Raw genomic sequence first — 40690 nt, forward strand, 5'->3', positions numbered from 1 at the left:
CACCGGGGAGAGCGCGTCATAAGCCGTAAAGCCATTGCGCAGGGAATGTCGGATGTTCTCCGCTGCCCTGTATGCTCATGTGCAGCATTCTTATGCACAATCGCACATGAGACCGCGGGTGCAGCGCGCATCCGGCATTCCCTGCGCCCTCTGAATTGAGAGGGCGAGAAGATTTCCTGCAAACCTCGGGCGCAATGCGCCGCGAGAATGCGAAACTATATCTGCGTCGTCCCGGCCTTGCGCCGGGACCCATAACCCCAGGGAGTAGTTTTGCGGAAGGTCTCTACTACCGAGTTTCATAGAGAGATCACGCGGTATGGGTCCTCCGATGCGCAATTGCGCATCTGCGTTCGCCGGGACGACGATTCACAGGGTGCCATATGCCCCCCAAAAACAGTCCGATCCAGCCAAAATCCTATACTTAACAAACCCGTAATGGCCCGGACCGAAACCGCCTTGATCCGACCAAAAAGCCGTTGTTGGTTGACCGCGCCGGAGCCCGGGACGCCGATTCACCTGAATTTGGCTGATGATAGCGAGAAGGATCGCAAATGCGCAGGAATCTCACCTTTCTCCTCGGCACGGTCACGGGCGCCTGTTTGACCTTTCTGGTCGCCGGACCGCAGGGGGCGCATCTGGTTGCGGCCGCCAAGGCTGCGGCCCGCACCGACGGAACCTATTCGCAGCTCAATCTGTTCGGTGACGTGTTCGAGCGCATTCGCGCCAGCTATGTCGAGAAGCCCGACGATTCCAAGCTGATGGAAGGCGCCATCAACGGCATGATCTCCTCGCTCGATCCGCATTCGCGCTACATGAATGCGAAGGGCTGGAACGACATGCAGGAGACCACGCATGGCGAGTTTGGCGGTCTCGGCATCGAGGTGACGATGGATGACGGCCTCGTCAAGGTGGTGGCGCCGATCGACGACACGCCCGCCGCCAAGGCCGGCATCATGTCGGGCGATCTGATCACGCAGATCGATGATGATGCCATTCAGGGGATGACGCTCGATCAGGCCGTCAGCAAGATGAAGGGGCCGGCCAACAGCAAGATCCGCCTGAAGATCGTTCGCAAGGGCGCCGATACGCCGGTCGAGGTCGCGATCGTACGCGAAATCATCCGCGTGCGGCCGGTGCGCTTCCGCACCGAGGGCGGCGATATCGGCTATATCAGGATTACCAGCTTCAACGAGCAGACCACCGACGGCCTGCGCAAGGCGATCGGTGAGATTACAAAGTCGATCCCGTCCGACAAGCTCGTCGGCTATGTCATCGATCTGCGCAACAATCCGGGCGGCTTGCTCGACCAGGCGGTGTCGGTGTCGAGCGCCTTCATGGGGCGCGGCGAGGTGGTTTCGACCCGTGGCCGCACGCCGGAGGAAACCCAGCGTTTCGTCGCGCGCGGCGGCGATCTGACCAAAGGCAAGCCGCTCGTCGTGCTGATCAACGGCGGATCGGCATCGGCGTCCGAGATCGTGGCCGGCGCCTTGCGCGACCACAAGCGCGCCACCATCATCGGCACGCGTTCGTTCGGCAAGGGCTCGGTGCAGACGATTATTCCGCTCGGCAAGTCCAACGGCGCGCTGGCATTGACGACCGCGCGCTATTTCACGCCGTCCGGAAAATCGATCCAGGCCCAGGGTGTCACGCCTGACATCGAGGTGCTGCAGGACGTGCCGGACGAATTGAAGAACCGTGCCGAACTGAAGGGCGAAGCGTCGATGCGCGGCCACCTGGCGGGGGACGGCGCCGAGCAGACCGGTTCGCAATCCTACGTGCCGCCGTCCGAAAAGGACGACAAGGCGCTCGGTGCCGCCTACAATCTGCTGCGCGGCGTCACCGTCAACGCCAATGCGCCGGCGGTTGCGTCGTCGAAGCGGCCGGTGCCGAACTAGCGCGTTCGCTCTAGGCGGCGGGCTTGCGCCTGCGGGAACGATCAGGGCTCGCGGCGGCAGGCATCGGCCGGTGCGCGAGCAGCAGGGGCTTGATGTCGGCGCCGGGTCGTGGCGGGCTGAACAGATAGCCCTGCATCTCCGAACAGCCGAGCGCGCGCAGCAATTCGCGCTGCTGCTCGGTCTCGACGCCTTCCGCCGTCGTCGTCATGTGGCGCGCGGCGGCGATGTTCACCACCGCCTCGACGATGCTGGCCGAGCCTTCCGGCTCGCCGATATCGGTGACGAAGCAGCGGTCGATTTTGATCTTGTCGAACGGGAAGCGCTTCAGATAGCTCAGCGAGGAATAGCCGGTCCCGAAATCGTCGAGCGCTATCCTGACGCCGATGGCGCGAAGCTGGTGCAGGATGGCAAGCGCCGCATCGTCGTCGCGGATCAGCACCGCTTCGGTGATCTCGAGCTCCAGCCGGCCCGCGGCCAGGCCCGACGCCCCAAGGGCAGCCATCACCTTCAGCGCCAGCGTGCCGCTCTTGAACTGTACCGGCGAAACGTTGACCGCAAGACGGACATCGTCGGGCCAGGTCGCGGCCTCGGCGCACGCCGTGGTCAGTACCCATTCGCCGAGCTGATTGATCAGGCCGGTCTCTTCGGCGATCGGCACGAAGTCCGCCGGCGAGATGATGCCGCGCTGCGGATGGCGCCAGCGCACCAGCGCTTCGCAGCCGGTGATCCTGCCGTCCCGCAGGTCCAGACAAGGCTGGTAATAAACCTCGAAGCCGCCATCGACGATGGCCTGTCGCAGGTCCATTTCCAGCACGCGGCGGGCGCGCACCTGGGCGTCCATTTCCGGCCGGAAGAAACGATGGGTGCGGCGGCCGGCGGCCTTGGCGGCGTACATCGCCAGATCCGCGTTTTTCAGGATCTGGTCGAGGTCGGAACCGTCCTGCGGCGCCAGCGCGATGCCGATCGAGGCGTCGGTGGTCACGTGATGGCCGAGGCATTCGTAAGGAGCGCGGATCGCATCATAGATGCGGTGGACGAGTTCGGTGACCTCGTCGGCGCCCGTCACCCCGGTCTGCACGATGGCGAATTCGTCGCCACCGAGCCTCGCCACGAAATCGGTCTCGCGCACGCAAGCACGGAGGCTGACCGCGACGGCCTTGAGCAACTCGTCGCCGATCATGTGTCCGAGCGAGTCGTTGATGCTCTTGAACTCGTCGATGTCGATATAGAGCACCGCAAGCTGCCGGTCGGCCGCGACGTGAGGCAATTCCTGCTTGAGTTGTTCGTGGAACAGCGTGCGGTTCGGCAGGTCGGTCAGCGCGTCGTAATGGGCGAGGTGGGTGATGCGTTCCTCGGCCTGGCGTTGTTCGGTAACGTCTTCATGGGTGGCCACCCATCCGCCGTCCGCCAGCGGTTCGTTGACGACCTGGACCGAACGTCCGTCGGGCGTCGTGATGATCATCGCGTTGCGCTGCCCGACGTCGCGCAGCACCCGCACGACATAGCGGTCGACGTCGCCGGTGAACGATCCGGTCTGCTTTCGATGCGCGATCACGTCGCGGAAGCTGCAGCCCGGCTTCACGATCTCGGCCGACAGGCCGTACATGTCGAGATAGCGCTGGTTGCAGATGACGAGGCGCTGCGAGGAATCGAACAGCAGCAGGCCTTGCGTCATGTTGTTGACGGCGGTGTCGAGCCGCTGTTTTTCCAGCGTCAGCCGCTGCCGCGACGCGCGGTGCTGTGCGAGAGCTTGCGCACCACCAGAAACAACAGCACGGCAATCGCCAGCACGGACAGGCCGGCCACCGCGATCAGGAGGCTGATCTGCTCGCGCCAGTCGGCGAGCGCGGCCGATGTCGTCGTCGACGCGACGATCACGATTGGAAATTTGCTCAGCGCGCGGGAGGAGATCACGCGGTCCCTGCCGTCGAGCGGACTGGTCAGGCGGGACGTCGTCTGGTCCTGGTCGAAGACCTGTTGCTGGCGGGCCGGGCCGGTCTTGAAGTTCCTGCCGATCAATTCCTGCGCGTGCGGATAACGGGCGAGCAGCGTGCCGTCGCGGTGGTGCATGGCGATCGCCGCATCGGGGCCGAGCGCCACCGTGGCAAAGGACCTCTCGAAATTGGCCGGTTCGATGCCTCGGCCGATCGCGCCGAGGAACTCGCCATTCGGGCCGGTGACCTTGCGCAGGAGCACGGTGGTCCAGGCGCCGGTGATGCGGCTGTGGACCGGCTCGATCAGCATCGCCGGCGAATCCGGGCTGGACTTGAAAGTCCTGAAGTAAGCCCGGTCCGCCACATTGACAGGCGGTGCGGGCCAGGCGGCCGACGAATTGATCAGCTGGCCGTCGGCGTCCAGAACGTTGACGCTGCCGACATAGGACAGCGCGTCCATCTTGGACTTCAGCATCAGGTGGATTTCCTCGGTGGACATCCGACGCTTGTAGTTCTCCAACGTGGCGATCCCGTTGGTGCGCATGAAGGTGATGAGGTCCTTTTGGACCACCTCGAAATCTTCGAGCTGTTGATCGAAGTGCCGCGCCAGCAGCAGCACGGTGTTTTCCAGCTCGCGCTCGCTGTTGCGCAGCGCGCGTTCGCGGAAGTTGCCGGCCATCACGGTCGCGCCGATCGCGATCGCGGCGATCAGCAGCACGCCGCCCAGGATCAGCCATCGGATCGGACCGCCGCGAAAGATGGGCTTGATCCTGAATGAGGCGGTGTTGATGGAACCCATTGAACGAGATCGCTGCCAGGAAATAATCCCGGAAGCAGTGTTGCGTACTTCCGGCCCGTCACTGTGCTACCGCGCCGAGATGGAATTGACATTAGCAAGTCTGGTTAACGAAACGTTAGCCAGGTAGCGAATGTGGCCCATGACAACCTCGGCAGGGCCTAGTTCCAAACGGGTGCGCGGGTCGGGCGGAACATGATTGCGACGATGGCGGCGGCGATGATGTTGGCGGCGACGCCGGCCAGGATCGGCAGCGTATAATCGCCCGTGAGATCGAATGCGTAGCCGGCGGTGCTGGGACCGATCAGGGTGCCGAACGCGACGCTGGTGTAGAGGATGCCGATGATGCCGCTGACATCGCGTCCGCCGAAATAATCCATCACCACGGCCGGAAGCACTGCGACCCAGGCGCCGTAGATCATGCCATAGACGAGGCGAAGCCGGCGAGCTGCCAGAAATTCGTCGAGACCAGCCAGATCGCCAGCGCGCCTGCCATGCCGATGAAGAGCAGCAGCAGGGCGGTTTGGCGGCCGATCCGGTCAGCGAGCCCGCCGAGGAAGAAGCGGCCGGCGGTAGAACCGATGCCGATGACACCGAGCAGCAGCACCGCGGAGGAGGCTGCAACGCCGTGATCCCCGGCATAGGGAACGAGGTGCACGAACGGCACGAACAGGCCGAACGAGCAGATCAGGCAGGCGGCATAAAGCGCAACGAAGTGCGGTGAGCGGATCGCTTCGCTGACCGTGGCGCCCTGCGCCTGCGCCGGGATGGCGCCGGGCAGGACCGGATCGCCGTCAGGGTTGAGACCGCGCGCGCGAGGATCGTTCTCCAGCAGCAGCGCCATCCCGCCGCCAACGATAGCGGCGATGGCGCCGAGCGCGAGGTAAGCGCCGCGCCATCCCAAGGCCTCGATCAGCAGCGTCGCCAGCGGCGGCATCACCAGCGTGCCAACCCCGATCCCGCTCACGGCAAGACCGGAGGCAAAGCCGCGCCGCCGCACGAACCACCGCTGCACCGCGCCGACCGCGGGCACATAGGCGAAGCCGATGCCAAGTCCGACACCGAGGCCGTAAGCGGCATAGACCTCGACCAGATTGCGTGCCGCACCCGCCGCGGCGAGCCCCAGGCCGATCAGCAGCATGCCTGCCAGCGCGAGGCGGCGGGAGCCGTAGCGGTCGGCGAGGGGGCCACTGACGATGCCCAGGGCAAAATAGAGAAAGCCCGCGAGCGAAAACACCAGCGAGACCGAGCCGCGCGAGGCGCCGAAATCGCGCTGCAGCGACTCCAGAAACGCGCTGAACGTATAGGCGCAGCCGAAACCGACAAAGGTCACCGCGAATGCGGCGGCCACGACGAACCAGCCGTAGAAAATCCCCGTACGGGACCAGGTTGCCTCGTGGCTCATGGCGGGCTCCTCTCGAAACGGTTGGGTATAACACCGGTATACTGATTATACTGGTGTCCCTTGCTGTCAACCGGTAAATATGTTTTACTGGTGTCGATGTCGCGGGAATCAAAAAAGTTCGGCGTTCCGGACGAACTGGCCAATCTCTATGATTTCGCCAATACGCTCGATGTCAGGCACTTCACGCATCACGGCGTGCCGCATCCGCAAGGCGATGAATTGACCAGCGCGCGGGAGCTTTCGAGCTGGATGTCGCAGCGCGGGCTGGCGCCCACCAGCGCGAAGATCACGACGGCGATGTTTACGACCGCGATCGAACTACGGACGTTGGTGCGCGACTATCTGCAGTGCGATCCGCTGGAGCGGCGCGGAAACAGGGATGCAGTCCGCGCGCTGAGCAAAGCGCTGAAATATTTTCCGCTGGTCGTGGCCGCAGGGGATGACGGCATGGTGCTGCGGGGGGCGCGCGAAGAAGCGCTCGCAGGACTGTCGCCGATTGTCGCAGAACTCTATGACGGCTCGAGAAATGGAACTCTTGACCGGCTGAAAATGTGCGCGTCTGACGAATGCCGCCGAGTGTTTTTCGATCGCTCGAAACCATCGACGCGGCGCTGGTGCATGTCGTCGCTATGCGGGAACCGGATGAAGACACGCAGCTATCGCAAGCGACAACGCAACGCCGGATAAATCACTGTGACCCGTGACTCAGTCACGACCGACTGAACGGTGTTTCCTCGCCGATTGCGATCAGGTCCCGGCGCGGTAATGTCCGGACTTGCCGCCCTTTTTCTCGACCAGGTGAATGCCTTCGATCCGCACACCGCGCTCGACTGCCTTGATCATGTCGTAGATCGTCAGGCATGCGACCGACACCGCCGTCAGCGCTTCCATCTCGACGCCGGTCGGCCCGGTGACCTTCACGGTGGCGCGGACGATGCAGCCGGGCAATTTCTTGTCGGGCGTAATGTCGAGCGTGACCTTCGATAGCGCCAGCGGATGGCACAGCGGGATCAGATCCGACGTACGCTTGGCCGCCATGATGCCGGCAATGCGGGCGGTGCCCAGCACGTCGCCCTTTTTGGCGTTGCCGGAGACGATCAGTTCGAGCGTCGCCTTGCTCATGACCACGCGGCCTTCGGCCACGGCTGTGCGTTCGGTGGCGGGTTTGGCCGACACGTCGACCATCCGCGCTTCGCCCGATGCATCGATGTGGGTGAGGGCGCCGCCTTTGGAAGCCTTCCGCGCCATCGCCTAGCGCGTCCCGGTGGCGCGCGGCACGTCGGTACGGGCCAGCAATGCCCGCGTTGCCGCAGTGACGTCGGCCTGGCGCATCAGGCTTTCGCCGACCAGGAAGGTCGCCATGCCGACGCGCGCGAGGCGCGCCAGGTCTGCCGGCGTAAAGATGCCGCTTTCACCGACCATCAGGCGATCCCCGGGGATCAGCGGCGCGAGCGCCTCGCTGGTCACCAGCGTGGTCTCGAAGCTGCGCAAATTGCGGTTATTGACGCCGATCATCGGCGAGCGAAGCTTTAGCGCGCGATCGAGCTCAGCGCGGTCGTGGATTTCGATCAGCACGTCCATGCCATGCGCGATGGCGGCATCTTCCAGATCTCTGGCCGTGCCGTCGTCAAGTGCGGCCATGATGATCAGGATGCAGTCGGCGCCATGGGCGCGGGCCTCGACCACCTGATAGGTGTCGAACAGGAAATCCTTGCGCAGCACCGGCAAATTGGTCGCCGCACGCGCCGCGACCATGAAATCGAGGTGGCCCTGGAACGACGGCGTATCGGTCAGGATCGACAGACACGCCGCCCCACCGGCTTCATAGGCTTTCGCCAATGCCGGCGGATCGAAATCGGCACGGATCAGCCCCTTGGAGGGCGAAGCCTTTTTCACTTCGGCGATCAGCGCATAGTCACCGCGATCAAGCTTTTCACGGATCGCGCGCAAGAAGCCGCGCGGCGGCGGCGCGGTTTTGGCCAGTGCTTCCAGGCTTGCCAGCGGATGCGTCCGCTTGGCGGCGGCGATCTCCTCGCGCTTGTAAGTCTCGATCTTGCTCAGGATGTCGGACATGTCAGGCGCTCCCGCGGTCAGCCGTTGGACACCGCGATCAAATGCTTGAGTTTTGCAGCGGCGGCACCGCCGTCGAGCGACTTGGTGCCCAGCGCGACGCCTTCCTTCAAATCCCTGGCGCGGCCGGCGACGATCAGCGCCGCCGCGGCGTTCAGGAGAGCAACGTTACGATACGCACTCGGCTTGCCGTCGAGCACGCTTTGCAGCGCCACTGCGTTGGCGTCGGCATCGCCGCCCTTCAACGCTTCGCCGCCGACGCGGGCGAGGCCGGCCTCTTCCGGCGTCACCTCGAAGGTGCGGATATTGCCGTTCTCGAGGCTCGCGACAAAGCTCGGGCCGGTGAGGGTGATTTCGTCGAGACCGTCGGAGCCGTGCACCACCCAGACCGACTCGGAGCCGAGGTTCTTCAGCACCTGCGCCAGCGGCTGCACCCAGTGCCTCGAGAATACGCCGACCATTTGCCGCTTGACGCCGGCCGGGTTGGACAGCGGTCCGAGCAGGTTGAAGATCGTACGCGTGGCGAGTTCGACCCGCGTCGGGCCGACGTTCTTCATGGCCGGATGGTGGGCGGGCGCGAACATGAATCCGATGCCGGCTTCCTGTACGCAACGGCCGACCTGGGCGGGTGAAAGGTCGATCCTGACACCGAGCGAGGCCAATACGTCGGCCGCCCCGGAGCGCGAAGACAGCGCGCGGTTGCCGTGTTTTGCGACGGGCACGCCGGCGCCCGCGACAATGAAGGAGGCGCAGGTCGACACGTTCACCGACCCGGAACCGTCGCCGCCGGTGCCGACCACGTCGACGGCCTCAGCCGGCGCCTTGACCCGCAGCATCTTGCCGCGCATCGCCGACACCGCGCCGGTGATCTCGTCGACCGTCTCGCCGCGCACCCGCAGCGCCATCAATAGTCCGCCCATCTGCGAAGGCGTCGCCTCGCCGGACATCATGCTGTCGAAGGCGGAGGCGGCCTCCTCACGCGACAGCGTCGCACCGGTGGCGACTTTTCCGATGATAGATTTGAGGTCGTCCATCGCGTTGCTTTCAGGATTGGGACGTCTTTATCTCTTGAGCATGACCTTCGAGCAAACGCTACGCGCTTGTCGAGGGAAAACCGGTGCCCACGTCCCGGATCATGCTCAGTTGCTGTTCGCGCCCGTCACCTGTGCGAAGGCCGCCTGGTTGATGGTCGTGCCGATCTCTGACTCGATCTTCGTGACGTACTGCGCAACCTGTTCGTCGGTGAGGCCCCGCAGCAATGTCTCCTTCAGTTTCTTGACCTCGTCGGCAGCGACGTTGACCGAGGGCATGCTGACATCGGTGACGCGGTACACGATCCACTCGCTGCCCCCGGCGCCGGCGGTTTGTCCGGCGCCATCCTTGGCGGTGCGAAACGCCGCGGTGATGAGGCTCGAGGGCACGCCGGATGGAGCGGCGTCGCGCCGGAAGCCGGTTGCGGTTTCGACCTTCGAGCCGATCGACGCGGCCTCTTCGGCCAAGGTGCCGCCACGCTCGAGCTTGCCGACCATCTCGGTCGCCTTCGCGCGCAGCTTGCTCGAGATCTGGTCTTCGCGCCACTTGGCTTCGACCTGGGCGCGGACCTCGTCGAGATTGCGTTCACGCGACGGTGTAACGCCGAGTACGTCGTACCAGACATAGCCGCCGGCAAACTGGATCGGATCGTTGTCGACGCCGACATTGCTTGCGAAGGCTTGCGAGACCACGTCGAGACCACGCGGAATATTGCCGACCGGCTGGCCGTCAGGGCCGCGGCCGGAGCGGTCGACGGCCTCGATGGTGACTGCGGTCAGTCCGAGCTTCTGCGCGGCTTCCACCACGCTGGCGCCGCCGCCACGCTCGTCTTCCATCTTGTTGTGGAGTTCGGCGACCTTGCCGCGCGCCCGCTCGGTCCCGATTTCCTTTTTTATCTGCGCCGCGACGCTTTCATAGGAAGGCGTCGTAGCCGGTTCGATCTTGCCGACCTTGACCAGCGCCACGACGAACTGGCCTTTGATCGGCTGGCTCACCTCGCCGGAGGACAGCGCGAACGCCGCGTCGGCGATGGCCGGATCGATGATGGCGGATTTTGCCGTCATGCCGAGGTCAACAAGATTGGCGTTGTGTTCCTTGGCGACGTCGTCGAACGACATTCCGGATGTGATGCGGCTGCGCGCGGTGAGGGCTTCCTCGGCGTTTTGAAACACCATCTGCTGCACTTCGCGCTTCTCGGGCGTACCGATCCGGTTACGGCTCTGCTCGAATACCTTCTTCGCATCCTCGTCGGAGACTTCGGACCATTTGCCGAGTTCCTCGGGGCTGACCACGATGAACGACAGTTTGCGAAATTCGGGTGCGCGGAACTGGGTCTTGTGGTCTTCGAAATAGGCGGCGAGCGTCTCGGGCGAGGGTGTGTCGATGGTGCCGGCCTGCGCAGCGTCGAGTTTGATGTAGTCGACCGAGCGCTGCTCGTTCTGGTACCGGGTCAAGGCATCGATCATGAGCTTCGGCGGCTCGAGCCCGGCGGTGACGGTTTCCGCGATCTGGCGCCGCAAGCCCACGCGCCGCCGCTCGGCGAGGTAGCGCTGCTCGGTGTAACCGGCCTGGCGGATAGTGGCCTGGAAGCGCGCCGGATCGAAATTGCCGCCCAATCCCTTGAAAGCGGGATCGCTGTAGATGATCCGCATGGCCTCGGCATCCGACTGGGCAAGGCCCATGCGCCGCGCCTCCTCGTCGAGGGCGGCTTCCGCGATGGTCTGCTGCAGCACCTGACGATCAAGCCCAAACAAGCGGGCCTGCTCCTGGGTCAGCGGCCGGCCGAACTGACGGCCCAATTGCTGGAGCTTGTCGGTGTAGATCTGGCGGAATTGCTCGGTCGAGATCTCGGTCTTGCCGATCGTGGCCAGCGTCGACTGCCCAAAGCCCTTGAAGATGTCGGCGATGCCCCAGACAGCAAAGCTGAGAATCAGCACGCCCATCACGACGCTCATGACGGCCTTGCCGAGCCAGTTTGATGAGGCTTTGCGTATTCCTCGAAGCATGGGTCCAACTTGTTTTGTAGGAGGGGAACCGGGTGATACCCAAGGCGGTTTCCGATTGGAATACCGCAACAGGGCGTCTACCCGAGTTGATATCGCATCATAAAGTGGCAGTCGCCGCCCCGCAACCTCGGTTCGGGCGCTCGCAACCTCGGTTGCGTGCCCGTAACCTCGCCATTTGAAGCGGTTAACGGCTCAGAGATCACTTGAAGCGGTATCTGGAACTGGTGGCGCGCCTCTGCTAGCGGATGGGGAGCCCATATTCGAGAGAAAATCGACATGCCCGACGCCATTCGGCACCTGATTGCCGGCAACTGGAAAATGAACGGCCTCAAGTCCTCGCTGGCCGAATTTGATGCGATGCGCGAAGGTGCCGCAGCGGTGGCCGCCAAGGCCGACCTGCTGGTCTGCCCGCCGGCGACGCTGATCGCGGGCTTTGCCGATAAGGCGAAGGGCTCAAAAATCGCCGTCGGCGCCCAGGATTGCCACCCGAAGGCCTCGGGCGCCCATACCGGCGACCTCTCGGCGGAAATGCTGGCCGATGCCGGCGCCAGCGCCATCATTGTGGGCCATTCCGAGCGCCGCGCCGACCATGGCGAGACCGACGCCCTGGTCCGGCAGAAAGCGGAAGCCGCCTGGCGGGCGGGGCTGACCGCCATCGTCTGTATCGGCGAAACCCAGGGCCAGCGCGACGCCGGGCAGACGCTGGATGTCTGCGGAGGCCAGCTCAAAGGCTCGCTGCCGGACGGATCGACGTCAGCCAATCTAGTGGTGGCCTATGAACCGGTCTGGGCGATCGGCACCGGGCTGACCCCGACGGCAAAAGATGTCGAGCAAGTTCATGCATTTATCCGGGGTGTTCTCACCGACCGATTTAAGGCCGAGGGCGGCAAGATCCGGATTCTCTATGGCGGTTCGGTCAAGCCATCCAATGCGGCCGAGTTGATGGCGGTAGCCAACGTCAACGGCGCACTGGTCGGCGGCGCCAGCCTGAAGGCAGCGGACTTTTTGGCGATCGCAGCGGGATGCTAGCCTTGCGCGGGGGCGTTGTTCTGCAGGCGCTTCCAGTAGAACATCGTGCCTGTCATGCCGCCGAGAGGCTTGTAAGCGTAGTCCGGAATGATCCCGGCCAACTTGAAGCCGACGCGCTCGTATAATCCGGACGCGCCTTCGTCGTCGGCGGTGTCGAGCACCAGCAGCCAGCGCCCATGCTCGATCGCCACGCGTTCGGCGGCGTACAGCAGTGCCTTGGCAACGCCGCGGCCGCGATGGCTGAGCCGCGTGATCATCTTGACGATTTCCGCCCGGTGCGGCTGGTTGAGCGCAAGGTCGAGCACCAGCGTTACCGTTCCGACCATTTGGTCGCCGTCGAAGGCGCCCAGAATGATCCGTTCTCCGCGCGCCGCCGCGGCCAGCGATTTCTCCCAGAAGGCATTTGCGACCTCCTGGTGCAGCGGATGCATGAAGCTGACCGAGCCGCCATGGGCCACCGCTTCGATCAGTATCTCGCTGAGGCTCGCGCGGATATCGGGCGACGGGCTCAAGGGTTTGATCTCGATTTCAGGCATGTCGTTCAGCCTCGTTTCCTGGCCGCACGGGCCTGCTTGATCTCTGCAATTCGCTCGACATCCTCGATCTGGAGATGTCGGCCGCGTTCGAGAATTTCCAACGTGTACTCTTCATAAGTGAGCCCGAGCCGTTCGGCCTTTTGAATGCGAAAGGCGACGATGCCGGGTGAGGGATTGTGCCACGCCCTGCGGTGCGCAGCCTTCCAGTAGAAGTAATTTCCGATTCCTCCATCACCCCATTCCGGCCGGTGCGCATCGTCGAGGGGTGGGCCGCCATTGTGGCCGGCCGCTATGTCGTTGTCAGGGAGCGCCTGTTCGATCGCGGTGTTCTTGAGGGCGACCTCCGGCATCGTTGCTAGCTCCGGGCCAGCGCCACGACATAGGTGCAGGGTGCGGCGCTCTCATTGGCGAAGGTCGTCTCCGCGGGCGGACCGAATCCGAGGCAATCGCCGGTGCCAAGAAGATACCGTTCGCCGGCCTCGATGATCACGAGTGCGCCCGCCTGTACCCAGACCACCTGACGGATATGGGCGTAGGATGAGGCCGGCAGCGTCACGCGCTGTCGAGCCGGCAATTCGACCCTGATGACTTCGAGCGGATGATCGGGGCGATTGAATACCTGCGTGCGCAGATAGCCGGTCTCTGGATCGCGCCAGGCCGGCTGTTCGCTGGCACGCGAAAGGCGCTCGCCCTGGCCCTCGGCGCGCAACATCAGGCCGGCAAGCGTGAGGTCGAAGGCGCTTGCGAGCCGGACCAGCACCACCGCGGTCGGGCTGACCTCGGCACGTTCGATCTTGCTGATGGTCGCCTTTGAGACCCCCGATCGTTCGGCGAGGTCGGCCAGCGACCAGCCGCGGCTGTCGCGCTCGAGACGCAGGCGCTGCGCCAGCCGGCTGCTCAAATCGTCCACAATAGTATCCATATGTCTACTATAATAGAAGTTTGCGGCTGTTCGCAACCTGGAAATCTCGCGACTTCGTGCGTCTTCGCAGCTTGTTGGAAAGCCTGCGGCAATTATCTCCGGTGCAGCCGTTGGGGGTGACAATGCCCCGTCCGATCGTGTAACACCGCGCAACTTCAGGAAAACCCGCAAGCTCAATAGTGCAGCCGAAGCCCGGCGCTCATTGCTTGTGACGGAAGGTTAGAAATGCAGGCCGTCGTTATTGTCGTTCACCTCATGATCGTCGCCGTGCTGATCGGCGCGGTATTGCTGCAGAAATCCGAAGGCGGCGGCCTTGGCATGGGCGGCGGCGCCGGCTTCATGTCGAGCCGCGGAACCTCCAATCTGTTGACGCGGATGACCGCGATTTTGGCGGCAGGCTTCTTTGTCACCAGCCTGTATTTGGCCTGGTCCGCAGGCCTCGATCGCAAGCCCAGCTCGATTCTCACGGGCCCGGCGACGCCGTCCCAGCCCGGAGGGGCACCGATCGCGCCGCCGACCAGCGGCGGCGTTCTGGATACGCTGAAGAAGGTCGACGAACAGCAGAGCCCGCCGGCGCCGTCGGGCCCGCAAGCACCGCGTTCGCAATAAAGCAGGGTGGCTATGCAGGACGGCGACTACCGTCCTGCATCAGAACTTCCCATCAATGCTCTGAAATCGCTTTAATTTTCACGTCACCCACAGCCCGGCAAAATGTTCGCTCTGGCGAGCGATTCGTTTTGGCGAATCGGAGCAGTGGCCTTAAAGGTTGAGTCCCATGGCGCGGTACATATTCATCACCGGCGGCGTGGTTTCTTCGCTCGGCAAAGGTCTGGCTTCAGCGGCACTCGGCGCGCTGTTGCAGGCACGCGGGTACAAGGTCCGTCTCCGCAAACTCGACCCCTATCTCAATCTCGATCCCGGAACGATGTCGCCGTATCAGCACGGTGAAGTGTTCGTGACCGACGACGGCGCCGAGACCGATCTCGATCTCGGCCATTATGAGCGCTTCACGGGGCGGCCGGCCACCAAGGCCGACAACATCACCACCGGGCGCATCTATCAGGACATCATCACCAAGGAACGCCGCGGCGATTATCTGGGGGCGACGATCCAAGTGGTGCCGCACGTCACCAACGCGATCAAGGAATTCGTCCTCTCCGGCAATGACGAATATGATTTCGTGCTGGTGGAGATCGGCGGCACCGTCGGCGACATCGAGGGGTTGCCGTTCTTTGAAGCCATCCGTCAGCTCAAGAACGAATTGCCGCGCGATCACGCGGTTTACATTCATCTGACGCTGCTGCCGTTCATCCCGAGCGCAGGCGAGCTGAAGACCAAGCCGACCCAGCATTCGGTCAAGGAGCTGCGTTCGATCGGCATCCAGCCGGACATCCTGCTGTGCCGCACCGACCGCGAGATTCCGAAGGAAGAGCGGCGCAAGCTCGGTCTGTTCTGCAACGTGCGCGAAAGCGCGGTTATCGAGGCGAGGGACGTCGACAACATCTACGCGGTGCCGCAAGCCTACCACGAGGCCGGCCTCGATGACGAAGTGCTGGCCGCGTTCGGCATCGCGCCGAAGATCCCGCCCGCGATGCAGAGTTGGAACGACATCAACGAGCGGGTGCGCAACCCCGAAGGCGCGGTCACTATCGCCATCGTCGGCAAATACACCGGCATGAAGGATGCGTATAAATCGCTGATCGAGGCGCTGTCGCATGGCGGCATCGCCAACAAGGTGAAAGTCAATCTCGACTGGATCGAGAGCGAGGTGTTCGAGCACGAGGATCCGGCTCCGTTCCTCGAACACGTCAACGGCATCCTGGTGCCCGGCGGGTTTGGTCAGCGCGGCGCCGAAGGCAAGATCCGCGCGGCGCAATTCGCGCGGGTTCGCGACGTGCCGTATTTCGGCATCTGCTTCGGCATGCAGATGGCCGTGATCGAAGCCGCGCGAAATCTGGTCGGCATCGAGGACGCAAATTCCACCGAGTTCGGTCCGACCAAGGAGCCGCTGGTCGGCCTGATGACGGAATGGCTGCGCGGCAACGAACTCGAGAAGCGCACGAAGTCCGGCGATCTCGGCGGCACCATGCGGCTGGGCGCCTATCCGGCGGCGCTCACGCGCGGCAGCCGGGTATCCGAAGTCTATGGCGGCGCCACCGAGATTTCGGAACGCCACCGCCACCGCTACGAGGTCAACACCGCCTACAAGGACCGCCTCGAACAGCACGGCCTGCGCTTCTCGGGCCTGTCGCCCGACGGCGTGCTGCCGGAGATCGTCGAATATGAGGACCATCCCTGGTTCATCGGCGTGCAATTCCACCCCGAACTCAAATCGCGCCCGTTCGAGCCGCATCCCCTGTTCGCGTCGTTCATTCAGGCGGCGGTGGTGCAGTCGCGGCTGGTGTAGTGGCGGACGGCCTTTGACGAACGCGCCAATTGTTGCGACAAACCGCTTCCGTTACCTGCAAGAACAACAATCAGGGGAGTGAAGCCGATGATTATGGAAATGCGTGTCTATCGCTGTCTGCCGGGCCGTCTGCCGGCGCTGATGAAGCGCTTCGATACGCTGACGCTGAAATTGTGGGACAAGCACGGCATCAAGCAGGCCGGTTTCTACACCACGCTGATCGGGACCTCGAACCAGGAACTGACCTATTTCGTCGCCTGGGATTCGCTCGCCGACCGCGAAAAGAAATGGACGGCCTTTCAGTCCGACCCCGATTGGATCGCCGGCCGCGCCAAGAGCGAAGAGGACGGCCAGATCATCGACAACATCGTCAGCCAGTTGCTGGTGCCGACGGCATTCTCCTCGGTGAAGTAACCGGGCGTGCAACCCTGATATTCCGGGGTTAAACAGGGTTGATCCTGATGGCGCGGACCGGCATGGTCCGCGCTGAACGAAGGAAATACCCTTGAGCGCGAACATCTCTGCAGCACCGGTGGTGACGGCTGGTTCGGTCCAATTCGGCAACCACTTGCCGATTTCGATCATCGCCGGCCCGTGCCAGCTCGAAAGCCGCAGCCACGCGCTCGAGGTGGCGTCGGCGCTGAAGGAGATCGCGAGCCGCCTTAAAATCGGGCTCGTCTACAAGACCTCGTTCGACAAGGCCAACCGCACCAGCGCCTCGGCCGCGCGCGGCATCGGGCTTGCGCAGGCGTTGCCGATCTTCGCCGAGATACGTTCCTCGCTCGGACTGCCCGTGCTGACAGACGTGCATGAGGCCTCGCAATGCGCCGAGGTGGCGCAGGCGGTGGACGTGCTGCAGATCCCGGCCTTCCTGTGCCGGCAGACCGACCTGCTGACGGCGGCGGCGGCGACCGGCAAAATCGTCAACGTCAAGAAGGGGCAGTTTCTGGCGCCGTGGGACATGGCCAACGTCGTCAGCAAGATCACATCAGGCGGCAATCCGAACGTGCTGGTCACCGAACGTGGCGCATCCTTTGGCTACAACACGCTGGTGTCGGATATGCGCGCGCTGCCGATCATGGCGCGCACGACAGGCGCGCCCGTGATTTTCGACGCTACCCATTCGGTGCAGCAGCCGGGCGGGAAGGGCACTTCATCAGGCGGCGAGCGCGAATTCGTGCCGGTGCTGGCCCGCGCGGCGGTCGCGGTCGGTGTTGCCGGCGTGTTCATCGAAACCCATCCCGACCCTGATAACGCGCCGTCGGACGGACCCAACATGGTGCCGCTGCGCGAGTTCGAAGCGCTGGTAAAAACCCTGATGGAGTTTGACGCGCTGTCCAAGCGCGGAGCGCGCCAGTGAGGCTGATATCACGGTGACCGCATCCAGCCGCCTGCCGCCGGCGCTCAACATCATTACGCTCGCGACCTTTTCGGCAAGCCTGTCCGCCCGTGCACTCGATCCGGTGTTGCCGCACGTCGCCGAGGATTTCTCCATCAGCATCGCCACGGCGGCCGGTTTCGCCGCCGTCTTTGCCTTTGCCTTTGCCATCATCCAGCCCGTGCTCGGTGCGGTCGCCGACATCTTCGGCAAGGCGCGCCTGATGATCGTGTGCCTGATGCTATTGGGCATCGCCAACATTCTCGGCGCGGTGGCGACATCGTTTCCGCTGTTGTTTGCAAGCCGCATCCTTGCCGGTATCGGCTCGGGCGGCGTGTTTCCGATTGCGCTCGGGCTCACCAGCGATCTCGTCGGGTCCGAGAAACGCCAGATCGCGATGGGGCGCACGCTGGCCGGCGCCATGACCGGCAATCTGCTGGGTGCTTCGGTGTCCGGCCTGATCGGCGACTTTCTCGGCTGGCGCGGCGTGCTCGCCGTTCTCGGCCTGATCGTGGTGGTGGCCTCGGTCGTGGTGGCAATCGCCTTTCGCGGCGCGGCGTTGACGCGTCCGCCGCGGACCAGCCTGTCGGCGCTCAAGCAAGGCTATCGCACGATTTTCACCAACCCGAATGCGCGCATCTGCTACTCGGCCGTCTTCATCGAAGGCTGCTGCGTGCTCGGGCTGTTTCCCTTCATTGCCGCGTTCCTGTTCGAGCTCGGCGAAACTTCGCTATCGATCGCGGGCATCGTGATCGCGGGATTTGCGGTCGGCGGTCTTTTCTACACCATGACGGTGTCGCGCTTCCTGCCGCGGATTGGCGTCAGCGGCATGATGATGACGGGTGCCGCCATGGTCGGCGTGCAACTCATCGGTGTCGCGATGGGACCGCAGTGGAAGCTGCAAACACTCAGCCTGATTTTCATGGGCTGGGGCTTCTACATGATCCACGGCAGCCTGCAGGTATTCGCCAGCGAATTGTCCGTGGAAGCGCGCGCGACCGCGTTGTCGCTGCATGCGTTCTTTTTCTTCATGGGCCAGACCATCGGCCCCATCGCCTACGGTTTCGGCATCCAGCATGCCGGCAAGGTCCCGACCTTGCTCACGGCCGCGGCCATCATGGTCGCGCTCGGAATTGTCTGCGCGCGATTGCTGAAGCAGACCCGGCCGGCGGATGCGCGGCCGGGCTAGCTTCGGATCGGGCCCTCGCTATTCCATCTTGATTCCGGCGTCGGTGATCACCTTGGGCCAGCGCGCGATCTCTTCAGTAACGAAGCCACGGAATTCCTCCGGGGTGCTGCCCATCGGCACGATGCCCTGTTCGATCAGTTTTGCCTGCAATGCGGGGTCGGCCAGCGCCTTCTTGGCCTCGGCGGAGACGCGGTCGACGATCTCCTTTGGCGTGCCCGCCGGGGCGATGATTCCGGCCCAGGTGCCGGACACGAAATCCGGCACGCCCTGTTCCGCCATCGTGGGCACGTCGGGCGCCGCCGGAATGCGCTCTTTCGCGGTGACGACGATCGCCTTGGCGTTCCCGGAGCGCACCTGCGGCATCAGCGGACCAACGATGTCGAACATCACGTTGATCTGCCCGCCGACGGTATCCTGCAAGGCGCCGGCGGTGCCCTTGTAGGGAATGTGCTGCATTTTGATGCCGGTGCGGCTCATGAACATCTCCATGGTGAGATGTGCGGCAGCGCCGATGCCGCTCGACGCAAAATTGAGCTCGCCCGGCTTGGCCTTGGCGAGCGCGATCAGCTCTTTCAAACTGTTCGCCGGCACGGAAGGGTGCGCGATCATGATCAGCGGTGCGACGCTCATCAGCGAGACGTAACTGAAGTCCTTCAGCGTGTCGTAGGGCAGCTTTGGATTGAGCGTGGCGTTTGCCGCATGCGCCGCGATCACGGTGCCGAACGTGTAGCCGTCGGGCGCGGCCTTGGCGACGACGTCGGTGCCGATGATGGCGTTGGCGCCTGGCTTGTTCTCGAAGACGATGGGCTGGCCGAGCGCCTCGGAGATTTTTTGCCCGACTAGGCGGGCCATCAGGTCGGTGTAGCCGCCCGGCGTGTAGGGGACGACCATGCGGATCGACCGGTTCGGCCAGCCTTGTGCCCCAGCGCCGCCTGCGCAGCTCAGCAGAAGCGCGAACGCTGCAAGAGCGCGGAATGGATATTTCATGATGTCGTTTCCTCAACAGCGCCAGCGTCTGAGATGCGCGGCGCTTCCTGCGGGCAGGCTACATCATCTGGATGCGAGTGAGATAGGCGTCGAGGCAACGTCTCTTGTTGCACAAGGTGCATGGCTTGCTGTCTGACCTGAGTGCGCAATGCACGCTGGAGTGCACGTGCGACGGCTCAGAATCAATTGGTTCACGCCCTGGCTGTGCCGCCTCGCGCTAATTTCCCATCGCTTGCGCCAACAAGGCCTGCGCCTGCCTGGTGGCTTCGGCAAATGACGGTTGCTGCGGTGCGCGCTCGGTAAAGCATTTCTTGTAGGCGTCTTCGCCCTTTTGCCTGAGATCGCCGAGCTTGTCGTAGGCCTTCCTGTCGATCCGCCTGGACTGCAGATCGTCAGCAGCCTTGTCGGCCTTCTTGTCGTAATCCGCCTTGATCGCAAGGCAGGCCGGGACGTCCACCTTGGGCTTGATCGATCCATAGGCGACATAGACCTTGCCGTTGGCCAGCGCTGAAACGAACACTTCGTCTGCGGCCTCGGGGACGGCGTCCTGGGTTCGCCCGCCCAGCATCGCAAAGGCGAAGCTGGCGGAGGCGGGTTTGGCGATCGGCAATTCGTTGAAGTTCACGACCGCCGCATCCGTCGAGATCGCCTGGGTGTAGAAGCTTTCGTCCTTGAGGGCGGTGCCGATCTGTTGCGGCACGTTCTTGAGTTTCTTGCCCCACCAGTCCTTGTGCGCGCGAAGCCAGCGCTCGAACATCGGCTGCGTCGTCACGATGATATGAGACTTCGGCTCGACATATTGGCCGTCGCGGCCGTTCTGGCCGGCCTTCTCGCCGTTCTCGCCCAATTCGGAGTCGAAGCGCACACCGTCGAGCAGGCCAAAGCCCATATCGCCCTTGGATAAAGCATCGAGATTAAGCTTGGCCGTTCCAAATCCCTTGCGAGCGGATTCGGCGACGATCGGCGCGAGCTTCGCCAAGAGATCAGCGCGCAGCGATTCCGTCAGCTTGAAGGCCTCGTCGTCCTTCTTGTCCGCGTACATTTTCGTGATTTTCGCGATCGCGGCGTCGCGGGCCGCGATGTACCGGTCCTCTGGTGAGGCTGGCGCGGCGTTGGCGCTTGCAAGGTTCGCGAGGACGCACGAAGCGGCGACAAGTCGGATGATGGCGGCGAATGGGCTTTGCATGGGCGGTTGTCGGGATAATCAGCCGTTAGGTTCAACCGCGGCCGCGATAGGGCGCGACCCCCTGGTCGGGGACCCATACGCCCTTGGGCAGCTTGCCGGTTTGCCAGAACACATCGATCGGGATGCCGCCGCGCGGATGCCAGTAGCCGCCGATGCGCAACCATTTAGGCTTGATCTCGGTCGCGATCCGCTTGCCGATCGAAACCGTGCAATCCTCATGGAACGCGCCGTGATTGCGAAAGCTCGCGACATAGAGTTTTAGCGACTTGGACTCCAACAGCCATTGGCCCGGCACGTAATCGATCATCAGATGGGCGAAATCCGGCTGTCCGGTGACCGGGCAGAGCGAGGTGAATTCGGGCGCCGTGAACCGCACCAGATAATTGGTATCCTTTTGCGGATTGGGCACGCAGTCCAGCGTCGCCTTTTCGGGACTGTCGGGCCATTCCACGGCGCGGCCGAGCTGCAATGATTTTTTGGCCATCATGATCGTCCTGTTGCGACCGCTGACATGGACGCATCAGGCTTGGCCGTCAACCGTCAGCGCGACGCGGGATCTGAGAGAAAGCGCACCAGTGCCGTTCGCTCCGCCGCATCTTCGATCCCGCGCATCGACATCCACAGCCCCGGAAACATCTCAGCGGGATCGGCCAGGAAGCTTTCCAGACGCGGCATATCCCAGCGCAAACCATCATCGCGCGCCTTGCCCAGCACCGGTGAGTAGTCGAACGCCGGATCGCCGGCGACAACACGCCCAGCCACGCCGGCCAGATTGGGACCGGGCAGGCCGCGCTCAGTGGGATCAAGGCTGTGGCAGGCCCGGCATGGCGCGAACAGCCGCGCGCCGTTTTCGTCTGCCGAAGCGGGGGCAGCAGCCAGCATCGGCAGCAGCAACAGGAACGCGAAGCATTTCACGCAGGCGCGACCGTCTGGATCACGACCAGGCGGTTGGTGCCGGACTCGCCGCCCCAGGTCTCGCCAGGCTTGCCGTCGAGCTGCCGCACATTCGCGCCAGCCTTGTCGCTCGGGAACGCGTTGAACTTCTCGGTCACGGGATCGAAGCGCACGATCGCGTTGGCGCCGAAATCGGTGAGCCACACCTTGTCCTTGTCGTCGACATACACCGCATAGGTGCGCGGATTGTCGCCGGGCAGCTTCCATGCCTTCCAGGAGCCATCAGAAGGATCGTGCATCGACACGTTGCCGCTGTTCCATTCGCTGACCCAGATCCGGCCCTTCGAATCCGACCACACCCGGCGTGCGCCCTGGTTCGGCGTCGGCGGGTCCACCACGGTGGCATTGCCGGTCGCGGGATCGATTTTCGCGATGTGATTGCCGGCGAGCGAGGCGTACCAGATGTCACCCTTCGGCGTGATCGTCATGCCATAGGTGCCGCGGCCGCGCGGCGACTTGAAAACCGTCATGTCGCCCGATTTCGGGTCGAGCCTGCCATAGATGCCGGATTGGCCGGTGAACCAGTAGATGCCGTTTTTATCGAACACGGCGGTGTTGAGGTTGGCATAGGCTTCGTTCTCGGGCAGACGAAACAGCGTCACCTTGTGATCACCGGGGTCGACGCGGGCGATCGCATTCTGCCCGCCTTCGGTGACCCAGGGCGCGCCATCGGGGCCGATGATGACGCCATGGGGAGCGGCGCCCTTGCCGAGGTCGACCAGCTTGTATGACCCATCGCGCGGATCGAGCCGCCCCAGCGTGCCGTTGCGCTGGCCGCAAAACCACATCGTGCCATCGGGCGCCGGCGTGACGTCGCGCGAGCCCCATGCCTGCGGCGACCGGATAATATTTGACCCGGAACGGGCTCTCCTGGGCATCCGCAACGCGCGCAAGCGCAGGCGTGGCTAAAATTCCGGCAGCAGAAGTTTTGAGAAACTGGCGGCGATTCATTGCGTTACCCCGGTTCTTGAACGAGAAGGTTTGGGCGCGAAGATCAACCTCGAAACAGCATAGTCCTACCACATCCGCCCGTCAGGCGAAGCCGGAAGAGCGTTTTCCAGCGAAGTGGACGCCGGTTCGTGTGAAGAAAACGCGTCAAATCAAGAGACTAGGCTCCGTTCCGATTCAATCGGAACGGAGCCGGCTCTAAGCGTTCACATTTGCTTGCGCGCCGTGTAAGACGCGCTCAATTCCAGCCCCTAAACCATGCAGGGAAGTGCAAGACATGACCGCCATTATTGACATCATCGGCCGCGAAATCCTCGATAGCCGTGGCAATCCCACCGTTGAAGTCGATGTGGTGCTGGAAGACGGCTCGATCGGCCGCGCCGCGGTGCCCTCTGGCGCCTCCACCGGCGCCCATGAGGCGGTGGAACTGCGGGACGGCGACAAAAAGCGCTATCTCGGCAAGGGCGTACAGAAGGCGGTCGAGGCCATCAACGGCGAAATCTTCGAGGCGCTTGCCGACCGTCCGGTCGAGGAACAGGTCCAGATCGACCAGGTCATGATTGATCTCGACGGCACGCCCAACAAGAGCCGGTTAGGGGCCAACGCCATCCTCGGCGTTTCCCTGGCGTGCGCCAAGGCGGCCGCGGAATCCTTCGACATGCCGCTCTATCGCTATGTCGGCGGCACCTCGGCGCGCACTCTGCCGGTGCCGATGATGAACATCATCAATGGCGGCGTGCACGCCGACAACCCGATCGACTTCCAGGAGTTCATGATCCTCCCGGTGGGAGCGGCGAGTTTCGCCGAGGCGCTGCGCTGCGGCGCTGAAATCTTCCATACCCTGAAGGGCGAGCTGAAGAAGGCCGGCCACAACACCAATGTCGGCGACGAGGGCGGTTTCGCGCCCAACCTGCCGTCGGCGGATGCCGCGCTCGAATTCGTCGTCAGCGCGATCGGCAAGGCCGGCTACAGCGCGGGCAGCGACGTCATGCTCGGCCTCGATTGCGCCGCGACCGAGTTCTTCAAGGACGGCAATTACGTCTATGGCGGCGAGAACAAGACCCGTTCGCGTTCCGAGCAGGCGAAATATCTCGCCGATCTCGTCGCGCGCTATCCGATCGTCACGATCGAGGATGGCATGTCGGAAGACGACATGGATGGCTGGAAGGAATTGACCGACCTCGTCGGCAAGAAGTGCCAGCTGGTCGGCGACGATCTGTTCGTCACCAACGTCACAAGGCTCGCCGACGGCATCAAGAACGGCCGCGCCAATTCGATCCTGATCAAGGTCAACCAGATCGGCACGCTGACCGAGACGCTTTCCGCCGTCGAACTGGCTCACAAATACGGCTACACCTCTGTCATGTCGCACCGTTCGGGCGAGACCGAGGATTCGACCATCGCCGACCTCGCGGTCGCCACCAATTGCGGCCAGATCAAAACCGGCTCATTGGCGCGCTCCGACCGCACCGCCAAGTACAATCAATTGCTGCGCATCGAGCAGCAATTGGGCGCGCAGGCGAAATACGCGGGGCGGGCGGCGCTGAAGGCGCTGGCGTAAAGCTAGCGCGCTGCAGCAAGCCGGCTGGCCGGCTTGCTGCTCGGCGGTTTCGCGGCGACGTGGCGCTTCGCCGTGCCGGACTTGGCCTGAACGACCTGTTTCTGCCGCTTCTTCACATTGGCAGCCGCTACCTTCGTTCCGCCGCGGCGGGACGCATATTCCGGGCCGTCGATCGGGCCGACATGCGGTGGATCGAAGGCGAGATACGGCCGGCCGATCCCGTACTGCTTTCCGTTCGCATCGACCCATTTCCACAGCGCTTCGGTCGAAGCCCATCGCTGCGCGCGATTGGCGCCGTTGACGCTCACGATATCGGCCGCAAGCCCGCGGCCATAGCCGCCGCGCAGGCTGCCGCCGTGAAACGACCGGTTGGCCGCCGCCTTCAGGCCGCTTGCGATCGATTGGCGGTAGTCGTCGCGGAAGGCGCTGGTGATGCCGGGTCTCAGTCCGGCGGCCTCGGCGGCGTAAAGCGTATGAAACAGCTTCACCTTGAAGCTGCGATCCATGCCGCCGATCACGTAGTCCATCATCGGCATGCCGACTCGTTCAGCCGCCTTCGGATCCTTCCAGGTGAAATCGTTGTCGACGAGCTTGGTAAAGCTTCTGGTGACCGTCACCAGTTTGCCCTTCCTCTTGATCGTCACTTTCCTGAGCTCACGCTCCTTGGTGGTGTCCTCCTTGGGCGTCCGCTGGTAAAGCGCCCACAGAAATTGGTCGATGCAGGCTTCGGCCAGCTGGCATTCGCCGACAAGCTCGACGCGGCCGGGCGTCGTTGCGGCGGCGGCCATGCCTGCGGTTGGCGCTGGGATGGTCGGGATTTCCGGCGGCAGAATTTCCGCTGGATCGCTCAGCGCGGCCACGACGATGGTTGGCTGCTTGTCCGGGGCGGCTGTGGCGGCGACGGCCACCTCCGGATTGGACGTGCTAGCGGCTGGCGCCTGGACGGTCGGGACTACCGGCGGCAGAATTTCCGCCGGATCGCTCAGCGCGGCCGCGACAATGGTTTGCTGTTTGTCCGGGGCGGCTGTGGCGGCGGCCGCCTCCGGATTGGCCGTGCTTGCGGTTGGCCCCTGGACGGTTGGGATTGCAGGCGGCAGAACTTCCGCCGGATCGCCCAGCGCGGCCACGACGATGGTTTGCTGCTTGTCCGGGGCAACTGGGGCGTCGATCGCCACCTCCGCCAGAAGTTCGGCGGCCTTTGCAACGTCAGCACTCTTGATGATCGGATTGCCTGTCGTAACGGCTGGATGGCCCATCGCGGAGGCCCGCGGTGCGGCTACCAAGGCGGCATTGGCGGCAAGAGATGGTGCGAGGCGGTCCACGACGCGCACCGCGTTGACCTTCTCGGTGCCAGTCAAACCGACGACGCCAAACCACACCACAAGTCCGCTCGTGAAAACGAGCGTGGGCCACATCTCGGTGGCAAGCCGACGCGGGTTCATGATTCCAGCCTCCAAGGCTCGAGTCAGTTCACAGCTAAGCACGCGACACCGCTAATGTTTCGGCTCACAATGTGGGCGTGCAAGGGCGGAAACGGTTGTGACAGCACGGTTTCCGGGAACTGTTGCCGGAGTGCAACGCGCCGGCCGACCCTGGTTCGGGCGTGCTTCGCTGCGCAATTTGACTGAAATTGCTGATACCGGTGGACATCACCGCCGGCCGCGACCATATCGCTGACACCAAGTGCGGATCGGCAACAGATTGCCGAACCGCCGGCAGGGAGGAAATAAGTATGAGTGACGGCAAGACCGGGCTGCAACTGCGTTCGCTATTGAAGAAGAGCGGCGAACTCGAGCTATCGCTGGCCAGCGTCCCGACTCCAGAACCGGCCGACGATGAAGTCGTGGTTCGCGTCGAGGCCTCGCCGATCAATCCGTCCGACCTCGGGCTTCTGATCGGCCCCGCCGACATGTCGACGGCCAAGGTCTCGGGCACCAAGGACCAGCCCGTGGTCACCGCAAAAATGCCGGAAGCCGTGATGCGGATGATGGGCGCGCGGCTCGATCAGTCGCTGCCGGTCGGCAATGAGGGCGCCGGCACCGTGATCCGGAGCGGATCATCCGATGCCGCCAAGGCGCTGCTGGGCAAGACGGTCTCGATCATCGGCGGCGCGATGTATTCGCAATTCCGCACCATGAAGGTGAGGGACGTGATGGAGCTGCCCACCGGCACCACCGCTGCCGACGGCGCGTCCTGGTTCGTCAATCCGCTGACCGCGCTCGGCATGACCGAGACCATGCGGCGTGAAAATCACAAGGCGCTGGTGCATACCGCAGCCGCCTCAAACCTCGGCCAGATGCTCAACAAGATCTGCATCAAGGACGGCATCGGCCTCGTCAACATCGTGCGCAGCAAGGAGCAGGCCGCCATCCTGCACAAGATCGGCGCCAAATATGTCGTCGATTCCACCGCCGACGGCTTCATGGACGATCTCACCAACGCGTTGGTGGAAACCGGCGCCACGATCGCGTTCGACGCGATCGGCGGCGGCAAGCTTGCGGGCCAGATCCTCACTTGCATGGAGGCCGCGGCCAACAAGACCGCCAAGGAATACAGCCGCTACGGCTCGAATGTGTTTAAGCAGGTCTATATCTACGGCAGCCTCAACACCGCTCCGACTGAGTTGAGCCGCGCGTTCGGCTTGACCTGGGCGGTCGGCGGCTGGCTGCTCACACCGTTCCTGCAGAAGATCGGCCCGGCCGACATCGGCAAATTGCGCCAGCGCGTCGCCTCCGAACTCAAGACCACGTTCGCGAGCCACTACACCAAGGTGGTGTCGCTGCAGGAGACGCTCGATCTCGCCAATATCGACGTCTACAACAAGCGCGCCACCGGCGAGAAATTCCTGATCAATCCGAGCAAGGCTTGATTAAGGGTCCCGCCAGCACAGACAGGCCGTCCGCACGGGCGGCCTGTTTTGCTTTTGCCCTCAATTACGCAAACGCTGCGTTTCCAAAATTGCACATTTCATGCACTTGCATGGTTCCGCCGATCTGGCGTAAGTGAGCGCAGGCGCTTCAGCTTCAAAAGGGAATTCCAATGGCTCACACCATCGTCACCATCGTCGGCTCGCTCCGCAAGGAGAGCTTTTCTCTCAAGATCGCCAATGCCCTGGCCAAGCTCGCGCCGGCCTCGCTGAAGCTCGACGTCACGACGCTGGAGGGGATTTCCTTCTTCAACCAGGATCTGGAAGCCGCCCCGCCGGCCGACTGGCTCGCGTTCCGCGAAAAGCTGCAGAAGTCGAACGGCGTGCTGTTCGTGACGCCGGAATATAACCGCTCGATCCCGGGCGTCCTGAAGAACGCCATCGACGTCGGCTCGCGCCCCTATGGCAAGAGCTCGTTCCTCGGCAAGCCGGTCGGCATCGTCAGCAACTCCCCGGGAGCGCTCGGCGGCGTCAGCGCGGCCAAGCATCTGCAGAACATCCTGCCGGGTATCTCCGGTCCGATTCTGGGCCAGCCCGAGATCTACCTGAACGGCGTCGGCGATGCCTTCGACGACAAGGGCGCCCTCACCAAGGAAACGCTGCAGAAGACGCTGCAGCAGTATATCGATGCATTCGCGGCCTTTATCGAGAAGCAGAACCGGTAAGCCGCACTCTCAGCGTCATTGCGAGCTAACGGGTCGCGCGAACGCGCGCCCGATGACAGGCTCCGCGAAGCAATCCATCTGTGCGCGCCATGGATTGCTTCGTTGCGCTCGCAATGACGGGGGTGCCATTTGTGCACCGTGTCCGTCATCTTAGGCTTCCATTAACCTGACCGTCGCATCTTGGCGTCATGGTCTCCCGCACCCGACTGAAATCGATATTGACCGGGCTCGCCCTCTACACGATGGCGGCGCTGATGGTCGGCTATTTCGGCGTCAATGCCTATACCGGCAAATACGGGCTCAACGCGCGGCAGGAGCTCGATCAGGAGATCATCGCGCTGACGTCCGAATTGGCGCGGCTGAAGCGGGAACGGGCCCAGGGCGAACAGCGCGTTTCGCTGCTCCGCTCAGACCGGGTCGACCCCGACATGCTGGACGAGCGCGCACGCTTCCAGCTCGACTACGCCAACCCGCGCGACCTGATCAAGGTCCTCAAGCCGAACTGACTTCAGGCTACGTGCCGCTCGCGCGCCCCGACTGTTACGCCGGGATGACGGCCGACCGGATTCCGCAAATTTCAAAATCTCGCGATATCGATTACAAAAATGTCGCGCCGCGTTGCACTGCGGCATAGCAATATTTTCCCGAGCGCACGCAATCCTTTCACGGCGGTTTGAGTTGGGTTAGAGAGGCTGATCTTCTCTCGCATCCGGAAATGCCATGGCCGTACCCAAGAAAAGCGTCACGAAGGAATCAGGGCAGGAAAATGGGCAGGAAAAAGGGAGCGCGAAGGGCTTCAGCGCCCCACCGGAATTCACCAAGGCACAGGAACTGGCAGCCCTTCGGGACATGCTGCTGATCCGCCGTTTCGAGGAAAAGGCCGGCCAGCTTTACGGCATGGGCGCGATCGGCGGCTTCTGCCATCTCTATATCGGGCAGGAAGCCATCGTCGTCGGCATGCAGATGGCCCTGAAAAAGGGCGATCAGGTCATAACCGGGTACCGCGACCACGGGCATATGCTGGCCTGCGGTATGGAAGCCAAGGGCGTGATGGCCGAATTGACCGGACGCCAGGGCGGCTATTCCAAGGGCAAGGGCGGCTCCATGCACATGTTCAGCAAGGAGCAGAATTTCTACGGCGGCCACGGCATCGTCGGCGCCCAGGTTTCGCTCGGGACAGGGCTCGCCTTCGCCAATCGCTACCGCGGCAATGATTTCGTCAGCCTGGCTTATTTCGGCGACGGCGCCTCCAACCAGGGGCAGGTCTATGAGAGCTTCAACATGGCGGAGCTCTGGAAGCTGCCGGTGATCTACATCATCGAGAACAACCGCTACGCCATGGGCACGTCGGTGACGCGCTCGTCCGCCCAGACCGATTTCTCCAAGCGCGGCATTTCCTTCAACATCCCCGGCGAGCAGGTTGATGGCATGGACGTGCGTGCGGTGAAGGCCGCCGGCGACAAGGCGGTGGCCCATTGCCGCGCCGGCAAGGGGCCGTTCATCCTGGAAATGCAGACCTATCGCTACCGCGGCCATTCGATGTCGGATCCGGCGAAGTACCGGACCCGCGAGGAGGTCGAAAAGGTCCGCCACGACCAGGATCCGATCGAGCAGGTGCGCAACCGCCTGCTGGCGGCCAAGGTCACCGAGCAGGAATTGAAGGCCATCGACGCCGAGGTGCGCGAGATCGTCAACGAGTCGGCGGATTTCGCCCAGCACGATCCCGAGCCCGATGCGTCCGAGCTCTGGACCGACGTCTATCGTTGATACGCGTCCAACAAAGTAGCGCAGAACAAAACTAAAGAGTGATCCCCGGGAGCTGATATGCCCATTCAAGTATTGATGCCTGCGCTTTCGCCAACCATGGAGAAGGGCAACCTTGCCAAATGGCTGAAGAAGGAAGGCGAGACGATCAAGTCGGGCGATGTCATCGCCGAGATCGAAACCGACAAGGCGACGATGGAAGTCGAGGCGACCGATGAGGGTACGCTCGGCAAGATATTGATCCCGGAAGGCACCAACGACGTCGCGGTCAACACGCCGATCGCGACCATTTTGGCTGACGGCGAGAGCGCCGCCGATCTCGGCAAGGCCGCGGCACCGGCTCCTGCGCCCAGTGTCGCGAAGGAAGTCGAGGAGTCCCGTGCGCCGGTCGGCGAAGGCAAGCCGATGATATCGGCGCCGAAGGCGACCGCGGCGCCCGCTGCGGTGGCCGAGCCCGATCCGGAAGTGCCTGAGGGCACCGAGATGATTTCCCAGACCATCCGCGAAGCGCTGCGCGACGCCATGGCCGAAGAGATGCGGCGCGACCCCGACGTGTTCATCATGGGCGAAGAGGTCGCCGAATATCAGGGCGCCTACAAGGTAACGCAGGGGTTGCTCCAGGAATTCGGCGCCAAGCGCGTGATCGATACGCCGATCACCGAGCATGGATTTGCCGGCGTCGGCGTTGGCGCGGCGATGTCCGGCCTGAAACCGATCGTCGAATTCATGACGTTCAATTTCGCGATGCAGGCGATCGACCAGATCATCAATTCGGCGGCCAAGACGCTGTACATGTCCGGCGGCCAGATGGGCTGTTCGATCGTGTTCCGTGGCCCCAACGGCGCGGCGTCCCGCGTCGCCGCCCAGCACAGCCAGGATTATTCAGCCTGGTACTCGCAGATTCCGGGATTGAAAGTGGTCGCGCCGTTCTCGGCCGCTGACTACAAGGGCTTGCTGAAAGCCGCGATCCGCGATCCCAACCCGGTGATCTTCCTCGAAAACGAGATGCTGTACGGCCACACCGGCGAGGTCCCGAAACTCGACGACTACGTGATCCCGATCGGCAAGGCGCGCATCGTCCGCTCCGGCGGCCACGTCACGCTGATCTCCTGGTCGAACGGCATGAGCTACGCGCTCAAGGCCGCCGACGAGTTGGCAAAAGAAGGCATCGAGGCCGAGGTGATCGACCTGCGCACGCTGCGCCCGATGGACACCGACACCATCATCGCCTCGGTCAAGAAGACCGGCCGCGCGGTGACGGTGGAGGAGGGCTGGCAGCAGAGCGGCGTCGGCGCCGAGATCGCCGCCCGCATCATGGAGCACGCCTTCGACTATCTGGATGCGCCGGTGGCGCGGGTGTCGGGCAAGGACGTGCCGATGCCCTATGCGGCGAATTTGGAAAAGCTCGCATTGCCCAACGTCGCCGAGGTGGTCGCCGCCGCCAAAGCCGTTTCATACCGGTAAGGTCCGATGGCCGGTCCCAAGGAGCAACCCTTACCGCCCGACGTCATCGGTCGTGACGACGCGATCGAGGTGCTGCGCGCCTTCGTGGTCGATGGCGGGCTCTCGATCGCGTTCCAGCGGGCGTTCGAGGAGCCGGATATGTGGGGCCTGCTGCTGGTCGATATCGCGCGCCATGCGGCGAGGGCCTATGCGCGCGAAAGCGGCCACACCGAGGACGAGGCGCTGGCGCGTATCGTCGAAATGTTCGAAGCCGAAATAAATCGGCCGACTGACGTGGGTAACACCACGCTGCGGTCGCAACAGGGTCACTGACAATGCCGATCAACATTTTGATGCCCGCGCTGTCGCCGACGATGGAAAAGGGCAACCTTGCCAAGTGGCTCAAGAAAGAGGGCGACAAGGTCAAGTCCGGCGACGTGATCGCCGAGATCGAGACCGACAAGGCGACGATGGAAGTCGAAGCCGTCGACGAGGGCACGATCGCCAGGATCCTGGTGCCTGAAGGCACGCAGGACGTTCCCGTCAACGACATCATCGCGGTCCTGGCCGGCGATGGCGAGGACGTGAAGGCGGCCGGAGCCGCGACTGCGCCAGCCGCTAAAGCGGCTCCTGCACCGGCTGCAGCTCCTGCCGCAGCCGCACCGGCGCCTGCCGCCGCGCCCGCGCCAAAGCCCGCAGCAACCGGGCCGACGCAGGCTGCCGCACCGCAGGCGGCGGCTTCCGCCCCGCAAGCCGCAACTCCTCAAGCCAATGGCCACGCCCGCGTGTTCTCTTCGCCGCTTGCCCGGCGCCTCGCAAAAGAAGCAGGCATCGAACTCGGGCGTATCAACGGTTCGGGTCCGCACGGCCGCATCGTCGCGCGCGACGTCGTGGACGCCAAATCCGGTAAGGGCCTCAAGGCGCCAGCCGCGGCCCCCGCCGCCGGACCCTCGGTCGCGCCGTCGATGTCGGACAAGCAGATCCTCGCGCTGTTCGAGGAGGGCTCCTACGAAGTCGTGCCGCATGACGGCATGCGCCGCACCATTGCGCAGCGCCTGACGGCGTCAGTGCAGACCGTGCCGCATTTCTACCTGACGATGGACTGCGACATCGGAAAACTGCTCGCCGCGCGCGAGGAGATCAATGCCGCCGCGCCGAAGGACAAAGAGAAGAAGCCGCTCTACAAGCTCTCGGTCAACGACTTCGTCATCAAGGCGATGGCGATCGCGCTGCAGCGGATTCCGAATTGCAACGTGAGCTGGACCGAAAGCGGCATGCTCAAGCACAAACATTCCGACATCGGCGTTGCCGTGGCGATGCCGGGCGGCCTGATCACGCCGATCATCCGCAAGGCCGAAACCAAGTCGCTCTCTACCATCTCTGCCGAGATGAAGGATTTCGCCGCGCGCGCCCGCTCGCGCAAGCTGAAGCCCGACGAATACCAGGGCGGCACCACGGCGGTGTCCAACCTCGGCATGTTCGGCATCAAGGATTTCACCGCCGTGATCAACCCGCCGCACGCGACCATCCTCGCGGTCGGCACCAGCGAGGAGCGCGCGGTGGTGCGGGCCGGCAAGATCGAGGCCGCCCACATCATGAGCGTGACGCTGTCCTGCGATCACCGCGCGGTCGACGGCGCGCTCGGCGCCGAACTGATCGGCGCCTTCAAGATGCTGATCGAAAATCCTGTGATGATGATGGTGTGAACCGTCATTGCGAGCGCAGCGAAGCAATCCATTTCACCACCGGAAACATGGATTGCTTCGTCGCAAGTGCTCCTCGCAATGACGGAAGCGAATAGTCCGGTTGAATGATGAGAATGAGCGCATGGCCGACACTTCCTTTGACGTCATCATCATCGGCTCCGGCCCCGGCGGCTATGTCACCGCGATCCGCGCGGCGCAGCTCGGCTTCAAGACCGCGATCGTCGAGAAATCCTATCTCGGCGGCATCTGCCTGAACTGGGGCTGCATCCCGACCAAGGCGCTGTTACGCTCGGCGGAAATCTACCACTACATGCAGCACGCCAAGGATTACGGGCTGTCGGCGGAGAAGGTATCCTACGATCCGAAGGCGGTGGTGCAGCGCTCGCGCGGGGTCTCGAAGCGCCTCAATGACGGCGTCGGCTTCCTGATGAAGAGGAACAAGGTGCAGGTCATCTGGGGCGACGCCTCGATCGACGCGCCGGGCAAGGTCACGGTGAAGAAATCCGCGGTCGAGGCGCCGAAGGGCACGCTGGGCGAGGGCGCCTATCAGGCCAAGCACATCATCCTTGCGACCGGCGCACGGCCGCGCGTGCTGCCGGGGCTGGAGCCCGACAAGAAACTGGTCTGGACCTATTTCGAGGCGATGGTGCCGGACAAGATGCCGAAATCGCTGCTGGTGGTGGGCTCCGGCGCGATCGGCATGGAGTTCGCTTCGTTCTTCCGCACCATGGGCTCCGAAGTGACGGTTGTCGAAGTGCTGCCGCAGATCCTGCCGGTGGAAGACGCCGAAATATCGAAGTTCGCCCACAAGGCGTTCGAGAAGCAGGGCATCAAGCTCCTCACCAATACCAAAGTCACAAAACTCGACAAGAAGAGCGACAGCGTCATCGCCACCATCGACGACGGCAAGGGCAAGACGCAGAGCATCGAAGTCGAGCGGGTGATCTCAGCCGTCGGCGTCGTCGGCAATATCGAAAACCTCGGGCTGGAAAAGCTCGGCGTCAAAACCGATCGCGGCTGCGTGGTGATCGACGGCTATGGCAAGACCAATGTGCCCGGCATCTACGCCATCGGCGACGTCGCAGGTCCCCCGATGCTGGCGCACAAGGCCGAGCATGAGGGCGTGGTCTGCATCGAGGCGATCAAGGGCCTGCATCCGCACGCGATGGACAAGAACCTCATTCCCGGCTGCACCTATTGCCATCCGCAGGTCGCCTCGGTTGGCCTTACGGAGGCCAAAGCGAAAGAGGGCGGCCACGAAATCCGCGTCGGGCGTTTTCCGTTCGTCGGCAATGGCAAGGCGATCGCGCTCGGCGAGGACCAGGGCCTGGTCAAGGTGATCTTCGACAAGAAGACCGGCCAGTTGCTCGGCGCCCACATGATCGGCGCCGAAGTCACCGAACTGATCCAGGGCTACGTCGTGGCGATGAATCTGGAGACGACGGAGGAAGAGCTGATGCACACCATCTTCCCGCATCCGACGCTGTCTGAAATGATGAAGGAAGCGGTGCTCGATGCCTATGGCCGCGTGCTGAACATGTAGCTTGTCATGCGCGGGCGCCCCGCGCATCCATCAAAAAGAAAACGCTTGATTCAACGGGATGGATTGCCGGGTCAAGCCCGGCAATGACAGCAGAGAACCAAATGCCGTCGGTGCAACGAGAAAGAACAAGCCCGTGAAAGACAACGATAACCTGACCATCGAACGCCCGACGTTCGTCACCCATCTCGAATGCGCGATGGAGGGCGATCATTATCCCGCCGACCAGATCCACAATCTCTCCAAGGCGAACAAGCCGCTGCTGGTGCGCTACGATCTTGCCGGCGTGAAGAAGGCGCTGAGCAAGGACGCCTTGTCGCAGCGGCCGGCGGACATGTGGCGCTACCGCGAGATGCTGCCGGTGCGCAAGGTCAGCGACATTGTCAGCCTCGGCGAGGTCACGACGCCGCTGATCCGGCTGCCAAAGCTCGGCAAGAAGCTCGGCGGCGGCGAGATCATCGTGAAAGACGAGGGCCGTCTTCCCACCGGTTCGTTCAAGGCCCGCGGCCTTGTGATGGCGGTGTCGATGGGCAAGGCGCTCGGCATCAAGCACATGGCGATGCCGACCAACGGCAATGCCGGCGCGGCGCTCGCCGCCTACGCCACCTCCTGCGGCATCAAGACCACGATCTTCTGCCCGGCCGATACGCCGGAAGTGAATGTCAGCGAGATCGAGCTGCAGGGCGCCACGGTCTATCGCGTCAACGGCCTGATCGATGACTGCGGCAAGATCGTCGGCGAAGGCAAGGCCAAGGCGGGCTGGTTCGACACCTCGACCCTGAAGGAGCCGTACCGGATCGAAGGCAAGAAGACGATGGGGCTGGAGCTCGCCGAACAGCTCGGCTGGGAAGTGCCCGACGTGATCTTCTATCCGACCGGCGGCGGCACCGGCCTGATCGGGATGTGGAAGGCGTTCGCCGAACTCGAGGCCATCGGCTTCATCGGTTCAAAACGTCCGCGGATGGTCGCCGTGCAGGCCTCGGGCTGCGCGCCGATGGTCCGCGCCTTCGAGAACGGCACCGAGCACGCGCCGCGCTGGGAGGACGCCCACACCATCGCGTCCGGCATTCGCGTGCCGCAGGCGGTCGGAGATTTTCTGATCCTGCGCGCGGTCCGCGAGAGCAAGGGTTTCGCCATTGCGGTCGATGACGAGAAGATTTCTGCTGCGCTGGGCGAAGTCGCGCGCGAGGAAGGCTTTTTGTTGTGTCCGGAGGGCGCTGCGACCTATGCTGCCTACAAGCAAAGCCTTGCCGACGGCCGCGTCACGAAAAACGATCGCGTGATGCTGTTCAATTGCGCGACAGGGCTTAAGTATCCGTTGCCGCCGGTCACACGTACGCTCGATCGTCATCAGCCGATCGACTACGCGCAATTCTGATTGTCGCGCGGCGCCATTTTGATGGAGCCTTTATGATGCGAAGTTTATTTCTGACGGTGCTTGCGGTGTTGACGTTCGGCGGCGCCGCGGTCGCGCAGAATTTCCCCTCGCGTCCCATCACCATCATCGTTCCGTTCTCCGCCGGCGGCCCGTCGGACGTGATGGCGCGGATCCTGGCCGAGCGCATGAAGGCGACGCTCGGCGAGGTCGTCCAGATCGAGAACGTCACCGGCGCGGGAGGCTCGATCGGCGTCGGCCGCGCGGTTCGGTCAGCCCCTGACGGCTACACGATCAGCTTCGGCCATCTCGGCACCCATGTCGCCAACGGCGCGATCTACAACAAGCTCGGCTACGACCTCGTCACCGATCTCGAGCCGGTCGTGCTGTTGCCGAGCAACACCATGATCGTCGTCAGCAAGAATGCGGTGCCGGCGAAATCGCTGAGTGAATTACTGGCATGGCTGAAATCGAGGCCCGAGCCGGCGGCGACCGGTACCGCCGGCGCCGGATCGGGCAGTCACATCGCCGGGCTCTATTTCGAGAACGTCACCGGCATCAAGCTGCAATATGTGCCGTATCGCGGCACCGGACCGGCCATGAACGACCTCGTCGCCGGACAGATCGACATGATCGTCGATCAGCTCTCCAATTCGATCAACCAGGTGCGCGCCGGAACGATTCGCGGCTATGCCGTCACCGACACCAAGCGCTCGGAATCCGCCGCCGACATCCCGACCGCCGAAGAGGCGGGCCTCGGCGGATTTCACATGACGCTATGGTCGGGCTTGTGGGTGCCGAAGGGCACGCCGAAGGAAATCGTCACCAGGCTGAATGCCGCCGCCGTCGAGGCGTTGAACGATCCGGCGGTGCGCAAGCAGCTCGAAAACCTCGGCCTGCAAATGACGCCGAAGGACAAGCTGACGCCCGAAGCGCTTGGTGAGTGGCAGAAGGCGGAAATCGCAAAATGGTGGCCGATGATCAAGGCCGCGAATGTGAAGGTGGATTGAATACCGCTGTCGTCCCGGCCTCGAGCACAGATGCGCAATTGCGCATCGGGGGACCCATACGCCGCGGCAGCAATTCTTTTGCGTGCTGGTCGTTATCTTCCTTTTCTAACAACATCGGCCGCGGCGTATGGGTCCCGGATCGCGCTTCGCTTGTCCGGGACGACGGTGAGAATTATCGCGCCGCGGTCGCTGGCATCGCCGGCGCTGCATTTGTCTCCTGCGTCGCGACACGCTCGCCGGTCTTCGCCGCTATCGCTGTGCCGCTGTCGAAGCGGACGCGGTAGACCGCCAGATTCTCGATCACGCGCTGGACATAGTTTCGCGTCTCGGAGAACGGAATACGCTCGACCCAGTCGACCGGGTCGACCTTGGGATCGCGCGGGTCGCCATATGCCTTGATCCAGTCCCGGACCCGGCCGCGGCCGGCGTTGTAGCCGGCGAAGGTCATAATGTGCGAGCCCTTGTATTCGCTGAGCAGGGCGCTGAGTTCGCCGGCGCCCATTTGGGTGTTGTAGACGGGATCGGAAACCATCCGGTCCCAATCATATTTGACGCCGAAGCGCTTGGCGGTGTCGCGTCCGGCTTCCGGGGTGATCTGCATCAGCCCGACCGCATTGGCGTGAGACTTGTCGCGCTGGTCGAACGCGCTCTCGGTGCGGGCCACCGAATAGATCATGCCATGCTCGATTTCGGGCGCGATCTGCTTATGAGGCGGAATCCCGATCGTCGGAAATGCAAAATGGTCGAGCGGCAGCCCGCGGCCGAGCGAGGGTTTTCCGATCTGCAGCATCGCGCGGGCATCGTTGCGGCGGCCGGTGAGTTCGCCGAGCGCTTCGAGCAGGGTGACGTCGGAGCTCTGTTCGCCGAGATCGGTGACGAAATAGAGCACGACGTCGCGCTCGCCGATTTCGTACAGCATGTCGGCGGCGCGAACGCGTTCGTCGATGCTCGAAGCGTCGGCCGACGCGAGCGCCGGCGAGGGTGGGCGCAATTCGATCTTGTCGCGGCCAAGTTTTGCGTGCGCGAGCTGGCCGTAATAGGCAGTCGGGTAGCGTGCGGCTGCTTCATAGCTTGCGCGCATCATGTCGTTGTTGCCAAGGGCTTCGGCGGCCCGCCCGCGCCAGTAATTCGCCCGCGACAGCACGGTTGGATTGGCCTGGCCCTCGTCGATGCGGGCGAAATGCTCGCGCGCGCTAATGGGTTCATCGAGATAGCGCAAGGCGATCCAGCCGCACATGAAGTGGTAGTCGGACCGGTAGTATTCGTTGGCCGCCAGCGCCGCGGGCTGGATGACCTGGTAGGCGGTCAGGAATTTACCTTCGTCGAGCAGCTTGCGGGCGAGCGAGCGCCGCTCGCGCCACCATTGATCGGTATCCTGCAGCGCCATCGTCTCAGGCCGCGCCGCCAGCATCAGGCGGGCGGCGTCATCAATGCGCTTCTCGGCGAGCATCCACTGGATCCGGCACAGCGTGTAGCCGAGATCGGCGCGCGCGTCGGCCGGGACGTCGTCGAGCGCATCCTTGGCTTTGTTGGATTTGCCCCTGACCGCGGCACAGGCCTTTACGATCGCCAGGTCGTCGTCACCGAGGAGTTTTGCGGCACGCTTCGCGCCGGCGAGATCCTTGGCGCCGATGCGCTTGTCCATGCGCGCGCGGTGATCGTCGCGGGTGAGCAGGTCGCCGAACAGCTCCAGCACGTCGGGTTCGACACGATCAGACAATTCGTCCGACCGCCACGCGTCGCGCACCAGCCGGCCCGCGCCGTCGCGATCACCTTCGCTGAGCTTGACGCGCGCGAGCGCCAGCTTGCCCCTGGCGCTGATCGGCGCTTCACCGGTGAAGCCGCGAACCTTGGCGCCATCGGCGCGCTCCTGCCACAGCCGCGCTTCGGCCCGCCGGCGCAGCTGCGCCGCGCTCGGCCATTCCGGATTGGCGGCGATGAAGGCGGCATAGCGGCTGAAATTCGCCGTGGTCTCGGAGTGGCGCAGGATGAACCATTCGACGAGCTTCTGGGCGGCCGGATCGGCGATCCTGTTGCGCGTCGTGGTCGCCTCGTCGGTCTTCGCCTTGCGCGCGAGATTGATCGCTTCCTTCACCAATGCAAGGTCGCCGGTCAGTGCTGGAGCTGCCTCTTTGGATTCCTTGGCAGTTTCTTTGGGAGCAGGGGCGTCCTTTGCACGCTTTGACTTCTTCTTCGCGTCGGCATGTTTCGCGTTCTTCGCAAGTTTCGCGTGGCGGCGCTTTTCGACCGCGGCGTTGCGTTGCGGACCAGCATCCTTTTTCGCATCGAGCGTTTTCTTTGCATCGTGCGGCTTCTTCGCATCGTGCGTTCTTTTGGCGGGTTGCTGTTTGGGATTGGTCCGCGCCGTCGCCTCAGGCGCGAACAGGGCGAGCGCTGTTGCGGCGAGAAGACAGGACAGTGAGCGCAAGCAACGGTTCATTCCATGGTGCTCCCCATGAGTCACAAACCAAGAATCGCACGTCGCGTGCGGCCCGAGCCGTCCGAGAGGTAGCATGAGATCGATTAATCAATTGTCGCATCGGCGCAACAGCGCGCGGGAAACCGCACGGCAAATGGAACCCGAAGGTCGATGGAATCCAGCAGGGCGGCTGACCTATTTGGGTGTCTGCAGTTCGTGCGATGAGGCCCATTCGTCCGCTTGGGACGGGGCTTTCAGGTCGTCGGGCCGCTTCAAGGCTGCAAGCCGGAACAGGCCAACGACCACGATTGCCGCGAGGACAATGGCGGCGGCGCAGAGCGCCTGTAGCGAGGTCCACATGGCAGCACCAAGCTTGCTGCCCCACGAATAAAACCGGATGGGGCCGGGTGGTGTTCCCAGAACCAGAACAAGCCGCCGTGATGTGGAACCAACATTTCCCGGGGAACTTGGTTTAGTCCATCGGGCGATTACCGCTGATTTGCGCCCGATGCGGAATGGCGGCCCCAGCCATTTGCCTCCTCCCACTGGGGCCGCTTCCTTACCGGTTTTCGCTCCCCCAACAGAAGATGCGGCCGCCCCGGAACGAATGACACTTATGTCGGTTAGCGGACTCGCGGGGTAAGCTCAGATGAGCAAGCAAAGCGAAGATCTCCGAGACCAGGCCCGACGAGCAAGCCGCCTCGCGCTGACGGTCAGCGACCTCGAGGCCTCGGTGAAACTGAAAGAATTGTCGAGACAGTACGACGCCGACGCGGAGAGGTTGGAGAAAATCGACAGCCCGGCGTCCGGCACGACGCGTGGTGACCTTCAAGGATGAGAGTATCTCCGGTTCAGGGGCGTCCCATGTACCCTTGGCGGTTTGGCGAATTCGACAATGTGATGGACGACGCGCTCAATATCGCGATGGACTATCTCATTCGCACTGAGCAGGCCGTCGAATTCCGGGAGACGCAGACGGTGGCCGCAAATGCCATCGCGGACGCCTGGCGCGCAGGTGTGCGCAGTCGCATGCGGCTTACCAACGCGGCGATAAGGGCGGTCGAACAACACCGCGATACATCGGGAAACCCTTAGCGTACAACATGGCGGCCGAGCGAAACGCGACTGCCGCGCTCCTGACCGCGAGGAACCCGACACCGCGCGTAGCGCACGACGCCTTTGGCCGGCGTAGGAGCGGGTGACGCTGGAGAACTCGCCGTTGAATGCCGCTCATGGCGCTGTGCCATATCGCGCTGACGGCAGGTAATGTGCGACAAAACAACCCGACGGGCAAATCAGTTCCGATTTACAGAATTCGTGTCAAGCCCCAAAGTAAAAAATATTTCCGTTTACCAGAAGACAAATCAGGTGCATATCTTTGTCTATCCCGTCCTCCTCAGAAGGGCGTCGGCCGTCGTCACGGACGTTGGACGGGTTGCGGTGGACGCTGGTTTGCGCTGAGACGATGGCGCGGACTAAGCGTACGGCAAAACCGTGTGGTCCTGGCGCCCGTTGCAGGCGTCAAGCTGTCGGAGAAGCGCGAGCTGAACCGGCAGCGACGGAGTCAACCAAGAACTCGTCTCCGGGGAGATCACGGCATAAGCCGT

38 protein-coding genes and 1 pseudogene are annotated in these 40690 nt (G+C 63.4%); 21 read left to right on the top strand and 18 right to left on the bottom strand.

Features of this window, described 5'->3' with window-relative positions:
* The first annotated feature begins 551 nt into the window (after positions 1-551).
* Positions 552-1895, top strand: a complete 1344-nt coding sequence (locus JQ575_RS37900; RefSeq protein ID WP_212038291.1) for a S41 family peptidase — start codon at positions 552-554, stop codon at positions 1893-1895.
* 10 nt (positions 1896-1905) lie between these two features.
* Here the strand turns inward: JQ575_RS37900 and JQ575_RS37905 are convergent.
* From JQ575_RS37905 to JQ575_RS37910, 3 genes and pseudogenes are all read right to left on the bottom strand, one after another.
* Positions 1906-4628, bottom strand: a pseudogene (locus JQ575_RS37905) (EAL domain-containing protein).
* A gap of 158 nt (positions 4629-4786) precedes the next feature.
* Entirely contained in the window at positions 4787-5047 is a 261-nt protein-coding gene (locus tag JQ575_RS46265) for a hypothetical protein (protein WP_312016093.1), read from the bottom strand.
* On the bottom strand, positions 5044-6030 hold the full coding sequence (locus JQ575_RS37910; RefSeq protein ID WP_312016094.1) for an MFS transporter: 987 nt from the start codon (positions 6028-6030) through the stop codon (positions 5044-5046). The genes JQ575_RS46265 and JQ575_RS37910 overlap by 4 nt, the downstream gene beginning before the upstream one ends.
* 96 nt (positions 6031-6126) lie before the next feature.
* On the opposite strand from JQ575_RS37910, the gene JQ575_RS37915 reads away from it, so the two are divergent.
* Entirely contained in the window at positions 6127-6717 is a 591-nt protein-coding gene (locus tag JQ575_RS37915; protein WP_212038292.1) for a CGNR zinc finger domain-containing protein, read from the top strand.
* Positions 6718-6777: 60 nt separating this feature from the next.
* Here the strand turns inward: JQ575_RS37915 and moaC are convergent, their stop codons facing one another.
* From moaC to JQ575_RS37935, 4 genes are all read right to left on the bottom strand, one after another.
* Positions 6778-7278 carry a cyclic pyranopterin monophosphate synthase MoaC gene (gene moaC / locus JQ575_RS37920; protein ID WP_212038293.1) on the bottom strand — a complete coding sequence of 167 codons (501 nt, stop codon included), beginning with the start codon at positions 7276-7278 and terminating at the stop codon, positions 6778-6780.
* A gap of 3 nt (positions 7279-7281) precedes the next feature.
* Positions 7282-8103, bottom strand: coding sequence for an indole-3-glycerol phosphate synthase TrpC (gene trpC / locus JQ575_RS37925; protein ID WP_212038294.1), 822 nt, complete (start codon positions 8101-8103; stop codon positions 7282-7284).
* Positions 8104-8120: 17 nt separating this feature from the next.
* Positions 8121-9134 (bottom strand): anthranilate phosphoribosyltransferase, encoded by a 1014-nt coding sequence (gene trpD / locus JQ575_RS37930; protein WP_212038295.1) that lies wholly within the window; start codon positions 9132-9134, stop codon positions 8121-8123.
* 105 nt (positions 9135-9239) lie between these two features.
* Complete coding sequence (locus JQ575_RS37935; protein WP_212038296.1) at positions 9240-11138, bottom strand: peptidylprolyl isomerase; 1899 nt, start codon at positions 11136-11138, stop codon at positions 9240-9242.
* A 276-nt stretch (positions 11139-11414) separates the two neighbouring features.
* Between JQ575_RS37935 and tpiA the strand changes: the two genes are divergently transcribed.
* Positions 11415-12167: a triose-phosphate isomerase gene (tpiA, locus tag JQ575_RS37940; RefSeq protein WP_212038297.1), complete on the top strand. Its 753-nt coding sequence runs from the start codon at positions 11415-11417 to the stop codon at positions 12165-12167.
* Here the strand turns inward: tpiA and JQ575_RS37945 are convergent.
* The 3 genes from JQ575_RS37945 to JQ575_RS37955 are packed head-to-tail and all read right to left on the bottom strand — an operon-like array spanning position 12164 to position 13625.
* Positions 12164-12703, bottom strand: a complete 540-nt coding sequence (locus tag JQ575_RS37945; RefSeq protein WP_212038298.1) for a GNAT family N-acetyltransferase — start codon at positions 12701-12703, stop codon at positions 12164-12166. The two genes, tpiA and JQ575_RS37945, sit on opposite strands and share 4 nt — an antisense overlap.
* Positions 12704-12708: 5 nt before the next feature.
* Positions 12709-13053, bottom strand: coding sequence for a hypothetical protein (locus JQ575_RS37950; RefSeq protein WP_249167168.1), 345 nt, complete (start codon positions 13051-13053; stop codon positions 12709-12711).
* Between the two features lie 5 nt (positions 13054-13058).
* Positions 13059-13625: an XRE family transcriptional regulator gene (locus tag JQ575_RS37955; RefSeq protein WP_212038299.1), complete on the bottom strand. Its 567-nt coding sequence runs from the start codon at positions 13623-13625 to the stop codon at positions 13059-13061.
* Positions 13626-13850: 225 nt separating this feature from the next.
* On the opposite strand from JQ575_RS37955, the gene secG reads away from it, so the two are divergent.
* From secG to JQ575_RS37980, 5 genes are all read left to right on the top strand, one after another.
* Entirely contained in the window at positions 13851-14234 is a 384-nt protein-coding gene (secG, locus tag JQ575_RS37960; RefSeq protein WP_212038300.1) for a preprotein translocase subunit SecG, read from the top strand.
* 166 nt (positions 14235-14400) lie between these two features.
* A complete protein-coding gene (locus JQ575_RS37965; RefSeq protein WP_212038301.1) occupies positions 14401-16032 on the top strand; it encodes a CTP synthase in 1632 nt (543 codons plus the stop codon).
* An 87-nt stretch (positions 16033-16119) separates the two neighbouring features.
* Entirely contained in the window at positions 16120-16446 is a 327-nt protein-coding gene (locus tag JQ575_RS37970) for an NIPSNAP family protein (protein WP_192739554.1), read from the top strand.
* A 91-nt stretch (positions 16447-16537) separates the two neighbouring features.
* Positions 16538-17392 (top strand): 3-deoxy-8-phosphooctulonate synthase, encoded by an 855-nt coding sequence (gene kdsA, locus JQ575_RS37975; RefSeq protein ID WP_212038302.1) that lies wholly within the window; start codon positions 16538-16540, stop codon positions 17390-17392.
* Between the two features lie 13 nt (positions 17393-17405).
* Positions 17406-18599, top strand: coding sequence for an MFS transporter (locus JQ575_RS37980; RefSeq protein ID WP_212038303.1), 1194 nt, complete (start codon positions 17406-17408; stop codon positions 18597-18599).
* Positions 18600-18617: 18 nt separating this feature from the next.
* On the opposite strand, the gene JQ575_RS37985 is transcribed toward JQ575_RS37980, so the two are convergent.
* From JQ575_RS37985 to JQ575_RS38005, 5 genes are all read right to left on the bottom strand, one after another.
* Positions 18618-19586 carry a tripartite tricarboxylate transporter substrate binding protein gene (locus JQ575_RS37985; protein ID WP_212038304.1) on the bottom strand — a complete coding sequence of 323 codons (969 nt, stop codon included), beginning with the start codon at positions 19584-19586 and terminating at the stop codon, positions 18618-18620.
* 217 nt (positions 19587-19803) lie between these two features.
* Complete coding sequence (locus JQ575_RS37990) at positions 19804-20772, bottom strand: hypothetical protein (protein ID WP_212038305.1); 969 nt, start codon at positions 20770-20772, stop codon at positions 19804-19806.
* A 31-nt stretch (positions 20773-20803) separates the two neighbouring features.
* Entirely contained in the window at positions 20804-21256 is a 453-nt protein-coding gene (gene queF, locus JQ575_RS37995) for a preQ(1) synthase (RefSeq protein WP_212038306.1), read from the bottom strand.
* Positions 21257-21312: 56 nt separating this feature from the next.
* Positions 21313-21666, bottom strand: a complete 354-nt coding sequence (locus tag JQ575_RS38000) for a cytochrome c family protein (RefSeq protein WP_212038307.1) — start codon at positions 21664-21666, stop codon at positions 21313-21315.
* A gap of 17 nt (positions 21667-21683) precedes the next feature.
* On the bottom strand, positions 21684-22604 hold the full coding sequence (locus JQ575_RS38005; protein ID WP_249167169.1) for a lyase: 921 nt from the start codon (positions 22602-22604) through the stop codon (positions 21684-21686).
* A 347-nt stretch (positions 22605-22951) separates the two neighbouring features.
* On the opposite strand from JQ575_RS38005, the gene eno reads away from it, so the two are divergent.
* Entirely contained in the window at positions 22952-24235 is a 1284-nt protein-coding gene (eno, locus tag JQ575_RS38010) for a phosphopyruvate hydratase (RefSeq protein ID WP_212038308.1), read from the top strand.
* Positions 24236-24237: 2 nt separating this feature from the next.
* Here the strand turns inward: eno and JQ575_RS38015 are convergent, their stop codons facing one another.
* Positions 24238-25677, bottom strand: a complete 1440-nt coding sequence (locus tag JQ575_RS38015) for a hypothetical protein (RefSeq protein ID WP_212038309.1) — start codon at positions 25675-25677, stop codon at positions 24238-24240.
* Between the two features lie 290 nt (positions 25678-25967).
* On the opposite strand from JQ575_RS38015, the gene JQ575_RS38020 reads away from it, so the two are divergent.
* The 10 genes from JQ575_RS38020 (at position 25968) to JQ575_RS38065 (ending at position 36664) form a co-directional block, all read left to right on the top strand.
* Positions 25968-27104: a zinc-binding dehydrogenase gene (locus JQ575_RS38020; protein ID WP_212038310.1), complete on the top strand. Its 1137-nt coding sequence runs from the start codon at positions 25968-25970 to the stop codon at positions 27102-27104.
* A 170-nt stretch (positions 27105-27274) separates the two neighbouring features.
* Entirely contained in the window at positions 27275-27826 is a 552-nt protein-coding gene (locus tag JQ575_RS38025) for an NADPH-dependent FMN reductase (protein WP_212038311.1), read from the top strand.
* Positions 27827-28014: 188 nt separating this feature from the next.
* Positions 28015-28332 carry a septum formation initiator family protein gene (locus JQ575_RS38030; protein WP_192739542.1) on the top strand — a complete coding sequence of 106 codons (318 nt, stop codon included), beginning with the start codon at positions 28015-28017 and terminating at the stop codon, positions 28330-28332.
* 214 nt (positions 28333-28546) lie between these two features.
* Entirely contained in the window at positions 28547-29593 is a 1047-nt protein-coding gene (gene pdhA, locus JQ575_RS38035) for a pyruvate dehydrogenase (acetyl-transferring) E1 component subunit alpha (RefSeq protein WP_212038312.1), read from the top strand.
* A gap of 57 nt (positions 29594-29650) precedes the next feature.
* On the top strand, positions 29651-31054 hold the full coding sequence (locus JQ575_RS38040; protein WP_212038313.1) for a pyruvate dehydrogenase complex E1 component subunit beta: 1404 nt from the start codon (positions 29651-29653) through the stop codon (positions 31052-31054).
* 6 nt (positions 31055-31060) lie between these two features.
* Complete coding sequence (locus JQ575_RS38045; RefSeq protein ID WP_192739539.1) at positions 31061-31366, top strand: DUF5076 domain-containing protein; 306 nt, start codon at positions 31061-31063, stop codon at positions 31364-31366.
* A gap of 2 nt (positions 31367-31368) precedes the next feature.
* Positions 31369-32739, top strand: a complete 1371-nt coding sequence (locus JQ575_RS38050) for a pyruvate dehydrogenase complex dihydrolipoamide acetyltransferase (protein ID WP_212038314.1) — start codon at positions 31369-31371, stop codon at positions 32737-32739.
* 121 nt (positions 32740-32860) lie between these two features.
* Complete coding sequence (lpdA, locus tag JQ575_RS38055) at positions 32861-34282, top strand: dihydrolipoyl dehydrogenase (RefSeq protein ID WP_212038315.1); 1422 nt, start codon at positions 32861-32863, stop codon at positions 34280-34282.
* A 133-nt stretch (positions 34283-34415) separates the two neighbouring features.
* Positions 34416-35657, top strand: coding sequence for a threonine synthase (locus JQ575_RS38060; protein WP_212038316.1), 1242 nt, complete (start codon positions 34416-34418; stop codon positions 35655-35657).
* A gap of 35 nt (positions 35658-35692) precedes the next feature.
* The gene (locus tag JQ575_RS38065) at positions 35693-36664 is read left to right on the top strand and encodes a tripartite tricarboxylate transporter substrate binding protein BugD (protein WP_409364869.1); all 972 of its coding nucleotides are present in this window, start codon (positions 35693-35695) and stop codon (positions 36662-36664) included.
* 172 nt (positions 36665-36836) lie between these two features.
* Here the strand turns inward: JQ575_RS38065 and JQ575_RS38070 are convergent, their stop codons facing one another.
* Complete coding sequence (locus tag JQ575_RS38070) at positions 36837-39104, bottom strand: lytic transglycosylase domain-containing protein (protein ID WP_212038318.1); 2268 nt, start codon at positions 39102-39104, stop codon at positions 36837-36839.
* 174 nt (positions 39105-39278) lie between these two features.
* Positions 39279-39443 carry a hypothetical protein gene (locus tag JQ575_RS38075; protein ID WP_212038319.1) on the bottom strand — a complete coding sequence of 55 codons (165 nt, stop codon included), beginning with the start codon at positions 39441-39443 and terminating at the stop codon, positions 39279-39281.
* Positions 39444-39732: 289 nt separating this feature from the next.
* Between JQ575_RS38075 and JQ575_RS38080 the strand changes: the two genes are divergently transcribed.
* Positions 39733-39921: a hypothetical protein gene (locus JQ575_RS38080; RefSeq protein ID WP_212038320.1), complete on the top strand. Its 189-nt coding sequence runs from the start codon at positions 39733-39735 to the stop codon at positions 39919-39921.
* A gap of 62 nt (positions 39922-39983) precedes the next feature.
* The gene (locus tag JQ575_RS38085; RefSeq protein ID WP_212038321.1) at positions 39984-40178 is read left to right on the top strand and encodes a hypothetical protein; all 195 of its coding nucleotides are present in this window, start codon (positions 39984-39986) and stop codon (positions 40176-40178) included.
* Positions 40179-40690: the final 512 nt, after the last annotated feature.

Source organism: Bradyrhizobium sp. JYMT SZCCT0428 (genome assembly GCF_018131075.1).
GTDB lineage: Bacteria > Pseudomonadota > Alphaproteobacteria > Rhizobiales > Xanthobacteraceae > Bradyrhizobium.

Excerpts from the sequence above, each read along its gene's own strand:
- moaC (WP_212038293.1), bottom strand. The coding sequence starts at position 7,278 with ATGGCGCGGAAGGCTTCCAAAGGCGGCGCCCTCACCCACATCGATGCA.
- lpdA (WP_212038315.1), top strand. The coding sequence starts at position 32,861 with ATGGCCGACACTTCCTTTGACGTCATCATCATCGGCTCCGGCCCCGGC.
- JQ575_RS37950 (WP_249167168.1), bottom strand. The coding sequence starts at position 13,053 with ATGCCGGAGGTCGCCCTCAAGAACACCGCGATCGAACAGGCGCTCCCT.
- JQ575_RS37965 (WP_212038301.1), top strand. The coding sequence starts at position 14,401 with ATGGCGCGGTACATATTCATCACCGGCGGCGTGGTTTCTTCGCTCGGC.
- JQ575_RS38005 (WP_249167169.1), bottom strand. The coding sequence starts at position 22,604 with ATGCCCAGGAGAGCCCGTTCCGGGTCAAATATTATCCGGTCGCCGCAG.
- JQ575_RS38065 (WP_409364869.1), top strand. The coding sequence starts at position 35,693 with ATGCGAAGTTTATTTCTGACGGTGCTTGCGGTGTTGACGTTCGGCGGC.
- JQ575_RS37990 (WP_212038305.1), bottom strand. The coding sequence starts at position 20,772 with ATGCAAAGCCCATTCGCCGCCATCATCCGACTTGTCGCCGCTTCGTGC.
- JQ575_RS46265 (WP_312016093.1), bottom strand. The coding sequence starts at position 5,047 with ATGATCTACGGCGCCTGGGTCGCAGTGCTTCCGGCCGTGGTGATGGAT.
- JQ575_RS38025 (WP_212038311.1), top strand. The coding sequence starts at position 27,275 with ATGGCTCACACCATCGTCACCATCGTCGGCTCGCTCCGCAAGGAGAGC.
- JQ575_RS38030 (WP_192739542.1), top strand. The coding sequence starts at position 28,015 with ATGGTCTCCCGCACCCGACTGAAATCGATATTGACCGGGCTCGCCCTC.
- trpD (WP_212038295.1), bottom strand. The coding sequence starts at position 9,134 with ATGGACGACCTCAAATCTATCATCGGAAAAGTCGCCACCGGTGCGACG.
- JQ575_RS38070 (WP_212038318.1), bottom strand. The coding sequence starts at position 39,104 with ATGAACCGTTGCTTGCGCTCACTGTCCTGTCTTCTCGCCGCAACAGCG.
- JQ575_RS37935 (WP_212038296.1), bottom strand. The coding sequence starts at position 11,138 with ATGCTTCGAGGAATACGCAAAGCCTCATCAAACTGGCTCGGCAAGGCC.
- JQ575_RS38015 (WP_212038309.1), bottom strand. The coding sequence starts at position 25,677 with ATGAACCCGCGTCGGCTTGCCACCGAGATGTGGCCCACGCTCGTTTTC.
- JQ575_RS37970 (WP_192739554.1), top strand. The coding sequence starts at position 16,120 with ATGATTATGGAAATGCGTGTCTATCGCTGTCTGCCGGGCCGTCTGCCG.
- JQ575_RS38020 (WP_212038310.1), top strand. The coding sequence starts at position 25,968 with ATGAGTGACGGCAAGACCGGGCTGCAACTGCGTTCGCTATTGAAGAAG.
- JQ575_RS38040 (WP_212038313.1), top strand. The coding sequence starts at position 29,651 with ATGCCCATTCAAGTATTGATGCCTGCGCTTTCGCCAACCATGGAGAAG.
- JQ575_RS38050 (WP_212038314.1), top strand. The coding sequence starts at position 31,369 with ATGCCGATCAACATTTTGATGCCCGCGCTGTCGCCGACGATGGAAAAG.
- JQ575_RS38075 (WP_212038319.1), bottom strand. The coding sequence starts at position 39,443 with ATGTGGACCTCGCTACAGGCGCTCTGCGCCGCCGCCATTGTCCTCGCG.
- JQ575_RS38080 (WP_212038320.1), top strand. The coding sequence starts at position 39,733 with ATGAGCAAGCAAAGCGAAGATCTCCGAGACCAGGCCCGACGAGCAAGC.
- JQ575_RS37900 (WP_212038291.1), top strand. The coding sequence starts at position 552 with ATGCGCAGGAATCTCACCTTTCTCCTCGGCACGGTCACGGGCGCCTGT.
- JQ575_RS37945 (WP_212038298.1), bottom strand. The coding sequence starts at position 12,703 with ATGCCTGAAATCGAGATCAAACCCTTGAGCCCGTCGCCCGATATCCGC.
- JQ575_RS37915 (WP_212038292.1), top strand. The coding sequence starts at position 6,127 with ATGTCGCGGGAATCAAAAAAGTTCGGCGTTCCGGACGAACTGGCCAAT.
- trpC (WP_212038294.1), bottom strand. The coding sequence starts at position 8,103 with ATGTCCGACATCCTGAGCAAGATCGAGACTTACAAGCGCGAGGAGATC.
- JQ575_RS37985 (WP_212038304.1), bottom strand. The coding sequence starts at position 19,586 with ATGAAATATCCATTCCGCGCTCTTGCAGCGTTCGCGCTTCTGCTGAGC.
- pdhA (WP_212038312.1), top strand. The coding sequence starts at position 28,547 with ATGGCCGTACCCAAGAAAAGCGTCACGAAGGAATCAGGGCAGGAAAAT.
- tpiA (WP_212038297.1), top strand. The coding sequence starts at position 11,415 with ATGCCCGACGCCATTCGGCACCTGATTGCCGGCAACTGGAAAATGAAC.
- JQ575_RS38045 (WP_192739539.1), top strand. The coding sequence starts at position 31,061 with ATGGCCGGTCCCAAGGAGCAACCCTTACCGCCCGACGTCATCGGTCGT.
- secG (WP_212038300.1), top strand. The coding sequence starts at position 13,851 with ATGCAGGCCGTCGTTATTGTCGTTCACCTCATGATCGTCGCCGTGCTG.
- eno (WP_212038308.1), top strand. The coding sequence starts at position 22,952 with ATGACCGCCATTATTGACATCATCGGCCGCGAAATCCTCGATAGCCGT.
- JQ575_RS37955 (WP_212038299.1), bottom strand. The coding sequence starts at position 13,625 with ATGGATACTATTGTGGACGATTTGAGCAGCCGGCTGGCGCAGCGCCTG.
- JQ575_RS37910 (WP_312016094.1), bottom strand. The coding sequence starts at position 6,030 with ATGAGCCACGAGGCAACCTGGTCCCGTACGGGGATTTTCTACGGCTGG.
- queF (WP_212038306.1), bottom strand. The coding sequence starts at position 21,256 with ATGGCCAAAAAATCATTGCAGCTCGGCCGCGCCGTGGAATGGCCCGAC.
- JQ575_RS38085 (WP_212038321.1), top strand. The coding sequence starts at position 39,984 with ATGGACGACGCGCTCAATATCGCGATGGACTATCTCATTCGCACTGAG.